This is a genomic window from Streptomyces sp. NBC_01304 (assembly GCF_035975855.1).
GTDB lineage: Bacteria > Actinomycetota > Actinomycetes > Streptomycetales > Streptomycetaceae > Streptomyces.
On record NZ_CP109057.1, the window covers coordinates 1 to 46,857 of the forward strand.

Here is a 46,857-nt window from a genome sequence, read left to right on the forward strand (position 1 = left end):
CCTGCGGAGCCGCGGAGCGCCGCCCCTGCGGGGCGGAAGGCGGTGCTGCTGCTGCGCAGCAGGAGCGGTGCCGGCGCCTCCGGCGCCTGTTCGGGGTGATCGCTCCGCGATCTCTCCCGATCTCGACTCGCTCCGCGAGTCGTTCGGAATCCGCTCCGCGGCTTCCTTGGCTGGCTACGGGGAGGGGTGGTTGGGCTCCGTCTTCAAGATCAACAATCAGTCGGCGGGGGCACAAACAAAGATCGTGAACACCCCACACAGGATGGAGAGTTCACGATCACCGAAGGGTGCGTCAGTCAGCGTCAAGATCCTCGCCGCTCGTACTCGACATCACGAACAGCCGATCGGCATAGCCACGCGCGGCATCGCCGACCTTCGCCAACAGCTCTCGCTCCACGGCAGGCCCGATCGTGCGGAACTTGGCCTCGTCGTAGAACAGACAGATCACGTCGTATACCAACTCGGCACGCTCAATCGCATCGCCAAAGGGGCGGTCCGCCAAGCCCGTACCATCAGCCGTCGTCCCGTGCCAGGCCTTCCGCAACGCAGCAGCCAACTCCGGCTCCAGACGCGCTCCCATAACCCTCACCTGCCCATGCTCTCGGTTCCCTGCTCCCGACCCTACGACTCGCGGCCCACACTCGAACGGGCGTAGTGGAAACCCCTTCAGGCGAAGGCTCCCCTGCCAGGGTGGGGAGGAGGGATCAGAAGGCGGGATAGGCAGGGACAGGCGGGAGCGGCACTGTGGAGAGGTTCCAGTTGACCCAGTAACCGTCCTCGATCGAGCCGACCATCACCATCGGGCGGTGGTCGCCCTCTGTGCGGTAGGCAACCCACTCCTGCGTCGCGGAGACGACCTGTGGGTCGGTGAACTCGAACGGCACCGCGCTCAGCTCGTCGTCTTCGGCGTAGGCGGCGAGCAGTTGGTCGAAGTCCTCGACGCGGGTGGCGCAGAAGAATGCGTGCTGTCCGCTCGGGTCCGTGATGCAGGCGAAGCGGATGGTGGGCAGGGTGTTGGTCTCCATGCGCGGCATCCTGCCGGACGGGTCGGACACCAACCGGCCTGACGTCTACCGCTGCACCATCCCGGTGCTGAGGACATCCCTCTCGGGAGGCTCCCCAGCACCGCACCACGTTGTCAATCAGAGCGAGAATCCAACGTGTCCGGCCTCGTAGTACAGCTCTGGCGGTGACCCAAGCTCGCTCGCGAAATCCATCCACGCCGAGTCCATGTCAAGCTCGTCGCCTCCCGCCCACGTGCTGACGAGGTTGTCCCAACTGCGCTGCGAGGGACGGATTGTGCGCTCGCTCGCCGTCTTCTGAGCACCCTGTGCTTGTGCTTGTACGTCGCGCCAGTCGACGGGCGTCACCGTCATGCGGCGGCCTCGCGTGCGCGCTTGTACCTGCGGTTCTACGGCCTTGCGTACGCCCTTGGGTACGGCGGTGCCGGTCTTGGCCCAGTTCTTGGCCTTGAGGCTCCAGTAGGCCCGGTTGATCTTTTCTCGGTTGGCCTTGCCCGGCATTCGCACGCTCCAGGCACGGGCCGTGCGGCGACTGACGCCTGCCTCGTCCAGCGCATCTCGCCCGCCCTTGCGGGTCTGGAGATAGGTGAGCTGGGCCCTGACTCCCGGGGAATCTTCGCGCGACGGAACGACGTCACCGGCCTCGATGAGGGCGCGGACTTCGGAGGTCAGTTGGTCTCCGAAGGTGGAGCCGCCGGAGTCGGGTCCACGCCCCCACGAGTTGAGGGCGCCACCACTGTGACGGTCGCGGGCCATTACTGGTCACCGCCCTTGTTCTTGGCCTTGATCTGGTTGAGGGCGCGGCCTTCGGCAAACAGGGGGCGTCCGTTGCGCTGTGCGGCCCAGACGTCGCCGGTGAGGTGGAGTTCATCGGTGCCGCCGACGTGGACGATCCCGAGGCCGGCCTCGCTCGCCCGGACGGCCTTGCGACGGAGGTTGGCGAAAGCATGGCCGCGAATGATGTGGACCCAGTCCGGGCGCTTGATCTCGTGGTTGGCGCGGGAGTCGCCCATGGTGGAGACGAGTTTGGCGTACATCGAGGCGACGTAGCGCCTGGTGAGGGTGTCGCGAGATTCAAAGGCCTGCATGCGGGCCTCGTTGAGGACCTTGACGAGGTCCTTGAACAGCGCTTCCGTGCCGGGGGCTACGTACGCCTCGAGGATCGTGGGCATCTCGCACAGCGAGCCGTAGGAGGGTGAGGCGAAGTCCCTGATCCCGATGAGGGTGCTGGTGGGGATCCACAGGGGGCCTGCAGTTTCGCGGTCATCGCCCAGAGGGTGGGGCAGATCGGATCGGTCCCAGGCAATGGGATTGATCCGGACAATGCCCGCGAGGTTGGTGCCTTTGCCGTAGTTGCTCAGGTCCTGCCAGCCCTCATGGTTGTGCGTGAGGGTGCGTACGGGCAGGTGCGAGGACTGGAGTGCGGCGAGGTAGGCGGCGTTGACGTCCAGCTCGGTCACGGCCATTCCGTCGGGAACCGGGTGGGGAGTGCGGTACTTCGGGCGGGCCTCCCAGATGTCGTCGGCCTCGTCCTTGCGCTTGCGGACAAGGGGGTCGGGCAGCTGCGGGTAGACAGTCGGGGTGTAGTTGGTCTCGACCCGGGTCATCTCCCACAGTTCCATGACGTCGGGGATCGCTGAACCGCCGTCACCAGCAAGGGCGTTGAGGGCCGCGTCCTGGTCGCCGTTGTGCTCATCGAGGGCACGGGCGACCTTGTCGGCGACGAAGGTCTGCAGGACGGCCTTCTTGGCTGCGGGCTTTCGGCGCGGCGCAGGTGCGGCTGGTTTGTCCGCGACGGGTTCGGCCGGCTCCTGGTCGCGGCCGGCGGGCGGCGCCGGGTCGTGGGATTCGTCGGTGGCGCAGGCGACGCAGCCGGGCGGGCACGGCGCCGGGACGGGGACGTTCAGCGCCAGGACGTCGGAACCGAAGGAGCTGGCGGCCTGCGCCATTTCATCGGAGATCGAGGCGGGCTCGGTTTCGGGTGTGGATTCCGGGGCGGGTGTGGCGAGTTCCGCATGATCACCCTGGGAAGGGTGCTGTACGGCTGCCTGTGGGCCCGTGGGCCATGATCCCGCCCTCTCGCCCGTCCGGGGGGACGGAAGAGGCTCAGGGGTCTTTGTGGGGGCTTCGCGGCGGGGCAGGGTGTTGCGGTAGGCGTCGGAGCTGTCGGTGTCGCTCGACATGTCGGTGAACCGCGAGTAGTGGCCCTGGAATGCCACGGTGATCGTGCAGGTGGGGGCGTTGCGGCATTTCCCGAAGATCAGGTCGGCTTCCCCTGCTCGGGGCGATTCGGGTTCGTTCAGGTCGGGGCGGTGCAGAAGGATCACCATGTCTGCGTCCTGCTCGATCCCGCCGGACTCGCGCAGGTCAGAGACCTTCGGCTTGCCGTCCTCGCGCTGCTCGGGCCCCCGGTTGAGCTGCGACAGGGCGATGACCGGGATGTCTAGTTCCTTGGCCAGGAGCTTCAGCTGGCGGGACATGTCGGCGACTTCCTCCTGCCGGCTTACGCCGCGTCGGCGGGAACCGCTTTCGAGGAGCTGCAGGTAGTCGACGGCGAGGAGTGACAGTCCTTCACGGCTGTGCATCTCGCGGGCCCGGGTCTTGATCTCGGCCATGGTCAGGTTCGGCGAGGTGTCGATGAACATGGGTGCTTGCATCAGGTCGGGTACGCGGTTGCCGATGCGAGTCCAGTCGTCGTCGGTGAGTTTGTAGCCGCGGATGTGGTGCAGCCCCACCCGGGCCTCAGCCGCCAAGACGCGTTGGCCGATCTCAAGGGCGCCCATCTCCAGCGAGAACAGTGCGGTGGGGATGTTCTGCTGGATCGCGATGGCGCGCAGGAAGTCCACGGCCAGCGTGGACTTGCCGACGGCGGGGCGAGCGGCGACGACGATGACTTCGCCGGGGCGGAAGCCGTTGGTGAGGCTGTCGACGTCCTGGAATCCGGTGAGGATCCCCGGCTGGTCGTCGGGGTTCTCCTGGTCGTCGATAGCCATCTCAACGATTTCGCCGAGCTTCTGGTAGGGGATACGGGCGCGGGCATCGCGATGTGCGGTGTGTAGTTCGGCCTCGTGTCGGTCGACCATGACGTCGAGGTCGCCTTCGCCTTCGTACAGGTCGTTGATGGCACGGGTATGCACCTCGATCGCGTGCCGCCGCACCGCGCACTTCCGGATGATCTCGGCGTAGTACTCCGCGTTTGCCGCAGTCGGCACGGCTTGTACGAGGGTGTGGAGGTAGGAGGTGCCGCCGATTCGGGTCAGGGTGCCGCGGCGCTCCAGCTCGGGTGCGAGGGTGATCGGGTCGACCGGTTCGCCACGGTCGGCAAGTTCGCAGGCCGCGGTGAACACCTCGGCGTGGGCGGGCAGGTAGAAGTCGGCGGCGGTGATGGTCCCGCGTACTTCGGCGATGGCTGTGGGGCTGAGCAGCATGGCGCCGGCGGCGGACTGTTCGGCCGGTACGTCTTGCGGCGGGACGCGCATGAAAGTGCGGTTGGCGCCTTCGTCCTGGCGGTGGGTGGAAAGGTTCATGGGCGGATCTCCTGGAAGGTCCGTGCGGCGCCCGGTCGATTCCCAGCGGCGGGCGCCACTTTGCTGTGTGTGGGGTTACGAGCGGGCAGCAGCGAGGGCAGCTCGGCCTCGGCCGCCCGCTGGACGCGTCTCGCGGGGGCACAACGGGCAACCGCCGCCCTCTGTGCTCATCTCCGGGTGCTCCTCGCATCGGCCTGGGCGCACCATTCGTGGAGCAGGCGCCGCCGGAGGCGTGGGCAGATCAGCGAGCTGGCGCTTGTAGACCGCAGCGACGCTGCGGCACTGGGACGGGTTGACCTCCCGTGCCAGGTGCACGGCGAGAGTCTTCGAGGTCCACCCGTTGGCAAACGCGGTCGCGGTGAGCGGGTACAGCGTCGCCTGCGACTTCGGCCCTTTGCTCGCCATGCCCGGCAGCCCTGCCACGAACTCCTGGACTTCTACCGGCATCTGGTCGCCAGCGCCGTCCTGGTCCAGGTCGTCCCCGGCCTCAGCCGGGACCCGCGCAGTGGGTACACCAGGCGCAGCCTGCTGCGGTTCTTCGCTGTGGGTCTCTTCGTCGTCTGCCTGGCCCTCAGCCAGCGCCAGCTGCTCCGGCTCCGAGGCGCCCGAGCCGGAAGAGGAAGAAGAAGAGGAAGAAACAAAGGAAGAAGAAGAGGGGGCTTCCGCCGCATCCGGCGTTTGTGCAGGTGAGGGCCCGTTTTCGGGAGAGGGTGCGCGTTGAAGATCCAACGCATCGCGTCTTTTTTCTGACGCATCGCGTTGGAATTCTGACGCATCGCGTTGGAATTCTGACGCGCTCGGGTCCTCCGGGGCAGGCGCGTTGGAATTCTGACGCGCCCGTTCTGCCTGCTCGCGAAGGTGGGTGAGAGCGTCGTAGGTGTTGCGCCACCCCCGGTAGCGCTCCCCCTTCGCAGGCAGGTCGTTGATCTGGATGGAGACACGCCGCGTCTGCGCCGTCTTCCGGTCCGAGATCCGCAGGGTGCCGCCGCTAGGATCAGACAGCAGACCGGCCTTCTCCAGCTCGCGGATCAGGTCGCGGATGCGGCTGATGCTCGACGGCTTGCCCTTGGCGTTCGTCAACAGGTACCGAAGCTCTTCGGGCGTGATCGCGCGAACTGGCCCGTGCTTGGTCAGCAGCGACCGGAGGATCATGTAGAGGCGGTACGCCCCGTCGCTCAGGCCGGGGCAGAGTGCCACCCAGTCGAACGACTGAGTGGTGGTCCAGCCTCCATTGGGTGCTCCCTGGAGCACGTACTCTTCGGTGCTCACGCTGCACCCCCGAGGTGCAGGTGGTGCGTGGTGTTGACCTTGGGCGACCGCCGAGCGGCGGTGTGTGATCCAAGGATGATGTGACGTGAAACCACCCGGTCAAGGGACTCGGTGGTCTCGATGCGCAGCGCTTGCACTGCTACCCTCCAAAGAGTTGGGCAGACAACACACCCGACCGCTTCGAACGGTCACGTGCTCTGACATTGGTCTGTTGGGCTAGCAACCACACCGCCTGGTGAAGGCGTGTGGGCAGTGGTGTGCGGTCAGCTTCTTAGGTGCAAAGGTCTCCGGGTGGTGCCGGGGGCCTTTCGCCGTTTCTGGGCGAAGAACCCCGCCGGAGCCTGCTGACCTAGACGGTCTAGGGGCTCATGCGACGGACAACTCCCGAGTTGAAGTGGCAGGGCGCTTGCCGCGTCGCCGGCGCTCTTCACGCTGTCTGGCGCGCAACTTCCGCAGGTGCTCTTCCGTACGGGCTGCGAGCTCCGGGTCGGCCTTGCAGAGCTCGATCATGGCGCGCATGAAGTCGGCCATGGACCCACCGGACTCATCTATGGCTTCCGTCAACGTGTCGAACTGGTCCGTGGTGAGGTCCAGAGTGACACGGTGAGGAAACCCAGGCCGGCGACTGCTCATCGGCGCCCCTCCCTCCATGAGTACAGATACGTACAGACAAAACGCGAGCCTAGACCTTTCCGTGTGATCTTGGGAACCCTGAAACGCGTGTCCTCCCAAGAAATTGAAAAGGCGTCAAAGATCACGTCCGTCCCAGCGACAACGAAGGCGTTCTGACCGAGGTTCCTCCCGTAGGGCGGGAGGCCCAGGCACCAGCCCACGCACGCCGGTTGACGTGGTCTGATGGACCCACGAGGCGGAGGATCCGCCCGCAAAACGAGTATGTACGTGGGGGCCTGTGGATGAGTGCGCAGAACCTGGCGGTCGCGCTCGCTCATGACGGCCGCAGCTGGGTGGACGGGGTTGAGGTCCGGGCGCACACCGACGGCACGCTCTCCGGCGCACGCGCCGCAGCGCTCAACCACGTTGCCCGCATTGCCCGGCAGCGCCGTCGACCCGTCCGCGTCAACGCGACGGAACCCGACGGCCACGTCTGGCACTTCGTCGTCGGTCCGGACGGCGAAGTCGTCGAACCTCACGCCGCGCACCAGCTGCCCGACGATCCCGATGCCCGCCGAGTGCCCCCGGAGTTGGCGGTCCGCGTCGCCACCGTGAACGAAGCGATCAGCAGCGACCGGCACCACATCGCCCTCAAACTCGCCCAGGACCTCGACGCCGAACTCGCCGACCAACACGGCCTGGACCACCCGCACGCCCTTCGTGCCCGGGAGCTCCGCGCCCACGCCGCCTACCGAGCTGGGCTCGTCGGCGAAGCCTGCGAGCTCTACCTGGACGCCGCCCGCGGCTGGCATCAACTGGCCAGCGACGCGTACTGGGATGCCGTCCAGCGCGCCTACGCGCTGTGGCATCAGGTCCAGGAGGACTCCACGCGAATCGTGTGGCTCGGCGATCGGCTCGTCGAAATCCTGGAGCTTGGTGACGCGCGAGCAGATGCGACCGCGGCCGCAGCCCGACAACGCATCGACCAGCTGCGCCTCGGTGAACCCACGGTTTGACCCGGAGCGCGCCGACGAGTTGCGGGCTGTGGAGGGCGAAGCCTCTCCAGGCGGGAAGAGATAAGGGTGGCCCCCGGCTCCCGGTCGGTTGTTGGGCAGACACGGAGCCGAGGGCCACCCGCTGGGCGGGCGAGACCGGTGGTGTGTGGTGGGTGGACCGGTCTCGCCTGAACTCTCGGAGTCCCGGCACGGGGAACTCGGGTCGACCGAGAGTGGCTAGGGCGCCGCCTACAAAGGTGACGGCGTTGCGGGCTGGCGAACGGTGCGCTCGAGGAACTCCTCACGGGCCCGTCCGTCGAGGCGGCGGATTCCGGAACGAGCGGTGGAGATCGCGCGGGAGAGGTGATCGAGCAGCTCGTCGGCTTCGGCCAGCTGCTCCAGCAGCTCGGTGCCGCCCGGCCGCCACTGCCCCTCGGGGGCATGCCGCTCTAAGCGGGCCCTGCAGTCGTGGACGAGGGCCTGCATGATGCCGGTGAACTCCGTGCAGCTGGCATCGGAGTAGTCGGCGGACGTCAGGTGCGCCGGCCGGTGGTGCATGAAGGCCTCCAAGGGAACGTGGATGAGCGGGCAGTTGGATGGCCACACGGAGGCCGGCGACACGGGGAACTTCGGACGATCGGCGCTGGCACTGAGCAGCTCGGTCTCGCGAGGCCCGAGGCACGGACGGCTTCCTGCAGCAGCACTTCGGCATGCGCCCGTCCCCCTTCCGGATCTGCTGTGGCCGGTCGCACATCTAGGTTTGCCCCTGGGACACTGGGATTCCAGATGTGCAATGGAGCCGCATGGAGCCGACTCCTAGCTGCATTACGGGGAGGGGGAAACGGTGTGGGGCAGAAGCCGAACGTCCTGACGCCGTACGAGAGCAGCGCCCACTACCTGGGTGCGCGGATGCGCGAATGGCGCGGCGAGCTCTCGCTGGCCAACCTCGCAGCTCGGACCAACTTTCACTCCACGTACCTGGGACGGTCCGAGCGCGGGCAACAGCTCCCGAGCATCGAGATGGTCACCGCCTACGACCGCGCGGTGGGCGCGGGCGGAGTGCTCGTCCAGCTGCGTCAGGACATCGAGAACGGCATCGACATCCGCGCCTACGACGCTGCGGATGGAGCCAATTCGGGGCTCCATGGAGCTAAAGCACCGGCGACTCTGGCCGACAAACTGGACGCGCAGACACCGTGGACCGGGGAGGCGATCTCTCTCCCCATCCTCCACGAAGGAAAGGTCACCTTTGTGTCTGTGCCCCGTCGCGCCTTCTTCGGCCTCAGCGCCGCAGCTGCTCTTACCGCGGCTGTGCCCTCCACAGCGCTCGCCTCCACGGACGGCGCTCCACCCCTGATCGTCCCGGATGCGCATCCGATCCAGCACCTGCGAGATATGCGGCGACTGCTCATCGACATGGACAACGTGATGGGGCCGCGCTCGGTCCTGCAGAAGACGACGGAGCAGATCCATGTCATCCAGACACTGATCAAGACCCGGACCGGTACAGATCAGCGGGAGCTGAAGCAACTGCGGACGCAGTACGCCGAGTTCCTCGGCTGGGCCCACCAGGACGCTGGCGACTTCCGGGCCGCACAGTACTGGACTGACCGTGCCCTTGAATGGTCTTACTCCAGCGGAGACCCGGACCTCACCGTGTACGTGCTCGCACGTAAAGCGCAGCTGGCGGGTGACATGGGAGACCCCATGCTCGCGATCGACAACGGCGAGGCGGCCCGCGCCATGGCCCGACCCGACACCAAACTCCCTGCGGTGGCCGCTGTGTACTCCGCCCATGGCTTCGCCCTGCAGAAGAATGCGGCGGCCGCGCACCGCGCCTATGACGAAGCCCTGGAACTGATCAGCTCCAGGGACCTCGACCCAGCCTCAAACTGGGGCGTCTGGCTGGACGCGGCCTACATCGAAGTGCACCGAGCTCGCAGCCTGGAAGCGCTGGGCCAGCACCAGGAGGCAGCGGCCGGGTTCGCCAAGGCGATCAGCGACCTGCCCTCCGGATACACCCGAGACCGAGGCGTGTACCTGGCACGCGAGGCTGTCGCGTACGCAGGCGCCGGGGAGCCGGACCGCGCAGCGCAGATCGGGATAGAGGCCTTGTCGGTGGGCGCGAGCACCCAGTCGGCACGGATCCTCACCGAGCTTGCCCACCTCGACACCGCCTTGACCCGGTGGCATACGGTCACGGACGTGGCCCAGTTCCATGAGGTGCTGAGGAGCACGATTCCCCAGAGCGCCTAGCCGCACTGGGGACCGCCGTACACCGCTACCCGGAGAGACGAGATGCCCCGCCCCTACGTACTGCTCAGCGTCGCCACCTCGGTCGACGGTCACATCGACGACACCAGCCCCAACCGACTGCTGCTGTCCAACGCTGCAGATTTCCAGCGAGTCGATCAGGTCCGCGCCGAATCCGACGCCATCCTCATCGGTGCCGGCACCATGCGCGCCGACAACCCCAGGCTGCTGGTCAACAGCGAAGAACGGCGTGCCGCCCGAATCGCTGCGGGCAAGCCCGAGTACCCACTGAAGGTCACCATCAGCGGGTCCGGCGACCTCGACCCGGACCTCAAGTTCTGGCACTTCGGCGGCGCCAAAGTCGCGTACACCACCGACGCCGGAGCAGAGAAGCTGCGCGAGCGGCTCGCAGGCCTCGCCGACGTCGTCTCCCTCGGCGAGACCATTGACTTCGGCCGGCTCCTGGACGACCTTGGCGCCCGCGGAATCGAGCGCCTCATGGTCGAAGGCGGCGGCCACGTCCACACCGCCTTCCTCTCCCTCGGCCTGGTCGACGAGATCCATCTGGCCATCGCTCCCCTACTCGTTGGCCAGGCCGACGCCCCCTCCTTCCTCCACCCCGCCGACTACCCGGGCGGCTCCACCCACCGGATGAAGCTCGCCGAAGTCCAGCAGATCGGCGACGTCGTGCTGCTGCGCTACCTGCCCAAGCAGGAGAGCGACCAGTGACGACCGCAACGCCCGCCGACGACATGTGGATGCGGATGGCCGTCGAGCTCGCCCACCACTGTCCGCCCGCCGAGGGCGCATACAGCGTCGGCGCGGTCATCGTCGACCGCCACGGCGACGAGGTCGCCCGCGGCTACTCCCGTGAAGACGGCGACCCCCATGTTCACGCCGAAGAGGCCGCACTCGGCAAGGTCACGGACTCGGACCGACTGCAGGGCGGAACGATCTACAGCTCCCTGGAGCCCTGCAGCCAACGCAAGTCCCGGCCAGTGAGCTGCGCCGAACACATCCTGCGCTCCGGCCTGTCCCGCGTCGTCATCGCCTGGCGGGAACCCGCGTACTTCGTCGACAACTGCCAGGGCGCCGAGCTCCTGACCGCCGCTGGCCTCAGCGTCGTGGAACTCCCGCTCTACGCCAGCGACGCCCGCGAAGCCAACAAGCACCTGGACCTTCCGGAGTAGCTGAGCCTGACCTTCGAACGCAAGGACCACGAGCCCATTCCAAAATTTTGGAATGGGCTCGCTCTTGTCAATCCTTGATCAGCCGCGCTTCCGGCGGCGCCGGGGCGTCGGCCACCACAGGCCACGCCACGCGGGCGGCAGCTTCCGCCGTGCCTTGGGGCGCGCTGGCGGCCGCGGCGGTGTCGGCGGGTTCTCGGGCCGGGGAGGGACCGGCGACGGTGGGGTGGCCGGCGGCGGAGGAACTGCAGGAGTTTCCGCACGCGGCGAGGGCGGTGTAGCTGCAGCGTGGTCAGCGGGCACAGGGGGCGGCGAAGGGGCCGGGGCCGGGACCGACGGTGTGACGGGCTCGGGCAACGGCGGCCGCCGACGCAGCTCCTCTTTTCTGCGGGCCTGCTTGAGGGCCTCGTTCTTCGAGCTGTTCCACCGCGCCTGCTGGGAACGCTCCAGGCGCTCCATCACCTCGTGCGCCTCGGCCGGATGGAAGCCGACCTTCCCGCCTCGCAGCGTCGACAGGCCGATCGGGACCAGGCCCCACCACTGCGCTCCGGGCGCCGGGACAGGCTGGCTGATCTCCCAGTCCTGGCGGCGCCAGGCGATCTCCCCTGACCAGTCCAAGGCTTCGCCGCGCCATCGCGGTTCGTGCAGGAAGTCGTGACCGCCGTACGGGACGAGGACGTTGTCACCGTCGACCCAGTAGACGGCTCCCCCGCCCGCGATGATCTGCAGCTGTTGCTCGGTCGGCCGTATCCGCCTGTGCCGCACCGACTGGGACTCCCCCGCCGGCCGAACCGCCTTGTCCTTCAGACCACCCTGGCGGAAGTGCAACAGGTCCTCGGCGAAGAACCACACATGCTGGGCCTGGACGCCGTACCGGTAGCGAACCGCTTCGATCCGGCGCCGGACGGAGGCCTCCGTCAGCACGCCGCGCGGCGACTCGATCACGACGACCTGGTCCCCGTCCCGGGCCACGATGACGGGCGGAGTGGGCCCGCCATCCCCTTGGGGTTCCGGGCAGTCGATCCGGGTCGGCGTGCCGGGCCAGGCCTTCTCCAGACGCTTGTGCAGGTCGATGACGACCTGGACCTCCTGGTCGACCCGATCACGCACATCGGCCCGCGCCGCGCACACATCCTGCTCGTCGGCCCGGCGGCCGCCGTGAGCGAACCGCGGGGCATAGCTGGAGTGCGGGCCGCTGCGCTTCGACAGGGACAACGCCTTGCCGCAGCTGATGCACGTGTAGCGCTCGTTCTCGACCGTGCCCACGGGCAAGTGATCCGCGCTCGCCGGATCCGGAGTCAACACGACGAGCTCGCCGGTGACGGTGTCTCTCGCTCGCAGAGTCATGCCCACGATCATCCTGCGTTGATCGTGGGCAGTCAGGAGGTCAGCGGATTCCGACTGATAAGGCGCCTGTCACTCGAACCATACTCAGTGGGAGATGAGGTCGAGGTTGTCTACGACCTTCGCGAACTCCTTGGCAGCCTTGGAGTTCTCACCGCACCAGTACAGCACTGGTTCCTGGGCCTCCATTGCTTCGTAGAACTGCACGTTCTCTGAGATGTACGGGAGGGTCTTCTCACCGTAGAAGTCCAGCGTCTGCTTCCACTTGTCGACGAAGAAGGCGCCTCGGTTGGTGACGTAGCCGTTGAACAGCACATGCCGCATCTCCGCCGATCCGCCGGAGAACTGGAATTTGCGACGCCCCTGCTCGATGAGGCTTTCCAGCTTGGTGAGGGTGTCGTCATCCTTGGGATCCGGCTTGAGGCAGCCGACGATGTAGTCCAGTGCGCAGAGATACGAAATCTCCAGGGTGTCCACTGCGCCCCTGAAGTCCACCACGATGACGTCAGGAGCCTCCTCCGGAGGAAGGTCCTCGATGGCACGACGCAGCCAGTACTCGTCGCACGTCGCCTTCGTGATGTCGTTGATGCTTGCCGAGGCCTGAGACATCGCCCGTGACCCGACCGCGAGGAACAGATTCGGGATCACTTCAAAGTGATCGTCATCGTCCGCGTGGGGATCGTCGTTGAACTCACTCGGCTTGATCCGCGTGCGCGCAGGCACCAGAGCCTCGGTGAGCTTGGCCTCGCCCAGCACCACGTCGTAGATCGTGGTCATCGCGTCGAGACGGTCATAGACCTCTTTGACCCGCTGGGGGTTGTACTTCTGATTGGTGACCCCGTATCCCAGATAGCAGCTGGCGATCATGGTCGGGTCTCCGTCGATGAGCCAGACTTTCTTGCCTCGCCGCGCGAGTTCAACGCACGCGTTGACACCGCCCGTGCTCTTTCGGGTGCCGCCGCCTTCGTTCGCCATGCCGATGGCCACCGGACCGTCGGGATACCGTCGCTGCATCGGGCGCTCCTGGGTGTTCACTGCTGCAGTTCCGCCCCGCTGGCGATGTGCTGGGCCTCAGTCGGGCTCGGGGCGTAGCCGGCCTCGGTGACGAGCTGCTTGATGTGGCGCACGTCGTGCTCATCCCAATCGCTGCTGCTGCGGGAGCTGGCGCGGAACTCGTCCGAGGCAAGGGCGATGGCGTCGGCCAGCCGGGCCAGCCCGGTCCCGTTCAAGGGCGCCTCGGGAACCGGGATGCCTGCTCCTTCAAGGAGCGTCATGCCTGCCTGTGCCGCAGGCTCACCCGCGTGCACCAGGATCGACCGCGCCAGGCGTTCAGCGAGTTCATCGGGCTCACCGTAAGTGCGCTGAGACAGTACGTGCTGGCAAGCGATCGAACGAGCCCGCCGCGCCTCAGCGTCCGCCTTGTTGCTGACGTCGCTGCTGCCTCCCTGCGCAGGCAACTTGGGGGTCTCGATGTCGGTGCCGGTTTTCGTCGACGAAAAATTAGGCTGAGGCTCCGATTTCTTTGAGGGCTTCTTCTCGGAGGGCGCCAGAGCCTCGAGGGCCTTCTGCCAGCCGATGCCCTCGCGCTCCATCAAGGCCCATGCCTCTTCGACCTTCTTGGTGGTGCGGAGCTTGTTGAGCAGCTGGTAGGCGGGGTCAACACCCAGCTTGCGCTGCCGGACTGCCCGACGGGCCGGCCCGTCGGTGAGCTGCAGCAGCTTGATCTTCTTGGAGATTTCGGACCCGCTGAGGGCCTTGTCGCCACGCTTGCCCAGCCGGGCCGCGATCTGCTCGGCGTTGAGCTTCTGCTCAGTGCGGAACCTCTGGAAGATGATGGCTTCCTGGATCGGGTCCAAGCCCTTGCGGGACTGGTTCTCGCTCCAGAGGACCTCGTCCATCTTGTCTGCAGAGGAATTCCTCAGAACGACGGGAAGCTGCTTCTTGCCGAGGCGGACAGCGGCACGCCAACGACGCTCGCCCATACCCAGAACCCATAGCGCGTTCTCCGGAACGTGCTTTGCGTCGTCGGGGAACTTCAGCACGAACACGGCTTTCGCGATGACGGTGGGGTCTTGCAGCACGTCGTGCTGCTCCACGTTGCCCACGAAGTCCTCGAAGTCGGCCTCTTCCCATTCCCAGTCCTCGCGCACGTTCCGAGGGTTGGGAGCGATCTGGGAAATATCGGCCATGAACCGCTCGCCCTCAACCATGTTCCGGAAGGGGGTACGGTCCGTGTCGTTCTTCCCCTTGCCGGTCGGACGCTGGCCGTCGGGCTTCTGGCCACCCTGCGAGCCTGGCTTCGTCCGGGGCATCGGGATCCTCCTGGTCGTGCTTGAGAGCTAAGTCCAGAAGAACCCTAGCCGTCCGGGCGTGCCCAGACGGCACACGTCCTTGGTTGGGCACGGGTTAGTGGCTCGGAGTTGACGGGCAGCACTTTTCGTCGACGAAAAATCTGGGACCGGAGGCTACTCGGTCCAGAGCATGTAGAGATCCATCGGGACATGCTCTGGACGCACGCCGGTGATGACCCACCGGAAGTAGTGCTCCGCTCCGCACAGATTCACGAGGATGTCGTGCTCCTCGGTCTCGTACGGCTCACTGATCGCCCTCAGGTTCCAGGCAAAGCCGAGCGGGGTGACCTGGATGATCGGCCTGCCGTGCAGGTTCCCAACGCTGCGGGCCGGTACCGGGATCCGGGCCCCCGGCTGGTCTGGCCGTGGTGCGAGACGACGCAGCAAAGAGGCAGGGTCGGACGGCGACGGTGTCGAGGGAGCAGTCTGGCCGGCTGCTGGCGGCTCGTACGGCAGCCGATTCTCGACGCAGACATGCTCCACCGCCACCTGCCGGGGGTACACAGGGCGTTCCGGCGTGATCTGCAGGCGCCAGTAGTCGATCTCCGGCAGTACGCTGGCCCAGCCGCCATCGGCGTCGTGCCGGATGTTCCCGATGATCCTCAGGTCGGTGATGACACCGACATCGGGATCGGAGACGATCGCCCGCCACCCGTGAAGGTCGGGCGGCATGTGCGCAGCTGGAACGGGCACGGCTGGCGGCGGCACATGCCTGTACCACTCATCCGCGACGCGCAGCTGTGACGATTCCTCCTCCATGCCCCGCAGTATCCCGCGTCCGGGCGCCAAGTCCGAGAGGGCCGCCCTGATCGGAAACAGGAGATCGGCCCAGCAGACGTAGTCGCTGGGCCGATCTCGGTGGGGTGAGGTGCCTCAGTCACCGCCACCAGAACGCTGAACCGGCCTTAGCCAAAGCAGTCCACCACCACCTGGGCTTCTGTCCGAAGAGCAGCAGCCCAGGCGCGTACGGCTTCGACCGTCTCTGCGAACTGCGGAAACGGTGTCCTGGCGTGGAGTAGTTCGAAGAGGGCCGCTACCGCGGCGATGATCGAGCGCTCTGCGGATTCGTCGTCTGTGCCCGCGAGGGCCTCGTACGCGTCGACCATGGGATCGGTGTCATCGCCGTCACGGACGGCACAGGCCACGTGGATAATGGCCCACCTCACGGTTTCTGCATCTTCCCGGACCGCTGCCAGGTCGCCAGCTGTGTGGGGGTAGGCGTCCCCGACCAGGTTCGGATAGTCGTTGTAAGAAGCATCCGGGCGCTGCCTCCAAGGCAGTGAGCGACGGTGGACACGCATCAGGCTTCGAGCGAGCATTTTGCACTGGTATTCAAGGTTCTGGATCCTGGGCCCTGGCGCTTGCGCGGCCCGGACTTTGGCAAGGTCTTCGCGCAACTGCGCGTCGTCGCTGTCCTCCTCAAGTTCTTCAAGGACGCGTTCGACTTGGAAGAACAGATCTCGGATGCCGTCCAGTGCCGAGATGATCGCCATAGAGGTACTGACGGCGACGAGGCGGTCGCCCTGGTCTAGCCGGGACATGAGGCGTTCGAGGGCGGCATAGGCGATCTGCTGTTCTTCCGCGATCGACAGCGGCTCCACCTCGTCGACCTGTTGGCAGGCTCCCGGCACGACTGATGCTGCGTCATTGAGCTTGATGTCCGTCACTCGCTCCCCCTTGGTGACCGGGTTCATGGTCAGCCGTCTTCCTCGCAGTCGTGGCCGGACTCGACCACCGCGCCGTCCTCGAACTGGGCTTCACCGCGCCATCCGCAGTGACCGCATTCACCCTCTGCTGTCCAGCTCACGTCAGCCATCGTTCCGGGCTCCCCTCATCTCGCTGGTGGCACGCCGCAGCACGGAGAGGGCGGGGATGCCGTTGACGGGGACGCTGACCGCAGCGAGACGGGCGAACGCGAGCGCCGTACTGCGGTCCCAGCTGTGGGACGTCATCCAGCCCTCGTCGTGGGGCATGGGGGAATCGTCCCAGGTGCCGTCGGGGCTGAGATAGGCCTCCAGGTGACGCACGGCCCACTGGTCGTTGCCGAGCTCGATGACGTTGAGTGTGTAGAGCCGGGCGTTGGGGGAGTCGTCGGGCAGGATGCACACCGCGTAGCCCGTGGGACGAACGACGGGATACGGCACAGAGTGTGCTGCCCGCGCGAGTTCGACGACCTGGTCCGCCTCGTCGACAACACACCAGGAGCAGGTGCACCTATCGCGGCCGGTGCAGCCGTCCCGGCGCTGCTGCTCGGCAAGGGCGGCATCAACCTGTACGTCGTGCCACTTGAGCTGCCGGACGATCTCGCTCAGGCAGTCGCCTTGCGCCGAGACACGGACGGAGGCAACCAGCCCGCGCAGCAATTCGAGTTCGCCAGCGAACAGCTCGTCGACCGTGACCGGCCCGTCGAAGCGGAACAGGGCCCCGCGGTCGTTGGCGGTGCGGTAGCGGGCCAGCTCGGCGGCGTCCTCCAAGCTGCCCAAGGCGCTGGACGTGGTCATGCTGGTGATGTGCCGGTGCAGGGTCCGGGCGTAGTGCGCATCGGCGAGAGCGTGATGGACGACGCCATCCGGCTCGGGGAGCTCCTCGAGGCCGGCCGCGTCGGCGAGCGCCCGCAGTTCGTGGAAGATCCGAGGGACGGAGCGGGGCATGGCTTGCCAGTCGTGCTCCCACAGCCCCATCAGCCGGTAGTGGTCCTGGATGCCGTACCAGGCGTACAGCTCCGCGCGTTCGGGTCCGTCGAAGAAGTCGGCGAGCTCGGTGCGGATCTGCCCCAACGGCTTCACGGACGGGTGGGCGCGGTCGAGGTCGAGGGCCTCGGTGCGGGGGAGCGTCGGCCACACATGCTCGCGCAGGAACTCATGGGCCTGCACAGCGGCGTAGTCGTGATCGGCGTTGATGGCGTAGTACTCGCGGCCCGAGTCGTCGACCAGGGCGATGGAGACGAGCCCGCGGTTGCTGCTGTCGTGGGGGACGAATTCGGCGTCGAGGTAGATGCGGCGGCTCACTGGGATGTGCTCCTTGTCGTCGTAGATCGAGGGTGCCGGACGGGTCTGACAATCGGGGTCCGGCACCCTCCGCGGGGGTCAGTGGTGGTGCTCGCCGCTATCGGAAAGACAGGCGATGACGTCCTCCCACCAGGGGGCGATGGAGCTGGCGGGCACGGTGAACTGCTCGCCCTGACGGGTCACGGTGCCGCAGTCCTCGGCGATCACGGTGGCGGTCTTGCTGTCGTCGCTGAGCTCCAGGACGCGGACGCGCACGACGATGCCGCCGCGTGCGGGGCGGTCGAGGCGGTGGCCTTCCCAGACCTTCGGGCCGACGAATGTGCGCGGGTCTTCCGGGTCGTACGCCATGGCGCAGGCCTCCTTCAATGACGGGCCGGTGGTCAGGGCCGGGGTGACGGGGGAGTGTGCGGGGCGGCGCGGCCGCGGGTGGCCTGGCGCACGGCGCGGACCTGCTCGGGCAGGTGGAGAGCGAGGGCCCGGCACGCGAGGCCGTACAAGTGCCGGTAGTGCTCGGCGAGTTCACCGACGCCAGCCGCGGCCGCGGTATCACCGGACTCGGCGTGCGCGAGCACCAGGTGCTCGGCGTCGTCGGCGAGCGCGGCCAGCAGCGTGCGGCGGCGGCACAGGTGGTGCCAGAGCAGCCGGGCCTCGCGGGGCTCGGGCCCGCTGTCGACGATGGCGAGGCGGGCGGCACTCTCGGCGAGCTGGACCTGGATCTGCCGTATCAGGGCGCGGGTCACGCAGGAGCTCCTTTGCGAGGGGGAGGGGCGCCGGCCGGGTGGCCGGTCCTTGACGAGCGCCAGGCGCAGCAGCACCTGGCGCCCATCAGGGGCCGTCAGCCGGCGGTGTAGCGGGGCAGGCGCTGGTCGGCCGTGTCGGTGAGCTCCGCGAGGGCCTGCGGGTTGCGCTGATGCGGGATCGCGGTGAGCAGGGCGCGCAGGTCGCGGGCGGCGACGATGTCGAGTCCGCTGGAGTGCTTGAGGCGGCCCCCAGGAACTGAGGCCCCCTGTATGGCGATCACGGGATGCACAGGAACCCGCAGCGCACGGGAGGCCTCCTCGGCCTCGCGAAGGACGCCCTTGATAGCGTCCGGGTAGGCGGTCTTGCCGAGCACGAGCGCGTCGCCGCGCAGGCCGGCCTTGCCACCGCCACGGGTGCTCTTACTGTCGATGTAGACCGCGCCAAGGCCATCTGGAAGCAGCGCCAAGTGATCCAAATTTCGACGGGAGTTGGGGATCGCCCGGTCGTGCAGGACGCTCCAGCCGCGCCGGGCGAGGGCGTCGAGATGCTTGGCGGTGCGCCGCTCGGCGGCTGCTCCGGCCGTCCAGCGCTGCACTTCGGCTCCGGGCTCGAAGAACCTCTTCAGCAGCGCGTAGGGCGCCGTTGCTCCGGCGAGCCAGTCGATGAACGTGGGCAGCACGCTGCCGGCGACCTCGGCGGCGCAGACCCACAGGACGATCGCGACCACTATCCAGCGCGCGGCGCGGCGCCGCTGGAACCGCAGCTCCTGGCGGCGCAGCTCGTTGGCACGGCGCTGCGCGGAGGCGCCGGGGGTACCCAGGACCGAGGCGGGGCGGCTCATCGACCCTCCTCCTCGACCGCGAGGACGGCGTTGAGGACGTCGGCGCTGGGGCGCCACAGGTTCAGGGCACCCGAGCAGGACACCGGCCGGGCCAGAGGGTGTACGGCCTTGATCTCCCAGTGCCACAGGCCCGGTTCGCCCCACGGGCTGCAGCAGATGCCGCCCTGCTCGGTGCGCCGGGCCTGATGGCAGCCGGTGATCTTGGCGGTGGCAATAACGGCCTGCCGGTGCAGGGGCAGATCGGGGTCGCTCTGCCGGGCCTGGGTGATCAGACGGGTGTCGGCTTCCTTGGCGGCGTGCAGCAGGACCAGGCCGCGGTAGCCGGAGCGCCAGGAGCGGTTCTCGGTGCGCTTGCCCAGGTGGGTCACCGCACCCGCCCAGGGCTGGCGGATGGTCAGGGCGCGCACCGAGAGCAGCACGTCGTCCAGGGCGTCATGGAGCTTGTCCACGCCGAGGTCGTCGACCAGGCGGCGGGAGCGCAGGCGCCGGTCGCGAGTGCCTTCCGGGTAGCGGCCGGCCTCCCAGTCGAGCGTGGGCCAGGGCAGGCGGTGGGTCAGGAGGTCCTCGGCGACAGCCGTCGCGACGTCCTGCGGGGTGGGGGAGAGGGTGAGGGGCAGCGGGCTGGCGGCGAGATAGTCGGCCAGCTCGTCACGGGTCAGCCAGGATGTGGTGAGCACGGCGGTGTCCTCCGTGTCGAGGGATCTTGGGTGGACCCGACCGAGGCGCAGATGTGTTGGGCAGACGCGCCTCGGCCGGGAGTTGGCGCACGCCAGCAAGGGCGTGCGACCGGGCGGCACCCCGTGGTGGGCGGGGTGCACGAACGGGAAAACCCGGGGTCAGACGCGTGCAGTGAACTTCGTAGAGCGGACAGGTGCCCACAGCTCCAGGCGGCGCAGCTCGCAGGAGAACCGCACCCCCAGCTCGCGGCCGCGGCCGCTGGGCTGGCGGAGCACGGCGATGCCGCCGTGGACCTGCCGGACCGCGCGCACGGCGTCAATGGCCGCCTGGCGCGAGCCGTCCTCCAGGAGGAGACGGCCGCGGATCAGCCCCTGCTCGGTGATCTCCCAGGAGGAGATCGCGGGCAGGTCGGTCCGCTTCAGGAGCCGGACGATGGTGCGCGCGGCGCCGATCTGCTCGCCCCGCCGGTACTCGGCATCCGCACTACGGCGAAGGAGTTCGGTGGTCACGGCGGTCACCGCCCCGAGGCCAGGAACGGGAGGAGCTTCTCCTCGGCGAACTCGGCGAAGGTGTGCCACTCCTGAGCGCTGGCGGCCCAGGGCTGACGCCCATAGGGCTGCATGCCGGGGGAGATGGCGAGGTGGGCGTCGCAGGCCGCGCGGAACGCTGCGCGCAGCGCGTCGCTGCTGCCCGAGGGCGGGGCAGGCACGGGCTGGTGGTAGGTGACGTGCGCGAGTTGGGGACGCTCGTGGCGCTGCAGGTCGGACAGGGCCGCGCTGACCCCGTAGGCGAAGGCGTACGCGGCGCGGTGCCACACCCGGGACAGGCCCAGGGCAAGCCCCGCGTGGGAGAAGGCGATCTCCCCGAGCACGCTGGCGTACTGGATGCGGGCGTAGCCCTCGTAGACGACCTGGGCGGCGCGCGGGCCGTCGGAGAGTTCTTCGGCGTCGGCGGCATCGAGGCGCAGCTGCTCGGCAGCGGCGTCCGCGCCCTGGTAGGCGACGCGGGCCCGGTCGGCGGATTCGTGGAGGCAGTGGATGCTGTCGGCCAGATGCTGGGGCCAGGCAGGCGTGTTGAGCAGGTGGGGCACGGTGTCTCCCTGATGTTGGGCAGGGTGTGCGATCAGTTGTGGTGGTCACCGGCCGGCCACTCGTTGGTGAGGCGAGCGGGGTGTACCCGGACGGAGACCGTGGGGTGTCAGGACGGTTTGATCAGTGAGTTGACCAGCGCGCCGCTGACACCGAGCAGAGTGCCGGCGTCCCGGTTGGAGACGCCCTTGTCGATCAGTTTCTGGGCGAGCGGCACCGCCGAGGCGCGGGCCCGCGTGGCGAGCTCGTCGGCCTGGCGGCGCAGTTCGCGGGCCTCGGCGAGCTGCGCGTCGAGGCGCTTGTCGCCGGTGCTCGGCGTCACCGTGACGGTGACGGCGTCCGCGTCGAGCCCAGAGTGCTCCGCGATCTTGCGGCGCATCCGGGTTTCGAGCGCAGACAGAGACCGGTTGGTGTCGGTCACCTCGGGCAGCGACTCGCAGCTGCCCCGCCACAGTCCGCCCGCGGAGAGCACAGCGTTCACAGGGACGCTGCTCGAGGTGTCAGTCATGGGATCCAGGTCCTCTCGGTGGTCACAGCAGCCCGACAGCGATGGCGACCGCGAGCAGCTCGTCGTCCTCGGTGCCCGGCTTGGCGGCCGCACGGCGGACGCTGTCGCTGACACGGGGCAGGATCTCGGCCGCGGCCCGGATCACCGACGGCGATTCGGGGGAGCAGGCGAGTTCCGCGAGGACCTTCGAGGCGTCGAGCACCGCGATCTCATCAATGCGGGTGGTGGTGATAGACAATGTCGTTGCCTCCTACGCGAGGTGAGGGGTGCGGCGGTTCGTTGGTAGCGGCGGCCGCACCTCTCGTGGCTTTTCGGGCTGGGAAAACCCGACCCCTCCATAGTGTTCAGGTGCTGAACACTTGTCAAGCGCTTCGCGGGTTGTTGTCGGCGGGTGTCGCCCCCTTCCCAACGACGAAGGGAGGTCCGCGAGTTGCGGCCCTCCCTTCACGCTCACTGCCCGGCGCCGTCCAGTCTCAACGCCTGCTGCTGGACCTGTTGCACGACTTCCGTGATGTCCTCGGGGCTGAACTCGGCGAGCAGCTGCAGGAGCAGCGCATCGCCTTCGTCGGTGATCTTCGGATAGAACGCGTCCGGATGCGCGGCGATCCGCTCACGGATCCTGGCCTGCTCGACAGCTCCCACGGCTGGCGCCTCTCCTTCACTCGCCCTGAGCGCGGTGCGCGCGCAGGGTCTTGTATGCCTCGTCGACGACCGGAGAGTCCCCGCGGATGTAGCTGACCGCGTCCGCCCAGTACACCGCCAGCGCCCGCAGGCTCCGGTAGCGCACCAGGTTCCACAGCCCGGTCAGCAGGAACGACCCGCAGAGCATCACCGCGGCGAAGCCGAGCAGGCAGAAGATCCCCTTCCGGATCACCGCGAACATCGGGTCGCCGAACTCCGGGACCTCAATGGCCAGGCCGTGCCGGACGAGGGTGGTGCCGTACCAGGCTGCGGCCGCGAGGACCGGCAACGGGAGCAGGGCGAGTAAGCGCCAGCTCGGGTGTCGTGTCTGCACAGCGTCCTCCGCTCAGTCTGTCCCGGCGCGGTCCGCGCCGGGACGAGGGGCAGGAGCGATGCGGGTTCGCCCTCGGTTGTAGTGCGGCACCGGATCCGCGGCGGGCAGGAACGCGTAGTCCGGGCCCTCCAGTTCGGCTCCGTCGGAGAGCCGGCGATAGCGGGTGCGCGCCAGGTCCCCTTCCTTGCTGTAGCCCAGCCACTCGATGCCGGCCACGGACAGCTGGGAGCTGGTCATGTCCTCCAAGAGCATCGACCTGCCCGCCGTGACGTCGTACTCCTCGGCCTGCGGAACGTGCTCGAAGGCCTCCTGCAACTCGTCGAGCAGCCCGACGAACCTGCTCTGCCACGCATCGGGCATGGACTGCAGCAGCGCGCGCGGCAGGACAAGGTAGTTGGCGTAGGAGAGGCCGAAGTGCCTGTGGATCGCCTCGTGCTCGATCTTGGTGGTGGCGTGCATGGATCCGATCTCCTCTCGGGGGTCAGGCCTGCGCAGTGGCCGCGGTCATCTGGGACTGGGGCAGACGCCCGAACCGCATGTTCTCGGTATCGGGGTTGTAGGCGCGGGTCCGGACATCGAGCCCGGTCCGCGGCGCCTCAAGGGCGAGTCCGCGCTCGACCACGATCATCACGTGCGCGGGCCCACCCGCCTCGAACTCCGTGAAGATCAGGTCGCCGGGCTTCTCCTGGCCCCGGCGCACCGGTACAGCAGCGTCGTACATCTGCTGGCTGGTGCGCACCTTCAGCTGGTAGCCCTCCTGACGCCAGGCCCACACGATCAACCCGCTGCAATCAAATCCGTTGGGCCCGGTGCCGCCCCACACGTACGGCTTGCCGACCTGGCTCATCGCCTTGGACACGTAGCCGCGGGTCTTGTAGCTGGCCGGGTTGGGCTGGGGGATGCAGCCCGAACTGGCGTTGATCTGCTGCACCCCGCCTCCGCCTCCGCCTCCGGACTTGGAGGCGTAGGCGGAGGTGACGATCTGCGAGGCCGTCGCCTCGTGCTTGGCGTACGCGTCCGGGAAACCGGAGCGCTGCACCGCCTGCGCCGCGTCGGTGACGGCCATGTTCTGCCAGTTGTTGACCTTGACCAGGGAGTTGTAGAACTTGGACGCGGAATAGCGCGGGTTCATGATCTGTGCCTGGCTGCCCCAGCCCTGCGACGGCCGCTGCTGGAACAGCCCGATCGAATCCCGGTCCCCGTAGTTGATGTTCCGCAGCCCCGATTCCTGCATCGCGGTGGCGATGGCCACGACCTGCCCCTTGGGCGAGATCCCCATGGCGGAGCCCACCTCGATGATGACTTCGGCGTTGGCCTTCTGCTCGGCAGAGATGTTGAACAACTTGCCGAGCTTGTAGTCGAGCGCGGCGCAGGCCACGCCCTCCAGATCGAGACCCTGCAGCGGGGCGGTGACGGCGCTCATCAGGGAGTAGGCGGCGAACACGCCGCCGGCCGTCACGGTGGCTATGACGAGACCGACCTTGCGCATCTACTCCACCGCCTGCGCGCCGGGCTGCAGGTCATCGACCTGCCAGCCGCCCTTGCCGTCCTGGACCAGAACGACGGAGACCATGCCCGCGTCGGTGTCGACGGCGACCTCGGTACGGCCCACGCCGCCGGTGTCCGTCAGCCGGCTCTTCCCGTCGATCTTCGTCGCGGGCACGTTGTCGCGGTCGACCGTGGTCAACTTCTTGGCCATCCGGTCCGTCGCGTACTGGGCTGCGCCCGCGTACCAGACCTGCTGGTCGTCGGCGTGCGAGGCCCACGCCGTCACGAACGCCTTCGCGACCTCAATGGCCTGCCCCAGGTCCTGCGAGGGCTGCAGCGACGGCGAGGGGGACGCCGACGGACTCGGGGAAGGAGACGGCGAGTTGGTCGCCGGCCCCGGGGCGGGGGCGCCCGAAGGGCGCCCCCCAGAGGACGAGCTGATCAGCACGCCCACGGCCACCACGAGCGCCGCGAGCACCAGGAGCGTGCCCACCAGCCGCCTGACGCTGTACAGGGGCCACTGCCAGATCGGAGTGTTGTCACCCATCACCGCTCACCTCCGTCCTCATCGGGCTCCGGCTCCGGACCGCGCTCGTCGCGGATGTGGAAGCCGTCGCTCGGGGTGTAGAGCGAGTACACCGCTCCGCCGCCGTCGGGATCGAGGGTGGGCGGGATGACGTCCAGGCCGTCGCCGGGCCGCGGCTCGGGTGCCACCGAGTCGTAGTCCGTTCGAGGGGCAGCAGGCGGCACCATGCCGTCAACTCCCGGACCGTTGACCGGTGCCGGGCCGGAAACCCGGGCGTGGCCGGTACCGGTGACGGAGGGCGGTGCCGGGTAGTACCCGGTCCCAGCCGGGGCGCTGGTGTCGCGCGGGCCAGGGATGGGCGCCGCTGCGCCGCCGCCCGTACCGCCGGGCAGCGGGAGCGGCCCGTCCGGCTCGAGGGGCGGCATCGGCAGGCTGCCGGCCGCGGCGCCGTTGGACGAGGCCGCCGCACTGCCATTGCCCGAGGGGAGCGTGGGCGCGCTGCCGCTTGTACCCCGGTCGAGGTCCTCCACGAACCAGCCCTCGGTGTCCCACACATCGTCATCGGAACGGGAGGCACCGGCTTCGACGCCGGGCCGGAAGAACCCGTGGTGGCGGCCCCGTCCTTCCCCGCCCAAGGCGCCGGCCGAAGCCGGGTCGTCATCGGTGCCGAACTCGGCGTAGAGCGGATCCATCGCGCCGCTTCCGCCGCCCGTGCCGCCGGGCCCGTCAGGGCTGTCCCCATCGCGGGTGTAGGGCCAGTCATCGGCGCCGCTCCAGTGGCCCGGGTCATCGCCCATCGCGCCACCGCGCCCGCCGGGAAGGGCCCGGCCGTCGTTGTCGTCGATCTCTTCCAGGGCCTCGGCTTGGCCCTGCCGGTTGCCCAGGAGCCGCCTGATGGCGCGCGAGCCTACGTAGTACTTGGCGTACCCGCTCAGGGCCCGGCCGGGCCAGGTGGCCGCCTTGCCGCCGTCGGCGAGGTAGTTGTGGCGCGGGTTCATCATCGACGACAGCCGTGTGAGCGGCCGCAACATCTTCCACAGCACGACCGTCGCCAGCAGGAGGATGACGCACTTGAACCAGATCGGCAGGTCGACGGACTCGTCCGACAGTTCGCGCACCAGCAGCAGGTGAACCCCGGCTCCCGCGGCGAACAAGGGGACATTGATGCATGCGGCCATGGCCGACTCAAACGACGTCCGTACGGTCCCCGACATCCGCCGGTGCAGGCCGATCACGGCGATGGCCGGGAAGAGGATCACGATGAACCGCAGCGTCAGCTTGCCCGCCGCGATGATGAGGTCGGCGACGAGGGAGAACGTATTCGAGCCTGCGGCCTGGAAGTTGGACGTTCCTGCTGCGCCCAGACGGCTCCCGGACTTGCCGGTAAGGAACCCGTACGCGGTCGGATCCTCGTTCTTCACCTTCTCAGCGATCTCCTGGAACCGCTCCTGCTTCTCGGTCACCACCTTGCGCCGCTCGGCCGTGGACAGCTTGGCCTCACGCCAGGTCAGGGCCTGGGCATCGAGCAACTGCGTGCCGTACTTCTTGGCGACCGCGCTGTCGTCGTCACCGAACGTGCCGCGCAGCCACTGCTGGTAGAGCACCGAGTGAACCAGCATGTCGCCATGCGCGGTCTGGTCCTTGGCCCGGTCACCCGTGGGTTCCCCATACGGACCGGCGGCCGGGGCCGCGGCGTTGTACGCGACCGGGGCGAGGCCACCAGGGGCGTCGCTCGGAGTGCTGTCCTCCTCCTGGCTGCCGTTGAGGTCGACGCCCGCGATGCCCCGGTCAATCGCGTTGACCGTGGTGTTGATGGCCGCGTCGGCGAACTTGGAGGCCTCCACGGGGTAGCTCGCCACACCGGTGGCGACCGTCATCACGAGCAGCGCCCAGGCGACCTGCTGGAACACGTCGGACATGTTGCGCTTGCGGGCCTGCCAGATGATGCCGATGCCGAGGATCAGCAGCGAACTCCCGATCCACGGCGAGAACATCGCATCCCGCACCGCCTGCGTCGCGCGCTCGACTACCGGGTCCAGGGACCCGAACAGCTTGTCGCTCGTGGCGTACTGGCGCATCACCACCGTGAGCGCCGTCCAGCCCTTGGACCAGCCGAACACGAAGTTCGCGAACCCGGACTCGGAAGCGGCCTGCGGATCGCGCAGCCCGCCGCCGCAGCCCAGGTCATAGGTGTTGAACTTCAACCCGGCGTATCCGTACTGCTCGTACAGGTGCGATGCGGCGTCCGGCGCCTTGGGGTCCCGCGCGGCCGGGGGGTTCTTGGGGCCTTCGTCGAAGAATCCGGTGACTCCGGTGCCGGGAACCTCGGGGTCGGGTGCCGCCTTGCAGTCCCCGGTCAGGGTGTCCTTGATGTCGTCCTTGCCGCCAGACTTGCAGTACTCATAGCCCGGCGTGTCCTTGAGGAGCTCGCAGGGGTCTTCCTCCTCCTTGGGCTCGTCCTTCGGCTTCTCCTCGTCCTTGGGCTTGTCGTCGTTGGTGCTCTGGCCGTCTTCGCAGTACTTCTTGGCCGGGCCCTTCAGCGCGGAGCACGGGTTGTCGTCGGGATTGGGGGCCTGGGGAGCTGACACGGCGGCCGGGACGCTGTTCACGGCGGGCGAGGCCTGCGCGGTGCCCATGAGCGGGACGCACAGCATGAGCAGCATCGCCAGCAGTGCGCCCCGGCGACCGGCCAGCCGCAGCCGAAGCTGGCGCATCATGCCTGGCCTCCCTGCTTGGTCATCGACATCCACGGGTTGAGGTCGTCCACCTGGCCGTTGGCGCTCCGGCGCTGACCGGGCCGGGTGTTGAGCGCGTTGTACAGGGCGGGGCGGTGGCGCAGCGGGATGGTGATGCGCTCTACGCGGCCGTTGTCGTAGAAGATGAACTCGCGGTCGCGCTCGTGGGGCTCGCGGTCGCGGATGATGGGGGAGAGGCCGGCCAGGACGTCCTCGTATCCGTTGCCGGACTCGATGCGCAGCAGTTTGAGTGCGGCTTTCTGCGCCTCGTCACCCACGGTCTTGCCGACGAACACGCTGTCGACCCAGTTCTCGATGCCGATGCTCAGCGGGTCCTGGCCGTCCTGGGTGGACAGCAGCGCCCGGGTGTTGTGCTTGCGGGAGTCGCGGCCGGTGCGCCGCAGCAGTTCACGGCCGGACGTGACACGCGCCAGGTCGTGGGCCTCGTCGATCCACAGACCCTTCCGCTCGCCGACGTCGCGGTGGTAGATCCGCGACTGTGCGTACCAGGCGGCCAGGTGCAGCATGGGAACGCTGAGGCGCTCCTCGACGCCCCAGTCCTGGGCTTTGACGTCGGCGGACGGCAGGGACAGGCCCTTGAGGTTGAAGACGACAAGCCTCCAGTTCCTGGTCTGGTAGCCGTCGTCACCGCCGTCGGCGCTGGGGAACATCAGCTGCCCGTGCGGGGTTTCCGCGGCGGTCGCCAGCATCTGCGCGATGCTCTTTGCCTCGTCGGTGTAGCCGGTCTGCAGGTTCCTCAGGGCGTTGATGATGTCGCGCGGTGAGCTGTTGATGGTTGCCTCGACCTGCTCGAGGGCCTGCGTCAACACCAGGTGGGTCTGCGGGGCGTTGGCGAGCTGCTGCGGCAGCATCATCAACAGCACGTCCATGGCGAGGGTGTTGCGCGCGCGGCGGGCGCGCAACATCTCGGTCTGGAAGGCGCGTTCGGCGGCGAGCTGCGGGTTCTCCGCTGCGCGGTACTCCTCGGAGGACTCCGGCTTGAAGTCCGCCCGGTCCGGGTCGGGGATCATCCGGTAGGGGTTGAGCGTGCCCGCCTCGGCGTGCATCAGGTTGATGGCCTTGGAGAAGGGCTTGAGCTCGTCCATCTCGCACAGCCGGTTGACCGGACCCGAGGGGTCCAGGACCACCCAGGGCGCTCCCATCATCAGCGTGTGGTAGGCGATCGACCCGCACAGCGCGGTCTTGCCGCTGCCCTGGGTGCCCAGCACGACGGTCAGCCCGTTGGCGTCCCGCTGTTCCATGGCCATCCAGGGGTGCCACATGACCGGGCGGCGCGAAACCCCGGACGTATAGCCGATGTTGGGGCCGATCCGGTCGCCGATGTCGGAGGTGACGGCGGGCAGGCTGGCTCCCAGCGTGCGGACCGGCATCCGCCTGGAATAGGACTCGCTCGACAGGCCTTCGCCGGGGATGAACTCCCTGGCCATGGCGTACTGGCCTTTGGGCTGGGCGATCAGCACGTTCGGCTCGTAGCGCTCCCGGAGCTTGGTGACGCGCTCCTCCAGGAGCTCCAGGGTGGGCGCGGACAGAGCGACCCTGAACCAGCCGCGCACCCGGGTGCTCAGCCCGGCCGCGCCGTGGCTGATGTCGTCCTCGATGACCTTGCCGATCTGCGACTGCCGGCTGAGCGACAGCGGGGGCTGCACCCCATGCTCGGCGTGGTGCGAGATCTGGTGGCGCACCTGGTCGAGCTGCTTGACGATCTCGTTGCCCGCTTCGGTGGACTCGCGGACGTCGATCGTGGCCGACAGCTCGTAGCTGAACCGGAGTTGGTCCAGACGCTGCAGCCAGGGCCCCCATCCCGACTCGGGGATCTCGGGCAGGTCCATGCGGCCCATCGTCAGGACCGTGACATAGCGCTGCTCGCGACGGCCGGCGCGGTTGCCGGAGACGACAATGTGGTTGGAGAACGGGGAGGGAGAGGTCCACTCGATCCCGTCGGTCCACTCACCCAGGTCGGACTCGTGCCACACGTCGGTCGGCTGCGGGCTGCGGTGCGTCGGGGCGGGCAGCCCCAGCCCCAGGGACCGCGTCATCAGCCAGTCCATGTCGGAGGCCTTGGCCCGGTAGGCGTCCATGCCGGGCCCGCCCATGATCCGGTCAACGGAGTTGATGTCCGACTGCAGCTTCGTCAGCTGCTTGTGGATCGAGTTGGAGGCCAGCTTCTGCAGGGCCTGGCCTACGTTGGTGATCTTGCCGACCTGCACCCCGTAATAGGTGATCTTGTCGTCCAGGGGCAGGCGGGCGACCTTCTGCTGCTCCTGGACCAGGTACTTCTCCCAGCCCGGCAGCGGGTTGACCGCAGCGGCGTGCAGCGAGGCCGCCCACCGGTCGACGGCGTAGGGCCGGTGGGTGACACGGACATGGACACGGCGCCCGACCAGCTGGGCCAGGCGCTGCGCGTGGCGGACGATCAAGGCGTTGGCGTCGGCGCTGGTCAGGTAGGACCAGCGCTTGGGCTCGGCGACGTACCAGGCGATGACCTGCCCGGTACGGGTGATGGTCAGGTTGCCGACGATGTCGGTCAGCTGCAGACCGGTGCGGTCGCGGCGGGCCTTGGGCTGGGAGGGGCCTGTGGTCTGCAGACCGGAGCGGCGGAAGAATCCTTTGCGAGTGGTGTCGCGGGACAAGGCAGGGCCTTTCGCTGTTGGGCAGTGGGCGTGGCGAACGAAGCCGCGGTCAGAGGTAGTTGGTGCGCTTGATGTCTTGGGTGGACATCTCGGCGACCATTCCCTGCTGGTGAGAGCGCGCTGACCGTGGTGCGCGGACGTCGTTCACGAAGGAGCGGATCACGGACCTGATGGTGGTCTCGTGGGTGATGTACGGGGTCAGCTTCCGGGTGGCGAGGATGATCAGGAACAGGCCGTAGACGATGGGCCAGAACCCCATCAGGCCGAACATCTGCAGGCCGATGAGCATGATCCCGGTGAGGGCGGCACCCACTACGTAGGCCTGGTAGCGAGCCCGCCAGAGGAACGTCAGCCTCGGAGGACCAAGGAAGACGCTGTCGACCGCGTACAGCTCGTCGTCGGTGTGCATCCGCATGCCGGCCCCTACTCCTTGGTGGTGACCAGGCCGACGAGGGCTTCGCCGACGTCGGAGCCGGTGGTGCCGGTGCTCAGGCCGACCACCGCCAGGCCGAGGAGCACGATGCCGCCGGAGGTCAGGGCGCCGGCCCAGTCGCGCTTTTTTCCGAGGACGACGATGACGATGCCGATCGCCAGGATCACGATGTTCAGCACGTTGTCGCGCAGCAGGTTTTCCAGCCCGTCGGAGTTGATCCCGACGGCGGCCTGCGGGGCGACGGTGGCGGCCTGGGCCATCGCGGCCTGCGGGCCGAGGAGGAGGAGACCGGTCGTGGCGGCCGCGACCGGGGCGCGCAGCAGGCGGCGCATCCGCCCGCCGGCCTTGCTCTTGTGGTCAGGAGTCTTGCTGGGCATAGCAGTTGCCTCTCTGCTCGCAGCGGTTCCCGCCAAATCCCTTGTGACTAGCGGGACATGCAAGACTCCACGATAGGCCGTTCGGCCCTAACTTGTCAGGCCTAAATCCTCTTTACTCAACTCATTGATGCAGGTCACCAGTTGAGCCCTATCGTGTCTCTTGTAACTACGCGGCTGGGGGGCCGCGGGCACGAACCCTGCAAGCTCACGGGGAGAGACGACGGGATGACATGTGGATTGGTGTGGGCAAAGGCAAGGGCGGTGCCGGCTGCACAACGGCCTCGCTCGAGCTGGCGTACGCGGCCACCAGGCGCCGCAGACCAGACGGACAGCCGCGGAGGGCGGCCGTCATCGACCTCGACCCTCAAGGCAACGCGACCGACGTCCTGGAACCGAACACACGCCGGATCGGGATCAAGGACGCACTCGCGCCCAACGACCCACTGGCGCTGCGCGACGTCCTCGTCCCGACCATGTGGCCCGGCGTCCTGGTCGCCGCCGGCGGACGCTTCCTCGCCAACCGCGAAGCGGACCTGACCGCGCGGGGCATGGCCACACTGCGCCAGGCGCGCCTTTCGGGCGAACTCAGCGATTTAGTCGATGACGTGATTGTCGACCTGCCCAAAGATGTCGGGAAACTCTCCGCCACCGGGCTGCTCGGCATCGAACACCTTTACATCACAGCGAGACCCACAATCTGGGGCGCTCAAGGCGCAGAAGAAATGCGCTACACCGCCGGGCGTATCGCGCAGAAGGGAAACCCGGAACTCCAGATCGCGGGCTACATCATCGCGGCCTATGAGGAAACTAGCGACGCCGAACGCGTCCACACTGAAATGCGCGACCGATTTGGTGACCTCGTCCAGGACCCACCCGTTCCACGACGAGCACGCGTTCCCGAGGCACTGGAGAGCTACCACACACCGTGCCGCGAATACGGCGGAGACCTCACCGACGTCGCCGACGTCTATCAAAGCCTCTACGACCGGCTGCTCGACAAGGGGGAGGAGAGCCGATGACGGACCGCAGGACCAGCACAGAGGAAACACCCGAGCCGAATGAGGAGGGAACCGGAACAATGCGCCGGACCCCAGCGGGAATTCGAGAACGCGTCGAACCCGACCCGGTCGACGTCGTCCTCGGCCAAGGCCTGACGCGTCATGATCCGGTCGGCGACGACGTCGCTGACTCCGACGACACGGGCGGAGTTGTCGGCGTCACGGCACAGCGACAGGGCGGCCCGGCGTCAGTGACACCCGAGGGCGCCGACGACACGACGACACCACCACAACGACAGAGCGATACGGCGACAGGCGTCAGCGACACCCGGACACGACGACAGACGCCACCGACGAAGGAGGCGACACGAACTGATGACGCGACAGGCGACGACACTGCAGGCGCCGCCGTGCCCGCACAGGGCGAGGACAGCGACATGACGCCGACAACGACAGCGGGAGCGAGTGTTCGCGCCCGCAAGGAGACGTCAGCGGGCGGCCGTTCCGGCAAGGGGCATGCGGCCACGGTCGAGGAGCCGCCCATCGAGGCCATGAAGTCGGCCAGCTTCTCCCTGCCGCCCTCGCTCATCGCCAGGGTGCGGGCCGCGCAGTGGCACACACAGGTACGCCCGGACGGACATCACAACGTTTCGGAGATGGTCCGCAAGACCCTGATCGCAGAGGTCGAGCGCCTCGAGCAGAAGTACAACCGGGGCCGGCCCTTCGCGGTCGTCGACAAGCTGCGCACCGGCCCCAGCCCGCAGGGCGCCAAGCGAGGGGGAGAGCTGCGCTCGTACAAGGCGCGGCAGAAGAAGGCCGCTCAGGAAGAAGGTGACGGCGCGTAAAAAATCCCCGCCATCCCGGGAGTTGGGAGCGGGGAGGACGCTGAGTCCTTGTGAGTCTCCTACGTCGATTCTCGGTCTCAGCGTACCACCCGCTGTCAAGGCCCGAGGTAAGGGGCCCGGCATCACCCCAAGTCACCACAGAGGAGAGACAGTCGTGGCACAGCCCAGCACCACCGTCGAGAAGCGCGAGCAGTCCGCAGCGGCTGCCGCCTGCTTCTACGGCGTGGGAGTTGCCATCATCGCCGTCGCAGCTTCCCGCCTGCTCAACGTCCCCCAACTGCTCCCGTACGGCCTGGCGGCCGCCGCCGTCATAGCCGTGCTCTGGGGCATCATCGCCACCCTCGTCCAGCGACGCACCAGGCCCGTGCGCCACCTGCACGCGGCCCTGCTGCCGTCCTTCGGACCCGAGTTCACCAAGGACCGGATCAAGGTCCGCAAGTTCCAGCGCGGCCTGCCCACCGAGATCACCATCGAGTACCCCGCGATCTTTAACGAACGCGACGAGAAGAAGCGCGCCGAGGTACGCGACATCCTCGCCATCCGCCTCGGAGGCAAGGCTGACGCGACATGGGATCCCGTACGCCGCCGTGTTGTCGCGACAATCGCCCCCACCGCGGGAGCGTCACTGATTCATGACGGCGACACCGGCGCGCTCGTCGCCGAGGACGGCGACAACCTCGAACGTGTCGCGACACGGGAGCACGCCACCGGCGTCATCAAGCAGGTGCTCGGAACGGCGTCGAAGGTCGCCGTCACCTTCGACGACAACGACATCCCCAACGCCATCGAGGTCGTCTACCCCACGACGCGCCACGACGTGTCGCCCCGGTTCCGGCAGGCGATCCTCACCCAGGTCGACGAGAAGATCGACATCAGCGCCGGCGCCTGGCGCGACATGTGGGATGTGAAAAACAGCTCGGTCAAGTTCGTGCCCCGCCCGCACTTCCCCAAGAACGCGCCCTATCCGCTTGACGTACCGTCGCGTTACGGAGTTCTCCCGTACGCAGTGAACGAAGACAACGAGCTCGTGGAATGGGTGCTCGGCAGTAAAAGCCCACACCACCTTGTCGTCGGCCCTACGGGAAGTGGTAAGACAGTCCTCATTCGGGATATCGCCATCTCCGCAGCAATGCAGGGAATTCCCGTGATTCTGTGCGACCCGAAACGCATCGAATACCGGGCCCTTGCCGGGTTCCCGGGCATCATCGTTGTCACCCGCATCGAAGACATCAGCTACGCACTCCTCAAGACGAGCGCACTGATGCACGAGCGATACGACCTGATCGAAGCCGGAATCGTCGATGAAGGATCCTTCACCAAGGTCCTGTGCATCGTCGACGAGTTCATCATCTACAAGGAACTCGTCAATGCCGCCTGGCGAGCGGAAAAGGACGAAGACAACAAGCCCCAAAGGGGAGACGACCCCTCCATCAAGGCGATGAACAACATGGGCTACCTCGCCCGCAGCGCCGATGTCCACCTGGTCATCGGCATGCAGCGGCCCGACGCCGACATCCTCGGCGGCCCTTTGCGCGACCAGCTGCGCAAGCGCACCGCCCTGGACCAGCACACCCCTGAGACCGCGAAGATGATGTGGGGCAACGCCCGCACCGGCACCGACCTCCCCAGCGTCCAGGGACGCGGCATGTCAGAGACCGGCTTCGGCCCCGCAGAGATCCAGGTGCTACGCATGCTGCCGCCTGGCACCAAGGGGCACTCGGCAGAGGACGCCCTCATGTGGGCAGAGGTCGAACGCCGGGCCTCCGACCCGAAGGTCTGGGAGAACGTCGAGATCCCCGACTTCTTCCCCGAGCTGGAGCAGCGCCGCAGGGACGCCATCCAAGAGATCAAGGCCCGCTACGGGCAGGGCGAGCAGCCCGCCCTCTCCCTCAACAAGCCCGCCCTTGAAGCGCCAGCGGACGACGAATCCGAAGAGGTCACCGCCGCGCCTGCACATGAGCCGCAGTCCAGGCTGGAGCAGGTCAGCCCCGAGGCCCTCGAAGTGGGCGACCAGATCATGATCGAGGACGAGACAGGCATCCCCGAGATCGTGGAGGTCACCGGCATCGAGTACGCCAGCGAAGACGGCGAGGAGATCATCGAAGTCGAGTACGTCTCCACGGAGACGGGGACCAACGGCATGTTGCAGCTGGGCCCGGACAGCGACGTCGACCGCTGTGGCTAGTGCTGCTCCGCGAAAGTTCATGGAGGGGGGACTACGTCGTCAGCCGACCTTGAGGGGGCTGGCTGCGTAGGTCCACCGGAAGGGCTTCGCGGTCTCGTTCCGGTGGACCATGTAGTCGTTCATCTTGGCGATGAGGTCGCCGCGGCTGGTGAAGTCGCCGTGTCGTAGGACGCGGCGGGTCAGGGCGGAGAAGACCAGTTCGACTTGGTTGAGCCAGGAGGCGTGAGGCGGGGTCCAGTGCACGTGCCAGCGCGGATGGCCGCTCAGCCACGCCTTGGTGTGCTTGGCGGTGTGTGAGGAACCGTTGTCCAGTACGACGTGGATCTCCTTGCCCGGAGCGATGGCCGCGTCCAGTTGGTCGAGGAAAGCGGTGAAGGTGGCGGCGTTGTTCCGGGTGATGACCTCGGTGAGGACCTCGCCGGTGGTCACGTCCAGGGCCGCTACGAGGGAAACGGTGCCGTGCCGGATGTACTCGAACTCCTGGCGTGCGGGTCGGCCCGGGGCAGCGCGGCGGCCGGGGTGTTTGCGGGAGCGGGCCGCGATCGCGGTCTTCTCGTCGATGGACAGGATCACGGCTCCTTCGGGTGGATTGCGGTACAGGTCGCAGATGTCCTTGGCCCGTTCCCAGAATCCCGGGGTGTCACGGCGGGTGAGCCAACCGGTCACCTTGTGCGGTTTGAGGTCCAGGTCGGCCAGGATGCGGCCCACTTGCGAGGCGGAGATTGCCGCGAACACGGTGCCGGCGACCTGCTCGGCTATGGAGCGGTGGCTCCAGGTGGCCGCGCCGTCGGGCGGTGACTGGGTGGCGGCGGCCACGACCGCGACCCGAACCAGATCGTCATAGATGCGCGGTCGGCCCGAACGGGCGGCATCTCGCAAGCCCTTCATACCGCAACGCGCAAACCGGCCACGCCACTTGCGGACCGTGTTCACGCTGGCCGCCACCTCCCGGGCGATCGCCCCGTTGCTCAGGCCCTCGGCTGCCGCCAGGACGATCCGGGCCCGCAGCACATCCCGTACCTGTGCCTTCATCGAGACTGCCAACTGCTCCAGCCGCTCCCGTACTGCCCCCTCCAGCACGATCACTGCGGCCTCCACCATCAGCGCCCACCCCTGCCTCCCTCTACGGCCCCACCGTGTCCCGCTCGTGCGGCGAGTGAGATCACGCCATGTGCACCCTTCCGGCCAACCATTGTCCAACAACTAGACATGCCTAAATAATGGACACATGATGGTGGTGTGAGTACAGAACGAGAGCAAGCACTGGCCGCACTGCGCGAGTGGTCCGTCCCCGGATGCCGCGCGGATTTGGTCGAGGCGGCCTGGAGGGCGGGTGCCACCGTGGTGGCGATCGCTGAGGCTGCCCGCGCCAAGAGCCGCCAGACCATCTACGACGACCTCAAGTCCCGGGGCATCGACCCCCGCCGTGACCGACCCAAGGAGACCGACATGACGATCAGCCCCGTGACCATTGAGGGCATCACCGGCACCGACGCCGTCAAGGACAGCGAGGTGACGGACGCCGCCGTCAGGCGCATCATCACCGAGAACCCCGGCATGCCGGAGGACGAGCAGCGCCAGCGCTTCGTGACCGAGTTCAAGCGGCTGGGCGAGGTCGAGAACACGCTGCGCTGGTACAACACCCTCCGCTCCCAGCTGCTGGAGGAGCAGGTCGCCCGCGAGGAGCGCGACCGCGCTCTGCACCTGGTCGAGGTCCGCTGGGAGGCCCTGGCCGACCCGAACAGCAAGGGCAGCTGGCTGCACGGACACCAGGCGTACGTCCGCGCCGTGGACGACGCCCGGATCGCCATCGACATGTGGGAGGAGCGCGCCACCGCCGCCGCGAAGTCCCCGGGAGCGGCCGCGCTGATCCCGGACGGCAACGGCGAGTACCACGGGACCTACCGGCGCATCCTCGACGCCGGCCACCCCGTCCTGACCGTCCCCGGCACCGACCCGGCCGCCGTCGCCGAGCAGCTGCGAGCCAACCTGGACCAAGCCCACGAACACCGCCAGCGCCAGGCCGGACAGACGCTCGGCCTCGCCACCGCCCAGAACTGATGAAGATGAAGGGGAACATCGTGCTGAATCTCGACCGGTTCGTCATCGACGACGGCCGCCACCTGCCCCAGCTCGTCATCGACGAGGATGCCTCCACCGCCGCCGGGACGGCCCGCTTCCGGGCCAGGTGCTCCTGCGGCCGGATGGCCTCCCACCCCGCGGGCACCCGCGAGCAGGCCCTGGCCGCCCACCTCGCCCACGTCAACACCAAGATCGGCCCGTCCAAGGGCCCGAAGTGGCTCCCTGCCGGCGCGCGCGTCATCATCCTGGCGGTAGCCATGCTGATCATCTGGGGCGCCTGCTACGCCACCGGCCAGGTCGTCACCCACGACCAGGACCTCACCGGCGCTACGGCCAAGACCGTCCTCGGCGGCTCTCATCTGGCCGGTCTCGCCCTGGCCTTCGGCCTCATGGTCGCCGCCCGGCGCTACATCGCTGCCACCCGCGCCTGACACCGCACCACGAGAAGCGGCGCCCGAAGCCATAAGAGGTGGCTTCGGGCGCCGCTTCGACTCTAGCGACCAGGCTGCGAGCCAACGAGAAAGCCCTCCACGAACTTTCGCGGAGCAGCACTAGCCAGGCCGCGATGCCGTAGCCGACGTGCACATCTGATCCAGGGGCCGGAGCCGCATGGCTTCGGCCCCTGGTCTGCCCTCTGGGGCCGGGGGAAGTTGGAAGGGCGTGGTGGCCATGAGCGCGTAGGGGGAAGACTGGCCGCATGAGGGCGAGCAACCGGGCCACCGTCTCCGGCCGCACCTATACCCGAACACGGCCGCGGGGCTTCGCCCCCTGGCGCCCGGCGCCGGCCACCCGCCGCCTCGTCGAGCAGGTCCAGGCCGTGCTCGCCGAGTACGACGCGTTCTTGCCGATGACCGCTCGCCAGGTCTTCTACGCCTTGGTGGGCAACTACCAGTACCCCAAAGACGAACGGGCCTACGCGAGGCTGCAGGAAGCCATCAACCGGGCCCGCCGCGCGGGACTGATTCCGATGGACTCCATCCGCGACGACCGCGCCGTGGTTCTGGCCCCCGACCCCGGCTTCGCCAGCCCCGAAGAGTTCCGCCGAACGGTCCTCGACCGCGCCGCCGCGTACACCAGGCCGCTTGACGAGGGGCAGCCCCGGGCGGTCGAAGTGTGGGTGGAAGCGGTGGGCGCCATGCCGATGATCGCCACCGTCGCCCACGAGTTCGGCGTGACCGTGTACGGCAGCGGCGGCTTCGAATCGGTCGCGGCGAAGCACGACGCCGCCCAGCGGATCGCCGCCCGACCGGTGGTGACCACCGTCCTGAGCCTGGGAGACCTGGACCCATCGGGCTGGTCCATCGTCGATGCCGCGGCCGACGATGTGGCGGTGTTCGCCGAGCAGTTGGGAGCCGAACCGCCGACCGTGTCACGGCTTGCCGTGACCGAGCAGCAGGTACGCCGCTACCAGTTGCCCACCGCACCGCAGAAGGCCACCGACCGGAGGGGGGCTCACATGGAAGCCACCGTGCAGGCCGAGGCGCTCTCCCCAGCACAGCTCACCACCATCGTCCGCACCGGGCTGGAAGCCGTCCTCGACCTGGACCAGCTCGCATGGGTCCGCCGCCGTTCCACGGCCGAACGCGAGCAGCTCCAGGATCAGCTGCGACGCCTTCAGTGGTAGCCGCTCAAGTCGGCGGCCGCGGTTGAGGTCCGTCAGCAGTTGAGCTGTCGCCGCGGCCGCCGCGCGCAGAGTAGCGCGGCGACCCGACCGAAGCCGCTTCATACGATCCGCTTACGGTCGTATGCTGCCTGTATGCCGAAGGAACGCGTCACCATCTCACTGGACGGCGAGATCGCCGCGGCGATCCGCAAGCTTGCAGAGACTGGCCAGACCGAGTCGGTCTCCGCCTACGTGACCGAGGCCGTCGAAGACCGCCTCGCCCGTCAAGAACGCGCTGAGCGGATCATCAAGGGCTGGGCCGCTGAGGCTGAGCAGAAGGATGCTGCCCAGTGGGCGCAGGCCCTGGACTGGGCACGTCGGACCGCGCACAAGGACGAGCACTCCGACACTAAGGGCGCCGCGTGATCGGCGGGTACATCCTCGACGCCACCGCCGTACGCCAGCTCGCTCAAGGTGGCCCGTACATGATCGCCAGGGTCTTCTACGCGGTCGAAGCGGTCCAGGCGCTCTACGTGCCCACCACCGCTCTCGCGGCCGGGCTCGTCGGGTTCGACCTCAACGCGGCGCGGCGTGAGCAGGTGGAACAGGCCTTGGATGCACCGGCGTTCCAGATCCACGACCTCGACCGGGCCACCGCACTGGCGGTCGCAGAGATCGCCACCATGGCTCAGGTCGACATCGCCACCGCCCATGTCGCCCACCTCGCGCTGCGCCGCCCCGGCCTGCCCGTGCTCACCACCCAGCCCGGCGAACTCCACAAAGTCCACCCGACCATCGAGGTCGAAGAGCTCCCCTGATCCCGCGGTCACCGACCGAGGGGTGGTTCGATGTCGCCGCCTTCGGCGTGATGAGCGAGGACGTCGACCAGGCGGTGGAGCGGCAGCAGAGCCGGATCGCGGCCGTCGGTGTAGCGCAGGACACGGACCAGGTTGTCGAGCAGCTGGGAGAGCCGGCCGTACGGCGCGGTGCGCTGCACCGCGCGCATCGAGTCCTCGCTCCACTGAGTTCGGGCAAGGCCTGCGGCGAACTGCAGCTCGGCGGCGCGGGGTAGCCACTGCCCGCGCTTGTAGTCCCCGTGCAGGGCCTCGGCGTCGCGGGTGAGGACGTGCCAGAGCAGATCGGCCGGTCCGAGTTCGGGGGAGTCACGGGCGGGCCGTCCCCTGCGGCAGGACTCGCACAGGCCGACAGATCGGGGCGGGCCCAGCGCAGGCCGTAGAACCACGGTTACGCCGGGGGCCGCCGGCGCGTCACAGAGATGGCATACCGGACGCACTGCAGCGAGTCGACGAGGGCGGCCGCGGGCTGGAAGAGGCGAGGTCACACGGTGCCCAACTGCCCTTCCCACTACGACGGCACGCCCGCACGCTCATCTCCGTGAAACCGGTCCGCAGGTACGCCCCCTCAGCCCCAGCAGCCTCAGTTTCGTTAAGTCGGACCCAGTTTCTGCAACGGGTGCATTCTGTGCCGCAACCGCGCACCGACGTACAACGGGAAGGAAGAAGTCCGGCGTTGTCGGTGGCATCCGATACCGTCGTCTCAGTGGCGTTCCGACCGCCCATCCTGGCCATATGCGCACCCACGCCGCGCAGGCCGCAACGGGAGAAGGTCCTCCGGGATCCGGGAGCAACCGCACGTCTGCTTGTCTGTTCTGCCCTTTCCGGGGGTCGCGTGGGGACCCAACTCAACCGGTCAGGAGGCGACCGTGACCAAGCGCACCACCGAACAGCAGCGCGCCCGTGATCTCCAAGACGCCGAAGGCATCGGCTACCACGAGGCCCTCAACCGCGTCCGCGCCGATCGTGCCGAACCCGTATCGGACGAGCAGACGCGGGAGGCGAACGAGCCGCCGGCCGTCGCGTACGTCCTGCAGCCCACTCCCGAAGAGGCCGCGGCCAACATCACCGCCGAGGAGCTCGGCGTACGCGCGCTCCCCGCCGACGCCACCCCCGCGCAGCGCGCCCACGCAGAAGCCGTATGGCGCGCACAGACCAACCCGGACCTGCCCTGCCGCTGCTCCGGGACCAAGTGCAGCCACGGCACCCGCTGCACCCAGGAGTACCTCCCCGAGACCCGGGGCGGCGACGTCGAGCAGTGCACCGGCCGCTTCGTGCACCTCGACCGGCATCCGGGCTCGATGTTCGACCTCACCGCCTGGTTCGACATCTACATCTGCGCCGACTGCGAGGAGAGCTACGAGACCACGGTGACACTGCCGGACATCCCGTGGGGCGAGGTCCGCGACCGCGACCAAGTCGACGGCGAGCGGCACACCGGAGTCGTGGGCGCGGACACAGTGACCGTGATCTACGACGGGATCAGGCACCCCAATTTCCCCGGCGCCGACCGCGACGAAGACGACGACGATTACGACGACGACCCCACCGGCTACTACAGCGGCCAGTGCCCCGAGTGCGGCGCAGGCGGGGGCGGTTACGAGGACTGCGTCTGTGACGCCGACTACGGCTGCGAGGAGTGCGGAGCTGGCGACCGCGACCACCCGTACGCCGACTGCGTCTGCTACGGCGAGGACGAAGGGGAGGCCGCGTGAACGCGGTAGCCGACGCCCGCGACGTCATCGCCCGCGGCCTGGCCGTCTTCCCCATCCCCGCCAACTCCCGGATCCCCAAGACGGGCTGGCAGCAGCTCGCCACCCTCGACAAGAACAAGCTGCCGAACTCCTCGACGGCAGCCGCAACGTCGGCATCGGCTGCCGCGCCTCCCGCGTCGTCGCCCTGGACCTCGACGTCATGCGCCGCCGCCTGGACGGCCCGAAGTACAACGGCATCGAGACCCTGCGCACCCAATGCGAGGATCACGGTGAGGACTGGCCCGACACCTTCACGGTGATGACACCCTCGGAAGGACTGCACCTGTACTTCCGGGTGCCGGCCGACTGCACCATCGGCAGCAGCACCACAGGGCGCAGCCCGCTCGGACGCGGGATCGACGTACGCGGTCCCGGCCGTCGCAGCGGCGGCTACCTCCTCGGACCCGGCTCCGTGCTCAGCGGCCTCGGCTACGTCATCACCCAGGACGTCCCCGTCGCGCCGCTGCCCCAGTGGATCGCCACCCTGCTCACCAAGCCGCGCCCATGGTGAGCCGCGACCTGTTCGACCACCACGAGGAATGCGACCTCCTGATGGTCGACGAGGGCGGGCACTGCACCTGCCCCGACGAGGACGACCCCCCGTATCGGCAGAGCCTGTACGAGGCACCGGTGTGGGGCGAAGACCGCAGTCCCCACGACGGCCGCCTCGCTGGCCCCGCCATGGACTGGTAGCACAGACGAAGGCGGGGACAGCGCAGTGGGCGCTGTCCCCGCCTTCGCGGAAGTGCGGTCAGTGACCGATGTCCTCGGGCTTCACGTGCCCTTCCTCGGCCATCTTCTGCAGGTAGCGCTGAACGGTCCGCGCCCCCACAGGGACCCGCTCGTCGGCTGCAACGATCGGACCCGTCACCGGCTTGTTGTCACGGAGGTACTCCAGGACAACCGCAACCGCCGACTCGTAGTTGGCCTGCCGACGATCGGCGTTCTCCTGGTCCTCCTGGCGCTCCCGAGCGTCACGCTCGCTACCACTCTCCACGGTGACGACCGTCGACATCCGGGGCCTCTTGGCGACGAGAGGCTGCGTCGAGTAGGCCATGGGCTGAGCAGCGCCAGCCTCGCCCTGCTCCTGGAGCTTGGCGAAGTCCTCTTCACCGGGGCTCACCGCACTGACTGCGGTGTAAGGGGCGTCCTGCTCAGGAGCGGTGTCCACGGAGCGCGCCCCGACGGGAAGGGCCGTTTGCTCAGGGCTGTTCTCCAACTCCCGCTGCTGAACAGCAGGAGCGATCTCCGGGGCCTGGAAGGTGGAGGGAGCCCTGTGGAGTGCGATCTTCAGGAGCTGCTCGTTGCTCGGCTTCACTCCGAGCTGCCGCATCTCGTAGACCTGAACATCCGTGAGCTCGCCGAGGCGCAGCTCGGACCGCAGATCAAGCGGAGCCTTGAAGCGCCAGAATCGCCCGTAGGCGTTGCGCAGGGCAGTCATCGCCCGCATTCGCTGCTGCTTCTTCGCCAGGCCCTCCTTGTGAGAGCCGATCTTCCACAGCCGCATGTACCGGAACAGGTGGGCGGTAGCGAACGGCGCGAGCACCCAGTCGATGAACGGGATGGGGTCCGGCCGCGTCCCATTGGCACGCCCGATCTGAACCCGGTAGGCGTGCGCGATGATCTCGGTGATGCCGATCCACAGGGCAGGCAGCGCAGCATGGGCGAGCTGTGCCGTGAAGTCGTTGGTGCTCGTGACGTTGAGGTGGATCGTCGCGTAAGTCAGGGCCCAGGCCATCCACCGCGGCCAGCCCAGCTCCATCCCGAAGCGGATCAGGACGAGGTAGAGCAGGCTGAACACGGGGATCGCGATGTCGACGGCGATCGGCACCAGCTCGGGGTGCTCAACGCCCGCGAGACGCATGCTCTTGGTGACGTTCTCGAAGGACATGAAGAGGCCCAGGCCACCGATACCCACGGCACCCAGCCCGATCACTGGGAACGTCAACTTCTCAGCCAGGGACAGCTTCGGCATCTTCCACGTCGTGGAGGGCTGCTCCTGGGACGTCGAATCCGTGAGGGCCGGCGGTTCGGTGCCGTTCATCCTGTCTCCTCCGTGACGAGTGGTCAGCATGGGCTTCCGCCAAGGTCGTTCATGCTAGCGCCAATAACCCATGAGTCGCATGGAACTTCCCCTATAGTGTTCAGTCGCTGAACACTTGTCAAGCTCTTGCCGGTAGTGTTGAGGCCTACCGCCGGGCCCGCAGAGAAGCGGACCGTATCCACAGGACCGGCCATGCACCGTGGGGCGCATGAGACGAAACCACACCCCGAAGAACCAGTTCCTCCCGTGCCACGCGCACGACAGCCTCGGCGCCGCTGACCAGTCAGCGTGCCTGCGACAGATACCGGCGGGTGTCCAGGCCCAGTTGACGTTCCTGCTCGACCGCCGGGCCGCCGAGTGGGCGAAGTTCTACCCGAAGGCCGGCCCCCGCCGCATCCGCCGACTCGCCATCAAGGACGTAGCGCGCATGCTGAACAGCCGACCCCGCACAGTGCGATGCCACGCGAAGGGCAGCCGCATGCGCCCCGGCCGCGCCCTGCGAGACCGCCTCAACTCCGAAATGATCCGCGCCTTCTGCCCCGTGCACCTCGCCGAAGTCGACGCAGAGAACGCAGCCCTCGCCGCGCGCACAGCCCGCCGCCACGCCGCGCGGAACGTCGAGAACCGGGAGCAAGCCCGGGTCAGGCAAGCGGCACTGCAGGCACGGCTGGGGCAGCTTCCGCCCGGATAGGCCTGTCACGCCCTCTGTCACGCCAAATCAGCGTGACACCTGTGACCTGCGAAAACACCGCCGAAACCCGGATCCTGGCCCTTCCGCAGGCCGGAGCGTGACGCGTGACAGCACTCCGATCGCGAGCAAGACCAGGGTCACTCATCCACGTCGAAGCCGTGCGCAAAGCCCTTGATCAACGGGTCGAGTTCGGCCCCAGCACCGCAAAGCGCACACAGCCGAGTACGCGGATCCTCCGCCGCGCTCAGGGCCTGGTCGACACTCAACGCGGGGGCGCCCGAGGGCGCCTCATCGCAGTCCGGGGCGTGCAGGACAGCACGATCAGGACCGCTGCCGACCAGCCGCTGCAGCACCCAGCCGGACGGCCGACGCTCTCCGAGGATCTCCTCGACGGCCGAGGGCGGCGGTAGCCGAGTCGTCGGCACCACCGCGGAGTCGTACTCGATCCCCTCGACTGGCAGGACCTGCAGCCCAGGAACCAGCCACATCATGTACTCGCGGACCTCGAGCCGACCCGCATCATCGTTGTTCCAGACATCAACGCCCGTACGGTACTGCCACGAACCGTCCGGCATCTGCTGGCGCTCATGGAGCCGCCCGCGCAGCTCCTCGCCATGGGGCATGACCACGCGTACGGGCAGCGGCGTGTACGCGTCATCGGGGACTTGCGTCATAGGCACACCGTAGATGCGGCGGGAGCCTCAACTGAGTGCTGGGACTCGTCCGGCGGGTGGCGACCCTGGGCAGGGTGATCCCGTCGAGACCAGCGACTTCAAGTCAGGTTGGGTCAGTTTTGATACGCCCTCTTGTGGTGTATCAAAACTGACCCGTACGGTTGTGGGCATGGACGACGCTGCTGAACAGAAGACACAGGCCCTCAACGACCTGCGCACATGGCGTAGTTGGACCGACCGCCGCGACCCGCTCATCTACGCGGCACACATCTCAGGCGCCTCGCTCTCAGAGATCCACGAGGCCAGCGGAGTCGCGAAGAACACCGCCCGCACCGCCATCGCCGCACAGGAGGAAGCCATGACCACCGCCACCGACGCCCTCGCCAAGTACCACCACCCGAACTTCATCTCCGTCGAACCGGGCCGCTTCCAGGGCGAGTTCAGGTTCACCTGGAAGCCGTTCACCGGCCGCGAGCCTGAGCCGGCCCGCCCCGACGCCTCGTACGAGGACGAGTCCCTGTCCAGCGAGGACCGAGACCGGCTCAACATGGAGTACCGGGCCGCCGAAGAGATGTGGGGCATCGCCCGCTTCCACCTCAAGGCCCGCCCCCAGGTCACCACGATGGCGCCGCTGTGGACCACCTACCAGACGGCCCAGACCGCAATGACGGAGGCCTTCGAGGCCTTGCTGTCCACCACCGACAACACCTGGCGCGCACAAGTCATGAAGCTGACCGACCTCCACCGCACCGCCCTCGCCGCGGCAGAGAAGTGGGATCAAGCAGCAGAGGAACTGGCCCTGATCCACAAGGAGTACTCAGAGGCCGTAGGCCCCGACAAGGACCGACGTGTCGAAGACCTGATCTCCGACTACAACACACCCACCCAGGGCTGGAAGGTGGACTGGTACTCCACGTACGAGATCCCCTCCTACCCCTGGAACCAGGAGTTCCAGACCCCGACCGTGAAGACGGTGACGGAGGAGATCGAACAGCAGAAGACCCGGATCCGCGAGGTTGCAGACCTCACCGGCGAACGCTGACTACCGAAGGGATGAGCACCGTGCTTGAACGCTTCGCTATCGACGACGGCCGCCACCTACCGAAGATCGTCATCGACGAGGACGCATCCACCGCCGCAGGAACAGCCCGCTTTCGCTCCACCTGCTCCTGCGGCCGGATGCCCCAGCTCCCCGCGGGCACCCGCGACCAGGCCCTTGCCAGCCACATCGCCCACGTCAATACCCGCCTTGGCCCCTCACGCGGCCCGGCCTGGATGCCACTCGGTCCGCGCGTCGCGATCCTGGCCATCACCATGCTGCTGACCTGGCTCGGCTGCTATGCCGCCGGACACCTCGTCGTCGATGAACTGGACTTCGGCACGACCGCCACCATGGCCGTGCTCGGCGGATTCCACTTCGTTGGCTTGGCGCTGGCCTTCAGCCTCATGGTCGCCTTCCGCCGCTACATCGCCCCCACCCGCGCGTAACCTGCGCCAGAAAACAAGCGAGGGCCGGAGGCATCGGAAGTGCCTCCGGCCCTCACCCAAACTGTACGTTTCACCAGGAGGAGAGCCATCATGGCTTCGGAACTGCCCGACATCTATGAGGCCCGCCAGGGGCACGCTCTACGTGAGGCAATGGAGCGTGGCGATACAGACGAAGCACGCAGGATCGTCCGGCACGTCATCGCCGAGGCCGCCCTCAATGACGACGAGAAAGAGATGTTCCGGGACACGCTCGCCGCCGCGTTCCTCTTCCGTGAGCAGATGCAGGCCGCGAAGCGGGGCGACCAGAAGACCGCCGATCGGATCGCCGAGTTGATGACCGCCACTGTGCAGCCGAGGATCATTACGCAGACCGTCGCCGCCGGCTACCTCCAAGCCGGGCTGCGCGAAGGGCTGCCCGCGAACCGACACGACCAGCTCATGGCGTGGATCGACGAACTCAACCTCGGGCCGGAGATCCGCACTGCCGCTGCCAAGGTCCGGCGTCTACCTGCCGAGACCGACAACTCCACGCAGGCCTGACTCCATGCCCAGTACTCCGATCACGACTGCCCCAACGATCAGGACGACGAAGGAGCCAGCACCGTGTTCGAACGTGTTGCCAACGACGAGGATGGAGCGGCGCTTGCTCGGATGCGCGATCGTCTCCGGGAGGAGCAGCGCCGCGTCAGGACGGCCGCAGCTGCCATGGTCATCAGCGTCCCCCTCGCGTTGTTGAGTGGGTGGCTCGCTGTACATCCGGCCCAGTCCTTCGCAATGCGTTGCCTGATGGCCGTGACTCTCGTGTTCATCGTGGTTGTCGACGTGTCGTGGGCTCGACGCTTCCGGATGGGATGGGTGTGCCGTAAGTCGTATCAGTGGCACGTCAACTACATGGAGAGGGAAGAGAAGTAGATGCTTCGACCGACGCCTCACCTTCGGCATGTTGATCTTGTCGGGCCTGCTGTGAGGTCCTGATAGAGGCCATTCCGG

At 67.9% G+C, this 46,857-nt stretch carries 53 protein-coding genes and 1 pseudogene; 20 read left to right on the forward strand and 34 right to left on the reverse strand.

Annotated features, from left to right (window positions below; all coding sequences use genetic code 11):
- Positions 1–292: 292 nt before the first annotated feature.
- The 6 genes and pseudogenes from OG430_RS48830 to OG430_RS48855 form a co-directional block, all read right to left on the reverse strand.
- Positions 293–580 carry a hypothetical protein gene (locus OG430_RS48830; RefSeq protein ID WP_327359784.1) on the reverse strand — a complete coding sequence of 96 codons (288 nt, stop codon included), beginning with the start codon at positions 578–580 and terminating at the stop codon, positions 293–295.
- A gap of 124 nt (positions 581–704) precedes the next feature.
- Complete coding sequence (locus tag OG430_RS48835; RefSeq protein ID WP_327359785.1) at positions 705–1,025, reverse strand: hypothetical protein; 321 nt, start codon at positions 1,023–1,025, stop codon at positions 705–707.
- Between the two features lie 117 nt (positions 1,026–1,142).
- The gene (locus tag OG430_RS48840; RefSeq protein WP_327359786.1) at positions 1,143–1,778 is read right to left on the reverse strand and encodes a hypothetical protein; all 636 of its coding nucleotides are present in this window, start codon (positions 1,776–1,778) and stop codon (positions 1,143–1,145) included.
- Positions 1,779–3,193: 1,415 nt separating this feature from the next.
- A pseudogene (dnaB, locus tag OG430_RS49660) lies at positions 3,194–4,624 on the reverse strand (replicative DNA helicase); the annotation flags it as partial.
- On the reverse strand, positions 4,625–5,818 hold the full coding sequence (locus tag OG430_RS48850; protein WP_327359788.1) for a hypothetical protein: 1,194 nt from the start codon (positions 5,816–5,818) through the stop codon (positions 4,625–4,627).
- Between the two features lie 366 nt (positions 5,819–6,184).
- On the reverse strand, positions 6,185–6,349 hold the full coding sequence (locus OG430_RS48855) for a hypothetical protein (protein WP_327359789.1): 165 nt from the start codon (positions 6,347–6,349) through the stop codon (positions 6,185–6,187).
- Between the two features lie 383 nt (positions 6,350–6,732).
- Here OG430_RS48855 and OG430_RS48860 point away from each other — a divergent pair, with 383 nt between their 5' ends.
- Positions 6,733–7,446, forward strand: coding sequence for a hypothetical protein (locus OG430_RS48860; protein ID WP_327359790.1), 714 nt, complete (start codon positions 6,733–6,735; stop codon positions 7,444–7,446).
- Between the two features lie 228 nt (positions 7,447–7,674).
- Here OG430_RS48860 and OG430_RS48865 read toward each other — a convergent pair whose 3' ends face one another.
- Positions 7,675–7,983: a hypothetical protein gene (locus OG430_RS48865; protein WP_327359791.1), complete on the reverse strand. Its 309-nt coding sequence runs from the start codon at positions 7,981–7,983 to the stop codon at positions 7,675–7,677.
- A 288-nt stretch (positions 7,984–8,271) separates the two neighbouring features.
- On the opposite strand from OG430_RS48865, the gene OG430_RS48870 reads away from it, so the two are divergent.
- Genes OG430_RS48870 through OG430_RS48880 form a run of 3 tightly spaced genes read left to right on the forward strand, consistent with a single transcriptional unit; the run spans position 8,272 to position 10,868 of the window.
- Positions 8,272–9,681 (forward strand): helix-turn-helix transcriptional regulator, encoded by a 1,410-nt coding sequence (locus OG430_RS48870; protein WP_327359792.1) that lies wholly within the window; start codon positions 8,272–8,274, stop codon positions 9,679–9,681.
- 42 nt (positions 9,682–9,723) lie between these two features.
- Positions 9,724–10,407: a RibD family protein gene (locus OG430_RS48875; protein WP_327359793.1), complete on the forward strand. Its 684-nt coding sequence runs from the start codon at positions 9,724–9,726 to the stop codon at positions 10,405–10,407.
- Complete coding sequence (locus OG430_RS48880; RefSeq protein ID WP_327359794.1) at positions 10,404–10,868, forward strand: deaminase; 465 nt, start codon at positions 10,404–10,406, stop codon at positions 10,866–10,868. Before OG430_RS48875 ends, OG430_RS48880 begins: the two co-directional genes overlap by 4 nt.
- A 78-nt stretch (positions 10,869–10,946) precedes the next feature.
- Here the strand turns inward: OG430_RS48880 and OG430_RS48885 are convergent, their stop codons facing one another.
- From OG430_RS48885 to OG430_RS48995, 23 genes are all read right to left on the reverse strand, one after another.
- Complete coding sequence (locus OG430_RS48885; RefSeq protein ID WP_327359795.1) at positions 10,947–12,212, reverse strand: hypothetical protein; 1,266 nt, start codon at positions 12,210–12,212, stop codon at positions 10,947–10,949.
- An 84-nt stretch (positions 12,213–12,296) separates the two neighbouring features.
- Positions 12,297–13,244: a ParA family protein gene (locus OG430_RS48890; RefSeq protein ID WP_327359796.1), complete on the reverse strand. Its 948-nt coding sequence runs from the start codon at positions 13,242–13,244 to the stop codon at positions 12,297–12,299.
- Positions 13,241–14,521 carry a ParB/RepB/Spo0J family partition protein gene (locus OG430_RS48895; RefSeq protein ID WP_327359797.1) on the reverse strand — a complete coding sequence of 427 codons (1,281 nt, stop codon included), beginning with the start codon at positions 14,519–14,521 and terminating at the stop codon, positions 13,241–13,243. Before OG430_RS48895 ends, OG430_RS48890 begins: the two co-directional genes overlap by 4 nt.
- Before the next feature lie 153 nt (positions 14,522–14,674).
- Positions 14,675–15,319 carry a hypothetical protein gene (locus tag OG430_RS48900; RefSeq protein ID WP_327359798.1) on the reverse strand — a complete coding sequence of 215 codons (645 nt, stop codon included), beginning with the start codon at positions 15,317–15,319 and terminating at the stop codon, positions 14,675–14,677.
- A gap of 146 nt (positions 15,320–15,465) precedes the next feature.
- Positions 15,466–16,254 carry a hypothetical protein gene (locus OG430_RS48905; RefSeq protein ID WP_327359799.1) on the reverse strand — a complete coding sequence of 263 codons (789 nt, stop codon included), beginning with the start codon at positions 16,252–16,254 and terminating at the stop codon, positions 15,466–15,468.
- A gap of 114 nt (positions 16,255–16,368) precedes the next feature.
- The gene (locus OG430_RS48910; protein ID WP_327359800.1) at positions 16,369–17,568 is read right to left on the reverse strand and encodes a hypothetical protein; all 1,200 of its coding nucleotides are present in this window, start codon (positions 17,566–17,568) and stop codon (positions 16,369–16,371) included.
- 78 nt (positions 17,569–17,646) lie between these two features.
- A complete protein-coding gene (locus OG430_RS48915; protein WP_327359801.1) occupies positions 17,647–17,916 on the reverse strand; it encodes a hypothetical protein in 270 nt (89 codons plus the stop codon).
- Positions 17,917–17,948: 32 nt separating this feature from the next.
- Complete coding sequence (locus OG430_RS48920; RefSeq protein WP_327359802.1) at positions 17,949–18,308, reverse strand: hypothetical protein; 360 nt, start codon at positions 18,306–18,308, stop codon at positions 17,949–17,951.
- Positions 18,309–18,403: 95 nt separating this feature from the next.
- On the reverse strand, positions 18,404–19,150 hold the full coding sequence (locus tag OG430_RS48925) for a nuclease-related domain-containing protein (protein WP_327359803.1): 747 nt from the start codon (positions 19,148–19,150) through the stop codon (positions 18,404–18,406).
- The gene (locus OG430_RS48930) at positions 19,147–19,827 is read right to left on the reverse strand and encodes a hypothetical protein (RefSeq protein ID WP_327359804.1); all 681 of its coding nucleotides are present in this window, start codon (positions 19,825–19,827) and stop codon (positions 19,147–19,149) included. Before OG430_RS48930 ends, OG430_RS48925 begins: the two co-directional genes overlap by 4 nt.
- A gap of 159 nt (positions 19,828–19,986) precedes the next feature.
- Entirely contained in the window at positions 19,987–20,346 is a 360-nt protein-coding gene (locus OG430_RS48935; protein ID WP_327359805.1) for a hypothetical protein, read from the reverse strand.
- A complete protein-coding gene (locus OG430_RS48940; RefSeq protein WP_327359806.1) occupies positions 20,343–20,918 on the reverse strand; it encodes a hypothetical protein in 576 nt (191 codons plus the stop codon). Before OG430_RS48940 ends, OG430_RS48935 begins: the two co-directional genes overlap by 4 nt.
- Before the next feature lie 107 nt (positions 20,919–21,025).
- Positions 21,026–21,424 carry a hypothetical protein gene (locus OG430_RS48945; protein WP_327359807.1) on the reverse strand — a complete coding sequence of 133 codons (399 nt, stop codon included), beginning with the start codon at positions 21,422–21,424 and terminating at the stop codon, positions 21,026–21,028.
- A gap of 22 nt (positions 21,425–21,446) precedes the next feature.
- The gene (locus tag OG430_RS48950) at positions 21,447–21,662 is read right to left on the reverse strand and encodes a hypothetical protein (protein ID WP_327359808.1); all 216 of its coding nucleotides are present in this window, start codon (positions 21,660–21,662) and stop codon (positions 21,447–21,449) included.
- Between the two features lie 212 nt (positions 21,663–21,874).
- Positions 21,875–22,066 (reverse strand): hypothetical protein, encoded by a 192-nt coding sequence (locus tag OG430_RS48955; protein WP_327359809.1) that lies wholly within the window; start codon positions 22,064–22,066, stop codon positions 21,875–21,877.
- A gap of 16 nt (positions 22,067–22,082) precedes the next feature.
- A complete protein-coding gene (locus OG430_RS48960; protein ID WP_327359810.1) occupies positions 22,083–22,439 on the reverse strand; it encodes a hypothetical protein in 357 nt (118 codons plus the stop codon).
- Positions 22,440–22,451: 12 nt separating this feature from the next.
- The gene (locus OG430_RS48965; protein WP_327359811.1) at positions 22,452–22,898 is read right to left on the reverse strand and encodes a hypothetical protein; all 447 of its coding nucleotides are present in this window, start codon (positions 22,896–22,898) and stop codon (positions 22,452–22,454) included.
- A gap of 22 nt (positions 22,899–22,920) precedes the next feature.
- Positions 22,921–23,928, reverse strand: a complete 1,008-nt coding sequence (locus OG430_RS48970; RefSeq protein WP_327359812.1) for a C40 family peptidase — start codon at positions 23,926–23,928, stop codon at positions 22,921–22,923.
- Positions 23,929–24,474, reverse strand: a complete 546-nt coding sequence (locus OG430_RS48975; protein ID WP_327359813.1) for a hypothetical protein — start codon at positions 24,472–24,474, stop codon at positions 23,929–23,931.
- Positions 24,474–27,170, reverse strand: coding sequence for a hypothetical protein (locus tag OG430_RS48980; protein WP_327359814.1), 2,697 nt, complete (start codon positions 27,168–27,170; stop codon positions 24,474–24,476). The genes OG430_RS48975 and OG430_RS48980 overlap by 1 nt, the downstream gene beginning before the upstream one ends.
- Positions 27,167–29,839, reverse strand: a complete 2,673-nt coding sequence (locus OG430_RS48985) for an ATP-binding protein (RefSeq protein ID WP_327359815.1) — start codon at positions 29,837–29,839, stop codon at positions 27,167–27,169. Before OG430_RS48985 ends, OG430_RS48980 begins: the two co-directional genes overlap by 4 nt.
- 49 nt (positions 29,840–29,888) lie before the next feature.
- Positions 29,889–30,254: a hypothetical protein gene (locus OG430_RS48990; protein WP_327359816.1), complete on the reverse strand. Its 366-nt coding sequence runs from the start codon at positions 30,252–30,254 to the stop codon at positions 29,889–29,891.
- Between the two features lie 8 nt (positions 30,255–30,262).
- Complete coding sequence (locus tag OG430_RS48995) at positions 30,263–30,649, reverse strand: hypothetical protein (protein ID WP_327359817.1); 387 nt, start codon at positions 30,647–30,649, stop codon at positions 30,263–30,265.
- A 242-nt stretch (positions 30,650–30,891) separates the two neighbouring features.
- Between OG430_RS48995 and OG430_RS49000 the strand changes: the two genes are divergently transcribed.
- From OG430_RS49000 to OG430_RS49010, 3 genes are all read left to right on the forward strand, one after another.
- On the forward strand, positions 30,892–31,668 hold the full coding sequence (locus tag OG430_RS49000; RefSeq protein WP_327359818.1) for a ParA family protein: 777 nt from the start codon (positions 30,892–30,894) through the stop codon (positions 31,666–31,668).
- Positions 31,669–31,727: 59 nt separating this feature from the next.
- Positions 31,728–32,492 (forward strand): ParB family protein, encoded by a 765-nt coding sequence (locus tag OG430_RS49005; RefSeq protein WP_327359819.1) that lies wholly within the window; start codon positions 31,728–31,730, stop codon positions 32,490–32,492.
- A 154-nt stretch (positions 32,493–32,646) separates the two neighbouring features.
- Positions 32,647–34,677 (forward strand): FtsK/SpoIIIE domain-containing protein, encoded by a 2,031-nt coding sequence (locus tag OG430_RS49010; RefSeq protein WP_327359820.1) that lies wholly within the window; start codon positions 32,647–32,649, stop codon positions 34,675–34,677.
- A 39-nt stretch (positions 34,678–34,716) separates the two neighbouring features.
- Here the strand turns inward: OG430_RS49010 and OG430_RS49015 are convergent, their stop codons facing one another.
- Complete coding sequence (locus OG430_RS49015) at positions 34,717–35,778, reverse strand: IS630 family transposase (RefSeq protein WP_327359821.1); 1,062 nt, start codon at positions 35,776–35,778, stop codon at positions 34,717–34,719.
- A gap of 138 nt (positions 35,779–35,916) precedes the next feature.
- Between OG430_RS49015 and OG430_RS49020 the strand changes: the two genes are divergently transcribed.
- The 5 genes from OG430_RS49020 to OG430_RS49040 all read left to right on the forward strand — a co-directional run bounded on the left by OG430_RS49020 (position 35,917) and on the right by OG430_RS49040 (position 39,180).
- On the forward strand, positions 35,917–36,738 hold the full coding sequence (locus OG430_RS49020) for a hypothetical protein (protein WP_327359822.1): 822 nt from the start codon (positions 35,917–35,919) through the stop codon (positions 36,736–36,738).
- A gap of 20 nt (positions 36,739–36,758) precedes the next feature.
- Positions 36,759–37,190: a hypothetical protein gene (locus OG430_RS49025; protein ID WP_327359823.1), complete on the forward strand. Its 432-nt coding sequence runs from the start codon at positions 36,759–36,761 to the stop codon at positions 37,188–37,190.
- Between the two features lie 266 nt (positions 37,191–37,456).
- Complete coding sequence (locus tag OG430_RS49030) at positions 37,457–38,383, forward strand: hypothetical protein (RefSeq protein WP_327359824.1); 927 nt, start codon at positions 37,457–37,459, stop codon at positions 38,381–38,383.
- A 132-nt stretch (positions 38,384–38,515) separates the two neighbouring features.
- The gene (locus tag OG430_RS49035) at positions 38,516–38,788 is read left to right on the forward strand and encodes a ribbon-helix-helix protein, CopG family (RefSeq protein WP_327359825.1); all 273 of its coding nucleotides are present in this window, start codon (positions 38,516–38,518) and stop codon (positions 38,786–38,788) included.
- Complete coding sequence (locus OG430_RS49040; RefSeq protein ID WP_327359826.1) at positions 38,785–39,180, forward strand: hypothetical protein; 396 nt, start codon at positions 38,785–38,787, stop codon at positions 39,178–39,180. The genes OG430_RS49035 and OG430_RS49040 overlap by 4 nt, the downstream gene beginning before the upstream one ends.
- An 8-nt stretch (positions 39,181–39,188) precedes the next feature.
- Here the strand turns inward: OG430_RS49040 and OG430_RS49045 are convergent, their stop codons facing one another.
- A complete protein-coding gene (locus OG430_RS49045) occupies positions 39,189–39,605 on the reverse strand; it encodes a hypothetical protein (protein ID WP_327359827.1) in 417 nt (138 codons plus the stop codon).
- Positions 39,606–40,085: 480 nt separating this feature from the next.
- Here OG430_RS49045 and OG430_RS49050 point away from each other — a divergent pair, with 480 nt between their 5' ends.
- From OG430_RS49050 to OG430_RS49060, 3 genes are read left to right on the forward strand one after another with little or no spacing between them, the layout of a single operon-like run.
- Complete coding sequence (locus tag OG430_RS49050) at positions 40,086–40,931, forward strand: hypothetical protein (protein ID WP_327359828.1); 846 nt, start codon at positions 40,086–40,088, stop codon at positions 40,929–40,931.
- Positions 40,831–41,481, forward strand: coding sequence for a bifunctional DNA primase/polymerase (locus OG430_RS49055; RefSeq protein WP_327359829.1), 651 nt, complete (start codon positions 40,831–40,833; stop codon positions 41,479–41,481). Before OG430_RS49050 ends, OG430_RS49055 begins: the two co-directional genes overlap by 101 nt.
- A complete protein-coding gene (locus OG430_RS49060) occupies positions 41,475–41,663 on the forward strand; it encodes a hypothetical protein (protein WP_327359830.1) in 189 nt (62 codons plus the stop codon). Before OG430_RS49055 ends, OG430_RS49060 begins: the two co-directional genes overlap by 7 nt.
- Before the next feature lie 58 nt (positions 41,664–41,721).
- Here OG430_RS49060 and OG430_RS49065 read toward each other — a convergent pair whose 3' ends face one another.
- Positions 41,722–43,014, reverse strand: coding sequence for a DUF2637 domain-containing protein (locus OG430_RS49065; RefSeq protein ID WP_327359831.1), 1,293 nt, complete (start codon positions 43,012–43,014; stop codon positions 41,722–41,724).
- A gap of 208 nt (positions 43,015–43,222) precedes the next feature.
- Here OG430_RS49065 and OG430_RS49070 point away from each other — a divergent pair, with 208 nt between their 5' ends.
- A complete protein-coding gene (locus tag OG430_RS49070; RefSeq protein ID WP_327359832.1) occupies positions 43,223–43,705 on the forward strand; it encodes a hypothetical protein in 483 nt (160 codons plus the stop codon).
- 137 nt (positions 43,706–43,842) lie between these two features.
- On the opposite strand, the gene OG430_RS49075 is transcribed toward OG430_RS49070, so the two are convergent.
- Positions 43,843–44,379: a DUF6233 domain-containing protein gene (locus OG430_RS49075; RefSeq protein WP_327359833.1), complete on the reverse strand. Its 537-nt coding sequence runs from the start codon at positions 44,377–44,379 to the stop codon at positions 43,843–43,845.
- Between the two features lie 169 nt (positions 44,380–44,548).
- Between OG430_RS49075 and OG430_RS49080 the strand changes: the two genes are divergently transcribed.
- The 4 genes from OG430_RS49080 (at position 44,549) to OG430_RS49095 (ending at position 46,779) form a co-directional block, all read left to right on the forward strand.
- Positions 44,549–45,421 (forward strand): hypothetical protein, encoded by an 873-nt coding sequence (locus OG430_RS49080; protein WP_327359834.1) that lies wholly within the window; start codon positions 44,549–44,551, stop codon positions 45,419–45,421.
- 11 nt (positions 45,422–45,432) lie between these two features.
- A complete protein-coding gene (locus OG430_RS49085) occupies positions 45,433–45,867 on the forward strand; it encodes a hypothetical protein (RefSeq protein ID WP_327359835.1) in 435 nt (144 codons plus the stop codon).
- Positions 45,868–45,957: 90 nt separating this feature from the next.
- Positions 45,958–46,407: a hypothetical protein gene (locus tag OG430_RS49090; protein ID WP_327359836.1), complete on the forward strand. Its 450-nt coding sequence runs from the start codon at positions 45,958–45,960 to the stop codon at positions 46,405–46,407.
- A gap of 63 nt (positions 46,408–46,470) precedes the next feature.
- Positions 46,471–46,779 (forward strand): hypothetical protein, encoded by a 309-nt coding sequence (locus tag OG430_RS49095; protein WP_327359837.1) that lies wholly within the window; start codon positions 46,471–46,473, stop codon positions 46,777–46,779.
- Positions 46,780–46,857: the final 78 nt, after the last annotated feature.

Coding starts and splice junctions, on each gene's coding strand:
- OG430_RS48830 (WP_327359784.1), bottom strand. CDS start 580: ATGGGAGCGCGTCTGGAGCCGGAGTTGGCTGCTGCGTTGCGGAAGGCC.
- OG430_RS48855 (WP_327359789.1), bottom strand. CDS start 6,349: ATGGCCGACTTCATGCGCGCCATGATCGAGCTCTGCAAGGCCGACCCG.
- OG430_RS48895 (WP_327359797.1), bottom strand. CDS start 14,521: ATGCCCCGGACGAAGCCAGGCTCGCAGGGTGGCCAGAAGCCCGACGGC.
- OG430_RS49015 (WP_327359821.1), bottom strand. CDS start 35,778: ATGGTGGAGGCCGCAGTGATCGTGCTGGAGGGGGCAGTACGGGAGCGG.
- OG430_RS49035 (WP_327359825.1), top strand. CDS start 38,516: ATGCCGAAGGAACGCGTCACCATCTCACTGGACGGCGAGATCGCCGCG.
- OG430_RS49030 (WP_327359824.1), top strand. CDS start 37,457: ATGAGGGCGAGCAACCGGGCCACCGTCTCCGGCCGCACCTATACCCGA.
- OG430_RS48905 (WP_327359799.1), bottom strand. CDS start 16,254: ATGAACCCGGTCACCAAGGGGGAGCGAGTGACGGACATCAAGCTCAAT.
- OG430_RS49070 (WP_327359832.1), top strand. CDS start 43,223: ATGAGACGAAACCACACCCCGAAGAACCAGTTCCTCCCGTGCCACGCG.
- OG430_RS49080 (WP_327359834.1), top strand. CDS start 44,549: ATGGACGACGCTGCTGAACAGAAGACACAGGCCCTCAACGACCTGCGC.
- OG430_RS48925 (WP_327359803.1), bottom strand. CDS start 19,150: ATGAGCCGCCCCGCCTCGGTCCTGGGTACCCCCGGCGCCTCCGCGCAG.
- OG430_RS49085 (WP_327359835.1), top strand. CDS start 45,433: ATGAGCACCGTGCTTGAACGCTTCGCTATCGACGACGGCCGCCACCTA.
- OG430_RS48835 (WP_327359785.1), bottom strand. CDS start 1,025: ATGGAGACCAACACCCTGCCCACCATCCGCTTCGCCTGCATCACGGAC.
- OG430_RS48975 (WP_327359813.1), bottom strand. CDS start 24,474: ATGGGTGACAACACTCCGATCTGGCAGTGGCCCCTGTACAGCGTCAGG.
- OG430_RS48970 (WP_327359812.1), bottom strand. CDS start 23,928: ATGCGCAAGGTCGGTCTCGTCATAGCCACCGTGACGGCCGGCGGCGTG.
- OG430_RS48860 (WP_327359790.1), top strand. CDS start 6,733: ATGAGTGCGCAGAACCTGGCGGTCGCGCTCGCTCATGACGGCCGCAGC.
- OG430_RS48885 (WP_327359795.1), bottom strand. CDS start 12,212: ATGACTCTGCGAGCGAGAGACACCGTCACCGGCGAGCTCGTCGTGTTG.
- OG430_RS48865 (WP_327359791.1), bottom strand. CDS start 7,983: ATGCACCACCGGCCGGCGCACCTGACGTCCGCCGACTACTCCGATGCC.
- OG430_RS48980 (WP_327359814.1), bottom strand. CDS start 27,170: ATGATGCGCCAGCTTCGGCTGCGGCTGGCCGGTCGCCGGGGCGCACTG.
- OG430_RS48945 (WP_327359807.1), bottom strand. CDS start 21,424: ATGACTGACACCTCGAGCAGCGTCCCTGTGAACGCTGTGCTCTCCGCG.
- OG430_RS48840 (WP_327359786.1), bottom strand. CDS start 1,778: ATGGCCCGCGACCGTCACAGTGGTGGCGCCCTCAACTCGTGGGGGCGT.
- OG430_RS49065 (WP_327359831.1), bottom strand. CDS start 43,014: ATGAACGGCACCGAACCGCCGGCCCTCACGGATTCGACGTCCCAGGAG.
- OG430_RS48900 (WP_327359798.1), bottom strand. CDS start 15,319: ATGGAGGAGGAATCGTCACAGCTGCGCGTCGCGGATGAGTGGTACAGG.
- OG430_RS48875 (WP_327359793.1), top strand. CDS start 9,724: ATGCCCCGCCCCTACGTACTGCTCAGCGTCGCCACCTCGGTCGACGGT.
- OG430_RS48995 (WP_327359817.1), bottom strand. CDS start 30,649: ATGCCCAGCAAGACTCCTGACCACAAGAGCAAGGCCGGCGGGCGGATG.
- OG430_RS49060 (WP_327359830.1), top strand. CDS start 41,475: ATGGTGAGCCGCGACCTGTTCGACCACCACGAGGAATGCGACCTCCTG.
- OG430_RS48965 (WP_327359811.1), bottom strand. CDS start 22,898: ATGCACGCCACCACCAAGATCGAGCACGAGGCGATCCACAGGCACTTC.
- OG430_RS49090 (WP_327359836.1), top strand. CDS start 45,958: ATGGCTTCGGAACTGCCCGACATCTATGAGGCCCGCCAGGGGCACGCT.
- OG430_RS49005 (WP_327359819.1), top strand. CDS start 31,728: ATGCGCCGGACCCCAGCGGGAATTCGAGAACGCGTCGAACCCGACCCG.
- OG430_RS48915 (WP_327359801.1), bottom strand. CDS start 17,916: ATGGCGTACGACCCGGAAGACCCGCGCACATTCGTCGGCCCGAAGGTC.
- OG430_RS49075 (WP_327359833.1), bottom strand. CDS start 44,379: ATGACGCAAGTCCCCGATGACGCGTACACGCCGCTGCCCGTACGCGTG.
- OG430_RS48990 (WP_327359816.1), bottom strand. CDS start 30,254: ATGCGGATGCACACCGACGACGAGCTGTACGCGGTCGACAGCGTCTTC.